Below are 57,671 nucleotides of genomic sequence, written 5' to 3' on the forward strand. Positions count from 1 at the left end.
AGACATTTTTCCAATCAGCAGCAGAGCTAATGTCATACCGTTGACGCTCGACTTCTCGAGTGTTCCAACTCTTACGAAATGCATCCAGGAGATTTTGTTCAAGTAAAGGCTCTTGACCATGCAGCACCCAGGCACCTTGCGCTTCATCTACACGTTTTAATGCCTGAAGATAGTCAAGTTTCATAAATCAAAATTACTCAGCTTTGGTCGGTGCAGTTAGTGGGTTTGCTTTCGGTAAGCGGTTTGATGAAATTTGGCGCACGATCTGTTGTGCAATGTCATCAATAATCACTTGTTTTAAATATTTTTCTTCTTGGTCATCGGTGTTCACGGTTGCAACGTCGTATTGGTAGCTACGTGTTGCCATCAATGTACGGGGTTCAGTTACAGGATTGCCTTGAGCATCTTCAATTTGGAACGTCACGTTTAAGCGCAATAAAGTCTCAACCAATTTACCATTGAGTTCTAAACGTCGCGGAGTGTAATCCAACACATGTAAGACATAGGCATTTTGATTATTACTCAATTGCACGCCTGCAGAACCTAAATAAATCGCTAACTTTTCATGTAAGTCATCCGTATCTTCAGGAAGTGCCAATCGCATATTGGAATAGGCCACAGGTACAGCAGCAGGGTTGGTGCCTTTTAAATGAAAACCACAACCGACCATGCCTGCGCTCAGGCCCATAGTTAATACAATTGCAGCAACACGTTGAACCAAGTGCATAAAGTGTCCTCTGTTTCCCGAAGGGATAATGTTGAAATCCTGTGTGGATTGTAAAGTCAAAGCCCGTTGACTGGCAACGGGCTTTGTTTGGGAATTGTGAAATCCTTATATTCCCTCTCCTGTTAGGAGAGGGTTAGGGAGAGGTGAGTTTTATTAATTACCCTCATCCCAACCTTCTCCCAAAGGGAGAAGGAGCTGTAAGGTTATTAAACCACCAAATTCACTAATTTATTCGGCACCACAATTTCTTTCTTGGTTGGACCAGTCAAGAATTGTTGAACTTCAGGTAATGCTTTCGCTTGTGTCAAAATGTCATCTTTAGAGGCATCGACAGACACTTCTAATTTGCCACGAAGTTTACCGTTCACTTGCACTACAATCGTTTGTGTATTGCGAGTCAGCGCAGATTCATCTACCGCAGGGAAGCGTGCTGATGTTAATTCGATACCAAACTCAGCCAATAAGGTTTGGCTTAAATGTGGTGCAAAAGGAGCAAGTAAAGTTAGAAGGGTAATGATTGATTCACGTGCAACGGCAACGTCATTGTCATCTTTGGCTTCAAACTTATTGTTTGCATTCAAAAGTTCCATCATCGCAGCAATCGCGGTGTTGAAGGCGTGACGACGTGCAATGTCATCACCCACTTTTTGAATGGTTTCGTGTGTTTTACGACGCAAGTCTTGTGCAGCGGTAGATAGTGTCGCTTTGTCGATGTTTGCAGCAGAGTTGCCTTGTTCAAGGAAACCAGATGCTAGGCGCCATACACGTTTTAAGAAACGGTTTGCACCTTCAACACCTGCGTCAGACCATTCAAGTGATTGATCTGGTGGTGCAGCAAACATCATGAATACACGTGCAGTATCTGCGCCGTATTGGTCAATAATGGCTTGCGGGTCGATACCGTTATTTTTCGATTTCGACATTTTTTCTTGACCGCCAACCACGACGTCTTGACCATCACCTTGATATTTCGCAGAAATGATACGACCTTTTTCATCACGTTCTAAATCGATGTCAGCAGGGTTAAACCAAGTTTTCTTACCTGACTCTGATTCACGGTAGTAAGTATCCGCAAGAACCATACCTTGAGTAAGCAAGTTGGTGAATGGCTCGTTCCCTTGTACCACACCTTCATCACGCATCAATTTGTGGAAGAAGCGTGCATAAAGTAAATGAAGAATTGCGTGTTCAACACCACCGATGTATTGGTTCACAGGTAACCAAGTTTGACCCGCTTCAGGTTTTACCATACCGTCAGTGAAATCTGGAGATGCATAGCGTGCATAGTACCAAGATGATTCTACAAAGGTATCCAAAGTATCTGTTTCACGACGAGCATCGCCACCACAGCATGGGCAAGTGGTTTCATAGAACTCAGGCATTTTGTTGAGTGGATTGCCTGAACCGTCTGGAACCACGTCCGTTGGCAATACAACTGGAAGCTGTTCTTCAGGTACTGGAACCTGACCACATTTTTCACAGTTGATCATAGGAATTGGACAACCCCAATAACGCTGACGAGAAACACCCCAGTCACGTAAACGGAATTGAACTTTCGAGTTGGCAAGTCCAGTCGGTTCTAATTTTGCAAGGAATGCATCATATGCACCTTGTAAATCTAAACCATCAAATTCGCCTGAATTCACCAGTTTGCCTTCTTTAGAACCGTACCATTCTTGCCAAGTTGTTGCGTCAAAGTCTGCATCGTCTGCACCTTTGGCATCAATCACTTGCTTAATGGTTAAGCCATATTTATTCGCAAACTCGAAGTCACGTTCATCGTGTGAAGGCACTGCCATCACCGCACCTGAGCCGTAAGACATCAAGACATAGTTTGCGATCCAAACAGGAACTTCTTCACCTGTAACTGGGTGCTTCACAGAAAGACCAGTTGCCATGCCTTTCTTTTCAGCCGTCGCAAGATCGGCTTCTGCAACAGAACCCATACGGCATTCTTCAATAAATGCAGCAAGTTCAGGGTTTGTTTCAGCAGCTTTTAACGCCATTGGGTGTTCTGCTGCAACTGCAACATAAGTCACACCCATGAGTGTGTCAGCACGAGTGGTAAATACAGTTAAACCATCTGCATAAACGTCTGGATTCGCTGAAGGGAAGGTGATTTCCATCCCTTGAGAGCGACCAATCCAGTTGCGTTGCATGGTAAGAACTTGTTGTGGCCAACCGTCTTTTAATGTTTCTAAATCGTCAAGTAATTCTTGCGCATAGTCAGTGATGCGGAAGTAGTACATTGGAATATCACGTTTTTCGACCAATGCACCAGAACGCCAGCCACGACCATTTTCAACTTGTTCGTTTGCTAAAACAGTTTGGTCTACTGGGTCCCAGTTCACTGTTGAAAGCTTACGGTAAATTAAACCTTTTTTATAAAGCTGTACGAATAACCATTGTTCCCAGCGATAGTATTCAGGTGTGCAAGTTGCAAATTCACGATCCCAATCTACAGAAAGACCTAACTTTTTAAGCTGATTACGCATGTAATCAATGTTTTCAAAAGTCCATTTTGCAGGAGCGACTTGATGGGCAATCGCCGCATTTTCAGCAGGTAGGCCGAAAGCATCCCAACCCATTGGTTGTAGTACAGTTTCACCTTGTAAGCGGTGGAAACGGCTGATCACGTCACCAATTGTATAGTTACGCACATGACCCATATGCAGTTTGCCACTTGGATAAGGGAACATAGAGAGGATATAACGACGTGGTCCTTCTACTTGGTCGGCAACTTTGAAGGCTTTGCGATTTTCCCAGTCTTGTTGGACTGTAGGTTCAATCGCACTGGCTTGATATTCAGGGTCAATGTGAGTAGTCATAAACGTAAATAGAAATAACGGTTAAAAAGTTTGTGCTACAGCATAGCGCAAAATACGCCTAGAGTGAATTTTGCGATGCTGTGTAGATGTAAATAATTTAAGTCAAAATTGAAGGCTTTGGCGTAAATTATTGTGGTGCGGAGGCTACGGCTTGACCTTGGCGGAGCGCTGCATTGGCTTCGCGTTGTTGTTCCGCTAGTTGCTCATTTTGTTCATTCGACTGTTCGGCTTCACGTGAAACCTCTTTTTGGTTTTTTGCTGGAGTTGATTGCGTAGTCGTTGTTGCACCATAGGTATTCACTTTACCTTTACGCTGCGCATTTTTTGGCGGTGGCGTGGTGGTGTAATGCGTTGAACCTTTTGCATCCACCCACTTGTAATATTCTTTCGCTGAAAGGTCCAAACTGGTCAGGCAAAACGCCATGCTAGATAAAATACATGCAGTTCGTGCAATCATCGTCTTCATCATAAATTCAGTCCCATAGTTAGAGTGATCATGCAAAATTATGCTGAAAATTTTGCGCTTTTTTGACAGTAGAATCTATGCATTTTTTAGCACAAAGGATAAAAGGGACATCGTGTGGGATGAATAACTTTGTGAATGATGAATTGGGGGATTTATAAGCAATAAAAATATTGAATTCTTATCATTTAACCTATGCAGCAACTTCAATGTAAGGCAATTGAATTAAAAACATACATCCATTCATTTAATTTATTTATTAGATTTATAAAAGTATTTTATTAAATACATGCTAACTGGTTATAAATAAACAAACTACAAAGAATACGAAGAAAGAGAGGGTGCTTAAAAAACAAACGGTCTGTAAGTAATCAGAAAAAAGCCGATTTTTAAACTTGACTTTAATGGTTGAAACTACAAAAATGCTGTCTTTAGTTTTATATGCCTTAGATCGATCACCCTTCGAATGAGTGCATTTTAGCAATGGACTTCTTCTCTAGCCGAGACGTTGAACAAAGCCAACAAAATATGTTTATCCCAACATGTTTTAGACCCCATATTGCTCAAACAGCAAGCAGGTCAGATTTTTTTCTTATTGCTATGAAAACTATGAAATTTGTGTGCTATAACAGAGCACACAGTTAATGAATTAACCACGACAAATGCCCTCCATTTGTGCGTGAAAAAAGATTAGGGTGAATCACGTTGGAACTTTTATCTGGTGGTGAAATGCTCGTACGCGCTTTAGCGGACGAAGGCGTTGAACATGTTTTTGGATACCCAGGCGGCGCAGTACTGCATATTTATGATGCGCTATTTCAACAAGAAAAAATCAATCATTACCTAGTGCGCCACGAGCAAGCTGCTGGTCATATGGCTGATGCTTACTCACGTGTCACAGGTAAAACAGGTGTCGTACTGGTGACATCTGGTCCGGGTGCAACAAATACCGTAACTCCAATTGCAACTGCCTATATGGACTCAATCCCAATGGTGATTTTGTCAGGTCAGGTTGCAAGCCATCTTATCGGTGAGGATGCGTTCCAAGAAACGGATATGGTTGGTATTTCGCGCCCAATCGTAAAACACAGCTTCCAAGTACGTCATGCAAGCGAAATCCCTTCGATTATTAAGAAGGCATTTTATATCGCTTCAAGTGGTCGTCCGGGTCCTGTTGTCGTTGATATTCCAAAAGATGCAACGAATCCTGCAGAGAAATTTGCTTACGAATATCCTGAAAAAGTGAAAATGCGTTCGTATCAACCGCCGCATCGTGGTCACTCAGGTCAAATTCGTAAAGCAATTGATGAATTGATTCATGCTAAACGCCCAATTATTTATTCAGGCGGCGGTGTGGTTCAAGGCAATGCTTCTGCACAGTTGACAGAACTTGCACATTTACTGGGTTATCCAGTAACCAGTACCTTAATGGGTCTTGGTGCGTATCCGGGCAATGATGAACAATTCATCGGCATGTTGGGTATGCATGGTACTTACGAAGCCAATATGACGATGCACAATGCAGATGTGATTCTGTGTGTGGGCGCGCGCTTCGATGACCGTGTAACCAATAATCCAGCGAAATTCTGTCCAAATGCCAAAGTCATTCATATTGATATAGACCCAGCAACGATTTCAAAAACAATTATGGCGCACATCCCAATTGTGGGTGCAGTAGAGCCTGTATTGACTGAAATGTTGGCTCAATTAAAGCAATTGAATGTGTCTAAACCAAATCCAGAAGATATCGCGGCTTGGTGGAAACAAATCAATGAATGGCGTCAAGTTCATGGTTTGAACTATGATAAACCAACTGATGGTTCAATGAAGCCACAGCAAGTTGTTGAAGCGTTGGATAAAATTACCAATAGCCAAGCCATCATTACTTCAGACGTTGGTCAACACCAAATGTTTGGTGCGCTTTACTACAAATACACACGTCCACGTCAATGGATCAACTCAGGTGGTCTAGGAACCATGGGTGTAGGTTTGCCATATGCTATGGCAGCAAAACTTGCCTTCCCAGATCAACAAGTAGTGTGTATTACTGGCGAAGCATCGATTCAGATGTGTATCCAAGAACTTTCTACATGTAAGCAATATGGCTTGAATGTAAAAATTCTATGCTTGAATAACCGTGCATTAGGTATGGTTAAGCAATGGCAAGACATGAACTACGAAGGTCGTCACTCAAGTTCTTATGTTGAGTCACTTCCTGACTTCCCTAAATTAATGGAAGCGTATGGGCATGTGGGTATTCAAATTGATCATGCAGATGAACTCGAATCGAAGCTTGCTGAAGCAATGGCTATCAATGACAAGTGCGTGTTTATTAACGTGATGGTTGATCGTTCAGAGCATGTATATCCAATGTTGGTTGCTGGCCAGTCAATGAAAGATATGTGGTTAGGCAAAGGAGAGCGCACACAATGAGACATATTATCTCTGTACTTGTAGAAAACGAAGCAGGTGCGCTTTCACGTTTGGTAGGTTTATTCTCTCAGCGTGGTTATAACATTGAGACATTAAACGTAGCGCCAACAGAAGATCCGACACTTTCGCGTTTGACTTTAACCACGTATGGTGATGAGCACAAAATTGAACAAATCACTAAGCAGCTCAACAAGCTTGTAGAAGTTGTAAAAGTTGTTGATTTGTCTGAAGGTGCTCATATTGAACGTGAATTGATGTTAATTAAAGTCAAAGCACTCGGTTCAGCACGTGCCGAAATTAAACGTACTGCGGATATTTTCCGTGGACAAATCGTAGACGTAACGCCAACGACATATACCATTCAAATCGCAGGTACAACTGAAAAGATAGATGGCTTTATTGATGCCTTAGCTGAAAATACAATTCTAGAAGTTGTACGTTCAGGTGTTTCAGGTATCGCACGTGGCGAAAAAGTTTTAACTATCTAATTTTATATATTCACCTCACTCCTATGGGTGAGGTACTTGAAACGTGAATAATCAAACAGAATCACGGTATCAAGTTAAAGGAAACAAAAGCATTTTAGCGGAGACAGCAATGCAAATTTTTTACGATAAAGACACAGATTTATCTATCATCCAAGGCAAAAAAGTAGCAATCATTGGTTATGGTTCACAAGGCCATGCTCATGCGCTTAACCTTAAGGATTCAGGCGTTGACGTAACTGTAGGTCTACGTGCTGGTTCTACTTCTTGGAAAAAAGCTGAAAATGCTGGTCTTAAAGTTTCAGAAGTTCCTGCTGCTGTAGCTCAAGCTGACTTAGTTATGATTTTGACTCCAGATGAGTTCCAATCACAACTTTACCGTGACGTAATTGAGCCAAACATCAAGCAAGGTGCAACGCTAGCATTTGCTCATGGTTTCTCTGTTCTTTATAACCAAGTTGTTCCACGTGCTGACCTTGACGTAATCATGGTTGCTCCAAAAGCGCCAGGTCATACTGTACGTTCAGAATTCCAACGTGGTTCAGGTGTACCTGATCTTATCGCTGTTCACCAAGATGCTTCTGGTAATGCACGTAACGTTGCGCTTTCTTACGCTTCAGGTGTTGGTGGCGGCCGTACTGGTATTATCGAAACTTCATTCCGTGAAGAAACTGAAACTGACCTTTTCGGTGAGCAAGCAGTTCTTTGTGGTGGTGCTGTTGAATTGGTTAAAATGGGCTTCGAAACTCTTGTTGAAGCTGGTTATGCACCAGAAATGGCTTACTTCGAATGTCTACACGAACTTAAATTGATCGTTGACTTAATGTTCGAAGGCGGTATCGCGGACATGAACTACTCAGTATCAAACAATGCTGAATATGGCGAATACGTAACTGGTGTTGAAGTAATCAACGAACAGTCTCGTGAAGCTATGCGTAATGCGCTTAAACGTATTCAATCTGGTGAATACGCGAAGATGTTCATCCAAGAAGGTGCTTTAAACTATCCTTCTATGACTGCTCGTCGTCGTCAAAACGCGGCGCATGGTATCGAAGTAACTGGTAACAAGTTACGTGCGATGATGCCTTGGATCCAAGCGAACAAAATCGTTGATAAAGAGAAAAACTAATTTCTTGAATCAATTGATTTGAATACGAAGACCCACTCATTTTGAGTGGGTTTTTTAATATCTAAAGTTACTTGCCTTAAAAATAGAAAAGTAGTGCTCTCATTCCTTACGCGTCACTCAAAACAGTGTGCTGCCTCGTTGTACTTCGTACAAAACAATGTTTTGTACTCGTTCATACTTTGGATCCAAGCGAACAAAATCGTAAGCAAAGAAAAGAATTTATTTAATTATCTTTTGAGTTTTATGCTACAAGGAACCCAATATTAGCGTGGGTTAGAATAATGATTTTATATAAATATGTGAGTTTTGAAGCTGCTTTAACGATTTTAAAAACAAAATCTCTAGGTTTTTCACATTTAGAAGATTTTAATGACCCATTTGAATGCACTGGTTTTGGTTTTTATGATTTGGATGTACCGACATCGGTAGCAGTAGGGCATTCCGAAATCAGTTTTCTAGAAAATATGTGATTTTAAGTTTGACTAGAACTGCTTTAAATCTACTCATCTGGCCACATTATGGGGATAGTTAAAAAAGGTGTCGTGATCGGAATAGACACATGCAAAGCAGGTTTTGAAGATGGTGATCAATTTATTATTCCTTCAACAAAAGGAGAGTTGAGATATTTAAAAACAGCGCCGAAGCAGGCCAATGTGGCAAGTGTTGAAAAATTAATGTCTGTAGGAAATTCAAATATTTTAAATTGGGATAATGAAGAAGTTTTAATAAAGCATGGTTTGCTTTATAAAATGCAGGAATGGGCATACGAAGAGGAAGTACGTATTGTAAAGAATATTAGCGATACTCAATTCGGGTATCACTTTTCTGCAAAAACACATGCATATATCAATGACCAACTTTGGCAAAGAGTCCCAATTGCAAACGCGTCCAATTTATACGTTAAAATTGCCTGAAGAAGCTTTTGTTGAAGTATATGTTGGGAAAAATGCATATATTGATCTTAGAAGAAAGCAAGAGCTTGTGAAGCCCGTAATTGATCATAAGGTAGATCAGTTTGAATTGCTGAAAGATCTATGTATTGAATCTAATATTGGTTTGAAATGTATTTCATTAGATTTGGAAACATGGGCTTTAAAAGCGGTACCGATTTAATCTAATGGTTTGAGTCGTAGGTAGTTTCAAAACTCCTATATTTGTGTCATCTGTGTTGAATTTAGGTTGTGATAGAGTAGGCATTATTCATGCTGTATGGAGTGTGTAATTGCAATGAAAATATCAAAACTCTCTCTTTTACTCGCTCTTTGTCTACCTGTGGTGGGTTTTGCACAAGATGCAGATATAGCACAGCCTGAGTTAAAGCCTTTACCTGATGTTCGCATATCCATGCAGCGGATGCTTCGTTCGACTGAAGGGCGCTATTTCTTAGACTTGTATGCTGGCATATGGAATCCGCACGGGACTTTGACTGATCTGCAAGAGCCCAAACAAATTAACTTTAAAGGGACTCAAAAAGCAGATTTTATAGATCTGAATTCAGTCAATGTTGGGACTGAACAAAGTGCTGCAACAGCTTATCGTTTGGCAGGAACCTTGAATGCAAATACAGGCTCTTTTAAAGCTGAGCTGACGGAACAAACGGCACCACCATCTACTAGTTATTTACAGTTTGAGCCTGCGTTTAAAGCTGTAGATAAACCTATCTTGCTGTTTAAGTTCTATGGGGTGCAATCCGCAGACCAACCTTATGGGAAGTCTCTAAAACGCGTAGATGTGATTAATAAATCAAATGGCAAAGTCTTGCAGTCATTACAAGGCTTTAATGCCTTTGGGAATAGTATGGGATTCTTAGATGTGAATTTTGATGGATACTATGATGTTGTACTTTCAGATACCTCTGATGGTCGAAAAATAGAAGATAAGCGATTTATTTATTGGATGTACAATCCTAAAACGAAGAATTTTCAACGCTCACCACAATTGGAAAAAATTGCTGGCTTCCCAAAATTAAAAGGAGAGTTGCAGCAGATTGACTTTGGATCAGGTCAAATCTTTCGAGTCGATCAAGGATTGCTTTATCCAGTCAGTGAGTAAGTTAAATTTTTTAAAAAGCCCCATAACTTGGGGCTTTTTTTATTTATAGAATTTTCTAAAGATGAATGTAGATACTTTTAAATGAGGTAGTCAGTATTTTGAATAAAAAATCAAAGTAAAAAGAGGGTTGAAAGAGAGGGACTGAATTTTAACATACATGATATTTCATGTAATAAATGAGATTCTAAAAATTTGAAAAACAAAAAACTGAAATTTAAAGAAAGAAAATATGATTTACAAAAGCTTAACATTGGAAACTAAGACGTGTTTCAAAACCTGTAATTTAATACAAAGGCTCAGTATTTGGTGACGTAATTCTTGTATTGCGTTTCAAAAGACATACCTGAAAGTAGTGATTATACATTCGAGATTCTATTTAAAAATAAAATTTAATCGGCCTTTACTATTAATATAGTTGAATATTCAAATATTATTGGTTTGTTTGAAAATTATTTTGAACTATTTCACAAATATTTGGTGAAATATGTAACAGCCTATATTATTTTTAATGTTACTAAATTTAATAAAAACAATAAGATATGTTATACCAAAAAATAGGGATATGAAAAAAATCCCCAAAATTTGGGATAAAGAGAAAAATTAAATAAAAATATAAAAATTAAAAATATTTAATATATTACAACCACATAATTTAAATATTCGTAAAAAATAATATTACATGAATATTCGTGTGAATATTCCGCATTAGGTTCTTTTTTTCTCCACATGATTAAGAATGAATCAGCACCTAGGGAAAGTAAGATTAATTAGTTTTTCTTAATAAATATCCTTTGATGCACATACTAATAAATCTCATATGAGAATGGAGAAGTGAAATGTCTACATCTAAAATTTTAACCGCAGTACTATCTGCAACATTGTTCGTAGCACTTCCAGCAACATCTGCAATCGCTGGTGGTAAAAAAGAATCTAAACAATGTGGCGGTGCGCCGTGTGAAGGCGAAATCGACATAAAGTTACAGATTCTTAAAGCATGTGAGCTTTTGGTAGGTAAAGACATCAAACTCGTTGAAGACAGTTATACGGGTGCTAGTGGCTTTACAGTTACAACGAACACTCCATATACATTAAATCTATCTACGCTAAACGCGGGTTCAAGTGCAGATACTTTTGTAAAACATGAAACCACTAGTGATAAAGTATTTACAAAAATCACGACTTCAAAAGGTGGTGTGAATTATCCAATCGGTTCTACACCTGTAGCTGGTATGAGCGTTGATAACTTTGCTGTATCTGTAGCTCCAAAAAATACAATTTCAGGTACTCAACGTGCTGGTACATACAAAGATACTTTATATATCAAAGTAGCTTACTAATCCAAATTTAGGGAGTTGATTCTACACAGTTAGGGTCAACTTCTTTTTATTTTGAATTGATAATAATATTTAAATGTACTGGGGTGGGTATATGAAAAGTTTATTCAAAGTCGTTTCATTTAGTTTAATAACTTGCTTATTGAGTCCTCAAATATTTGCAGGTATTTCAATTAGCCCTGTGCAGTTATATTTAACCGATAAATCTAAACAACGCAGTGCGACATTTACTTTGGAATCGAAAGGGGATGATGAGACACCACGTATTTTTGAAGCTCAAGCATTTAAATGGACTCAAAATGCCGCAGGGGAAGATGTTCTTTCACCTGAATCCAATATTATTATCAATCCGAAAAACTTTATTTTAAAACCAAATTCAAAACAAATGGTTCGTGTGGGTTTTACTCAATCTGTAGAAAGTATGAATCTACAACAAGAAGAAGCATGGCGTATTATTTATACTGAGCTACCACAAGTGACGAACTCTGAATCGAAAATTGCACTGTTATTAAGTATTAATGTGCCATTTTTTGTCGGCAAACAAGAACCCGCTTATTTGAAATTTATTGCCAAAAAAACGAATGGTCGCACCATTATTCAGGTTGAAAATTTAGCAAAATCACACATTCAAATCCAAAAACTTTATGTCATCGATAAAAGCAAAAAAACAGTCGCTGAATCTTCCGATATGAAATATTTATTGGCATTAGGTAAAAACCAATACGACATCGGGAATGTTTCTTTACAAGGCGCTAGTAATTATAAAGTCGTTGTGGAAACAGATAAAGGTGACACTCCTTTGGAGTTTAATTTAGTTGAGTAGTGGCTATGAACAGAATTACATTGCTTCTATATTGTATTTTATGTGCTAATTCTGCTCATGCAGAAGCCGTTGATATGCCTGATGATTTATTTCCAACCAGTATTTGGGTAAACGAAGTAGACCGCAAGAGCGAAGTATTATTACTGACTGAAAATAACAAGTTTTATATAGAATGCGCAGATCTTGATAAGCTGCAAATCAAAGTAGAAATTCTGAAACGACATGCAACTAAAAATTCATTTTGTTTGGTAACGGATCAAGATATTCAGTCTGGATTTGATCCTCAATTGCAAGCCGTCAAAATTAATCTTCCATCAAAATATTTCTTTGGGCTAGAAACTGATACCTTAATCAGCCAGCCGATGCCTGCAAATTTTGGTGCATTTCTTAATTATGAAATGCATTTTGAAAATAATACTCAACATAATAATTTTGGTATGCTACCTGAACTGGGCGTGTTTAAAGACAATTGGATTTTAAGAAATAATGCCTTTTATCGAAATAATAAAGGTGATGATTATCGTGAAGAAAAATTCGTCAGGTTAAATAGTAGTCTTGAGTTTGATTTTTCTAAAAGTGCGACCAAACTGGTTATTGGTGATACGACCTCTGCATATAGTGCATTAATTCATGGTGTGCGATTTGGTGGTTTGAGTTTTGGTACAGACTATACGTCACGCCCAGATTTCGTGTATTGGAATATTCCAAGTCTAAAAGGCAGTGCGGTTTTACCTTCGACTGTTGATTTATATATTGATGGCGTAAATATTTATCAGAAAAAGATTTCACCTGGAGATTATAACTTACAAACAGGTGCCAATATTGAAAGTGCCGGTACAGCGCAAATGGTTGTACAAGATGTATTGGGGAATACCACTGTTCGAAGCTTCCCGGTATTAATTAGTAGTAAATTGCTTAAAGAAGATTTAAATGATTATAACATATCATTAGGGAAACTACGCTTCAGTTATGACGAAGAAAATAGTGATTATCGCGATTTTTTTAGTTCAGCCTATTGGCGTAGAGGTGTCACCAGTCGTACCACGTTGGGTGCAAGTGCAACCTATAGTGACAAAGTAAAAAATGCAGGACTGCTATGGACGCAAGCGGTCAATCGATGGTTTGTTTTAGACAGTATTTTTTTAGGCAGTAAAACCGATGACGACGATGGCTATTCTGCTGGTTTTGCTATCAGTCGTAATTTCGGGAAACTCAATTTTGGTGTGAGTTCTCGTTACGCTACAAATGATTATCGGGCGTTGGGTTATGAAGATAATCATATTTTTCCAAAATTTGAAAATATGGCGTATTTGAGTTTTGCTAATTTTCCATTCTTTCAAAATTTAAACCTGAACTATATCGAACAAACCCAGTATGAATCTAATGATCCTTTATTTGAATTAGAGGATCGCAAAATGCTCACAGTGGGTGTGAGTCGCGAAATCACACAGAATTTAATGTATACCGCCAATTATTTTAAAGAATTTGGTGATAGCGATGACTCAGGTGCCTTTATTACATTTTCTTATAATTTTGGTGGTGGTAAACGTATTCAGGCTGATGCAGGTACCAATAAATCCGGCGGTGTACGTTTCATCCAAAATGCATTTGGTGAATATGGTGCAAATTATGCGCTCGGTGTGGATTATCGTAATGATGAAACGGTATTAAATGCCTATGGTGGTTTGTCCACTAATGTTGGTGATTTAACCTTGAGTCATCTCTATAGTGAAAATGATTCAACAACACAGGTTGGCTACCGTGGCGCTATGGTGTGGTTGGGCGGTCAATACGCATTGACCAGTTTTGTCGATAATGCTTTTGCTTTAGTGAATGTTGGTGGTCGTGAAGATATTGATGTCATGCGATCAATGTCTCCAGTCGCGAAAACCAATAAAAAAGGCTATGCCTTTGTACACGATATCGTTCCTTATATTAATTACGATATTTCATTCGATGAAAATCAATTGCCGATCGAAAGCAAAGTTCCAAATGCTGCACATCGTTTAGTTGCGTTAAGACAGCGTGGTTATAACATTAATTTTTCAGTATTTGATACACAACAAATATTGGTCAAAATATTGGATGAACAAGGTCATCAATTTGTGGCAGGAAGTGAAGTTGCAATTGATACCCCAGAAGCTGATGTTTATCCAGTGGGTTCAGATGGCACGGTAATGTTATATGGTTTGGTTGAAGGCTACTACAAGTTGACGGTGAGGACCAGTGGTGGTCGATCTTGCCAAACAGCGTTAACAGTGCCGAAAAAGGTAGAAAACCAAACTCCTGAATTAATTACATTGCAGTGTAAATAAAGGAGTATTTCCAATGAAAAGTATTTTACTCATCTCAGCAGCGTTATTTAGTTCAATAACATTTGCAGCACCGAGTCGCTGTGAAATGGGACGAATCAGTGAAACCAATATGCGCTTGGCGAATTACTATAATAGTCAAGCGGCAAGTTCATTTAGTGTCGATTGTTCAGGTAAATACCGCATACGCTTTAATAGCCGAAATTTGCAGGATACTTCGGGCAGTAGTTTTGTAACGAATGGCCCGATTAAGCTGAAAACACGAATGACTGTTTCAGGTGCGATGGAAAATCTGTGGAATGTTTCTACCGAGCAAGGCGCTGGCAAAAATAACTATGTGATTGCTGTGCGTTTGGTAGAACGAGTGAATGCAACGACACCTGCAGGAATCTACCGCGATACAGTCTTTGTAAATATGGTGTTTTGAGATGCTTAGCGACCGATTTTCTTCATGGCTAAGGTGAATAATGCAGAGTGCTGATTTCGTTCATACCGCTAGATTGAAGCTTGATGATAGATATTTAGGTGAATCTTGGGCTCTAATCTAAGTAGCTTAATTTTCTGCTATGCGTATAAAGTCAGAAATGAAGGAAATTTGATTTCAGCATATGCTTCCCCGATAACAACTTTAGACACCGTTTTAATCAGTTATTTGATGAGCTCGATATACACGCTAAATGGTCAGTTCCTGCAAAATGGGAAGTGGATGTTACCCCATTGGAATGTCTAAGCTTACAGCGCGTAGCTGAAGAAGCATTAACCAATATTGTGAAGCATAGTCATGCGACCGTGGTGCAGATCCGAATTTATTATGAAAACTCGGCGTTGATAATGGAAGTTGAAGACAATGGCGTGGGGGATGTGGATCTGGTTAATCAAGCTGGTTTGAGTGTGGGGCTTCGTAGTATGAGTGGGTGTTTAGAAAGGATGAACGCAGATATGCAAATAGCTTCTCGTGCGGGTCAGACGATTTTAAAAGTGATTAAAAACTACGGATAAATCATGATTTTGTAGATGAAATAAGATAATTTCTTTCAATAAACTGTCATCAAATAATCATCAAAATGCAAAAAATTGCTGCTTAAACTGTGGATATACATTTATAAGAAGCGTGTAAGATCATGACAGAATCGGCTAACGATTTGGGGTGTATGCAGGATGAACCTGCACGCTTTCAATTCCAATTTAAGCATATGCAATCACGAATGGATATGCAAACGGTCTCAACTTTAATCCGTCCAGGTCTAAAAATCGCCATTGTTACAGATACGTGGGCGCCAGAAATTAATGGTGTTGCACATTCTTTATTGCAGTTGTGTAAAGGCTTGCAGCAACAAGGCAACTCAATTTTTTTAATACGTCCTGAACAGTCCGAAAGTTGTCATGATTTCAGACCTGATCAAGAGTGTTTGGTTCGAGCGCAGTCGATTCCTAAATATTCAGGTTTACAATTTGGCTGGCCGCAACTAATTAAACTGAGTAAAGCTTTAAAAAAAGCCCAAGTCGACATTGTGCATATAGTCACTGAAGGACCTTTGGGATTTGCTATGCTTCAACTGGCGCGTTCTTTACAGATTCCTGTGTCCAGTGGTTTTCATTCGGCCTTTCATGATTTTAGTCGCTTCTTTGATTTAGCGTTTTTAATGAAGCCTGTACAACATTATTTACGATGGTTTCATAACAATACTCAACTCACCTGTGTCCCGAGCCAAGATACTGCGGATGCCTTGCATCGATTAGGTTTTAGTTGTCTATTGGTGGTGGGGCGAGGTGTGGACCATAGTCGATTTTCTCCCTCACATTATCGAGCAGAACTGAGACAACAGTGGCAAGCAGATGAACATACCCGCGTGATGCTCTATGTCGGTCGGCTATCTCCTGAAAAAGAGGTGGATGTTTTAATTTCTGCCTACCGTTCGATGTTGGCTATGGATGCACGAACGAAATTGGTCATTGTGGGTGATGGGCCTGATCGTGAACGACTAATGCAACTGGCAAAATCCCTAGATGTTATTTTTATGGGAAGTTTAAGTGGTCAGGCTTTATCGGAAGCCTATGCCAGTGCGGATGTTTTTGTTTTCGCAAGTCAGGTTGAGACCTTTGGTAATGTGGTTTTGGAGGCAATGGCCAGCGGATTGCCGGTGATTGCATATAATGCCGCATGTGCCCAATTGCACGTGAGAAATCAGCAAACGGGATGGTTATGTCACTTATCTCGAACCGATGAATTTATTCGGCTTATGCAGCAATTGCCGCAACGCTCTAAATTAAAAACAATGGGCATCGAGGCGGCAAAAGACGCTGCTAAAATCGGATGGCAATATCCTGTACAACAATTTGAGCAAGCGCTATATCGCGTGGTGGATCAAGCCATGATGAGCCAATGGAGCTAGCGCTATTGGTTGTATAGAAAAGTTGAGCATCTTCAAAAATTAATATTCATCGAACTGTCATCAAAGCATCATTGCACTGTCAAAAAGATAACTTAAGCTGAGTCAAACACAGATCTCAACTTGTAAAAATAACAACACAAATCTAGCTCAACCCCAACATAGTCAGGCTTTGACTGTAGATAGGAGATTAGCGATGAATTTTAAAAATGCAAAAACAAGAATGCTGCATCTCGATTTAAAAGGCTGTATTTATCTCAATCATTTTTCGCATCAACAAGTTGTCGCTGACATATTTAAAATGGTGAGTCGACTTGGTGATGGTGTGTTTTGGTATGTCATGTTGGCGACGGTCTGGATCGTGCAGGGCATGTATTACAGTGTACAAATCGTCTATGTATTACTGGGTGGTTTCGTCGGCACCTCGATCTATAAACTCCTCAAAAAGAAAACTGTGCGCCCAAGACCGTACCAAGTGCATCAAGTGATTCGCTTAGGTGAACGCCCTCTAGATCATTTTAGTTTTCCATCAGGGCATACTCTACATGCAGTCATGGCAACAACTGTGCTGGGCTATATTCAACCCATGCTGTTGGTCCTGATGTTGCCCTTTAGCTTATTGGTGGCATTATCTCGCATGATCTTAGGTTTGCATTACCCAAGTGATGTCGCTGTCGGTGCTGCTATAGGCGCTGCAGTGGGTGCGGCGATTATTCTCTGTGCACCTCTTTTCGGTTTGGTTTTATAGTTTGATGTGGACATCTCAATTGCAAAATCTGGTAATAAAAAAATTAAAAGGGTTTATCACGTCGAATTGCTGAAATTTGTTAAAGTAAGCCATCATTCTATAGACGATGTTAGGAAGACCCATGGGTTTACGCTGGACAGATACCATTGATATCGCAATTGAGCTGTATGAAGCTCACCCTGATGTTGATCCGCAATGGATTCGCTTTACTGACCTACATGCATGGGTATGTGCATTGCCAAATTTCACTGATGACCCCGAAAAGTCGACTGAAGGTCTGCTTGAGGGAATTCAGATGGCCTGGATTGATGAGGCAAGTTAATCCCTACATCGAAAAAAGCAATTTTTTTGTATAGCAAAAGCAGAAAATAGCGCATTATTCGGTATAATGCGGCAAATTTTTCACGTCAAATTGACTTAAGGAGCCTCTCATGGCTATTGAACGTACTTTATCTATCGTTAAACCAGACGCAGTTGCTAAAAACCACATCGGCGACATCTTTGCTCGTTTCGAAAAAGCTGGTCTTCAAATCGTTGCAACTAAAATGAAACACTTGACTCAAGCTGAAGCTGAAGGCTTCTACGCTGAGCACAAAGAACGTGGTTTCTTTGGTGACCTAGTTGCATTCATGACTTCTGGTCCAGTTGTAGTTTCAGTTCTTGAAGGCGAAAACGCAGTTCTTGCTCACCGTGAAATCCTTGGCGCAACTAACCCTAAAGAAGCTGCTCCTGGTACTATCCGTGCAGACTTCGCTGTAAGCATCGACGAAAACGCTGCTCACGGTTCTGACTCTGTAGCATCTGCTGATCGTGAAGTTAACTACTTCTTCGCTCAAACTGAGATCGCTCCACGTACTCGTTAATTCGAAGTATTCGAACCAGATAAGTGGTATACTGCTTGTCTGGTTTTTTTATTCTCTGAATAATTCTTCGCTCAAATACTGAGCATCTCCTTTGATCTTTAGACATGGTTTAGGTAATTACACATGAGTACTGAAGTAGTCGCTACATCAGCTGTTTCTGATGCACAGCAACAATCTCCATCCGCTCCGACGCAGCAAAATACTGTGGAGAAAGTGAATTTACTGGGCATGTCACGTCCGCAAATGGAAAAATTCTTCGAAGAAATGGGGGAGAAAAAGTTCCGTGCTGGGCAGGTGATGAAATGGATTCATCAGTTCTTCGTGACTGATTTTGCTGAAATGACCAATATTTCTGGTAAATTGCGTGAAAAACTAGAAAAGATTTGTGAAATTAAAGCGCCTGAAGTGGTGCATAAAAATTATTCAAAAGACGGTACTCGTAAATGGGTGTTCCGTGTAGGTGATGGTGCAGGTTCATTGGTTGAAACTGTGCTGATTCCTGCGGAAGATAAAACCGGCGCACGTAAGACCTTGTGTATTTCGTCACAAGTGGGCTGTGCTCTGGACTGTTCATTCTGTTCAACTGGGAAACAAGGTTTCCAACGTGACTTGAGCCAAGCTGAAATTATTGGACAGCTTTGGATGGCAAACTTCTCTTATATGGAAGATGTGCCAGTTGCTGATCGTGAACGTTCAGTGACCAATGTGGTGATGATGGGCATGGGTGAGCCACTATTGAACTATGATGCTGTATTGAATTCAATGCGAATCATGTTGGATGATTTTGCGTATGGTATGTCGAAGCGTCGTGTGACTTTATCAACCTCAGGTGTGGTGCCTAAAATTGATCAATTGGCACAAGACATTGATGTAGCCTTGGCAATTTCACTCCATGCGCCAAATGATGAACTACGTAACGAACTTGTTCCGATCAATAAAAAGTATCCGTTGGAACAATTGATTGCTGCTTGTCAGCGTTATATCGCCAAAGATGGTAATGAAAGTTCGCGTAAACACGTGACCATCGAATACGTGATGTTAGATGGTGTAAATGACCATCCTGAACATGCACAGCAAATGTTAAAGCTGTTGAAAAACCTACCAAGCAAAATTAATTTAATTCCGTTTAACCCGTTCCCGCATGCGCCATATGGTCGTTCAAGCCGTAACCGTATTATTTCTTTCCAAAAAACTTTGTCTGATGCCGGTTTTGTGTGTACGATTCGTCAGACACGTGGTGATGATATCGACGCTGCGTGTGGACAACTCGTGGGGCAAGTTGCTGACCGTACTCGTCGTGCGGAGCAATGGAAAAAGAAAGTTGCGCAGCAAAATGAGATACTGCGCTCACAAGGATAATAAAGAGGCAGCCAATTGAAAAAGTTAACGTATAAGTTCACTTTCGTTTCAGCTTTATGTGCATCGGTTTTGGCATTAACAGCATGTCAAACGCCTGAGATTGGGAAAAAAGACCCAGAGAAAGCCGTAAAAATCAGAACGCAATTGGCTGTTGAACATCTGAAAGCAGGGGATTTGGACTCTGCTAAACGCGCATTAGATCAGGCTTTAGAAGTGGATTCTCGCGATTCCCAAGCCAATATGATGATGGGTGTCTTACTACAACGAGAAGGCAGCCCAGCCAACTTAGAAAAAGCAGATAGTTATTTTAAGCGTGCAATTTCAGCAGACTCAAAAAATTCTCAAGCGCGTAACAACTACGGTACGTATTTATACCAAGTTGAGCGCTATAATGATGCGATTGAACAGTTCAGCATCGCAGGTTCAACTTTAGGTTATGATCAACGTTTCAAAGCATTGGAAAATTTAGGTCGAATTTACCTGAAAGTGGGTGATGTGGCGAATGCTGAAAAATCATTCAAACAAGCTTTGCAGGCTAATCGTGATTCCTATGTTTCAATGTTAGAGTTGTCTGAAATCTTTTATTTGAATCAGCAGTTCCCTGCTGCCACACAAATGTATGAACAATTTGTACGTGCAGTAGGACAAAAAAATCAGGGTGCGCGCGCACTCTGGATTGGCATTCGAACAGCGCGTGCCAATGGCGACAATTTGGGTATGCAAGTACTGGTTAACCAGTTACGTGCTTTGTTCCCAGAAAGTCCTGAATACCAACGCTATTTGCAATTACAGTACAGTACTGAGGCCGTATGGAAGTAAATCCTAATTCACCGCAATCGAATGGTTCGAGCGTAGCTCCAAATGCATTAGGAAATGTACAACGCCCAGGTGAGTATTTACGTCAAGTACGTATTACGCAAAAACTGGAACTTGAAGCTGTCGCATCAGAACTCAATATTCCATTAAAAACACTGACTGCACTTGAGCAAGATGATTATAAGTCATTGCCTGAAGCAACCTTTATTAAAGGTTACTACCGTACTTATGCCAAATATTTAAAAGTTGATGCCACCAATATCATTCAACGTTTTGATGATATTTATGCCAATGATACGGGATTGTTGCCAAATCACGCGTTAAACAATTCACCGATTAAAATTATGGGTAAATTACCCGGTTCTAACCGTGACCGTAATCGTAAATGGATCAAACGTGGTTTGATTGCATTGGCGGTGTTGGTGGTCATTGGTGCGATCGTGGCAGCGATTCAAGGCATGACCTCGGGCAGCGATAATGAAGACGCTGTGACCAGTGATGTTGCTTCAGAAGTTCAAGTCCTCGACATGAATGGCGGAAATGCAGCGGTCAGTGGCGATCAATTGACATTGACCTTCAGTAGCCCGACTTCAGTACATATTGTTGATTCGACGGGTAAGGTGTTGGCGACAGGTCGTCAAGCATCGACGCTCAACTTAAACGGTGAAACACCATTCCAAATTCGTTTGGATGATGCAACAGCAGTGTCATTAAGCTTAAATAATGAAAATATTTCATTGTCACCATATACCGTAAACGGCAAAGCAGATTTCCGTTTATCACGTTAAGGGACAACAGAGCAGACTGAACAATGATTGAAAATCCAATTAAGCGCCGTCCAACGCGTAAAATTAAAGTAGGTTCGGTGTATGTCGGTGGTGATGCGCCGATCAGCATCCAAAGTATGACCAATACTGAAACCTGTGATGTCGAAGCGACCGTGGCACAGATTCAGCGCTGTGTAGACGTCGGTGCGGACATCATGCGTGTTTCTGTACCGAGTATGGAAGCTGCTGAAGCTTTTGGTGAAATTCGTAAACGTGTGCAAGTGCCACTGGTTGCCGATATTCACTTTGATTATAAAATTGCTTTACGTGTTGCAGACCTTGGTGCAGATTGTTTGCGTATTAACCCGGGTAATATTGGTTCTGAAGCCAAAATCCGTGAAGTGGTAGCTGCTGCACAACATAATGACATCTCTATGCGTATTGGTGTCAATGCAGGTTCGCTCGAAAAAGATATTCAAAAGAAATATGGTGAGCCTACAGGTCAGGCTTTGCTTGAATCTGCAATGCGCCATATTGATATTTTAGATCGCTTAAATTTCCATGAATTTAAAGTGTCAGTCAAAGCATCCAATGTCTTTCTGACGATGGATGCTTACCGATTACTTTCTGCACAAATTGATAACCCATTACACTTAGGTGTGACTGAAGCAGGTGTCTACCGTACGGGTTCAGTCAAATCTGCTATCGCTTTAGGCGGTTTGTTAATGGAAGGCATTGGTGACACCATGCGTATTTCATTGGCAGCAGAGCCTGAAGAAGAAATCAAAATTGGCTTTGATATTTTAAAATCATTGGGCTTACGTTCAAACGGCATTAACTTTATTGCGTGCCCAAGTTGTTCACGCCAAGAGTTTAATGTCATCAAAGTTATGCAAACATTGGAAGAGCGTTTAGAAGATATTCGTACCCCAATGGATGTATCGGTGATTGGTTGTAAAGTGAATGGTCCGGGTGAAGCCAAAGAAGCCGATATTGGTGTAGTTGGTGCAAGTCCGCGTTCACTGGTGTATCGTAATGGCGAAAAGAGCCATTTAATTGACACAAATCAGTTGGTTGACGAAATCGAAGCGATGGTTCGTCAACGTGTTAGCGATCTTGAAGACGCTAAAGCTAAAGAGATTATTCGCACAAGTTTTTCTGAGTAGATCATGAGTTCAATCGTCGCAATCAAAGGTTTTAATGACATTCTCCCTACGCAAAGTCCTGCATGGAGACGTCTAGAACAGCATCTATCAAGCCTGATGGATGCTTATGGTTATCAGCAAATTCGCTTGCCGATTGTGGAGCAGACTCATCTGTTCAAACGTTCTATTGGTGATGCAACGGATATCGTTGAAAAAGAAATGTACACATTCCTAGATAAAGGTAACCCGCCTGAGTCTTTGACTTTGCGTCCAGAAGGAACAGCAGGGTGTGTACGTGCAATGCTTGAACATAACTTACTTCGTGGTGCTACACCGCGTGTATGGTATGTCGGCCCAATGTTCCGCTATGAAAAACCACAAAAAGGTCGCTACCGTCAGTTCCATCAATTTGGCGTAGAAACCTTTGGTGTTGCAACACCAGATCAAGATGCAGAATTGATTTTAATGACTGCGCGTTTGTGGAAACGCATGGGCGTTGCAGATAAAGTTCAATTAGAGCTCAATACTTTAGGTGAGTCTGATGAACGTTCTGCCTATCGTGCGGCATTGGTTGAATTCTTAGAGTCACATAAAAATGACTTAGATGAAGATTCTCAGCGACGTCTAACTACGAATCCACTGCGTATTTTGGATTCTAAAGATGCAAAAACACAAAGCATTTTGGAAAATGCGCCAAAACTTCACGACTTTATGGGTGAAGAAACGTTGGCTCACTTTGCTCAATTGCAGCAGTATTTGACAGACGCTGGTATTGGTTTTGTGATCAATCAAAAGTTGGTTCGTGGTCTCGACTACTACAACAAAACGGTCTTTGAATGGACAACCACACACTTAGGTTCTCAAGGAACCGTATGTGCAGGTGGTCGTTATGACGGTTTAGTCGGTCAGCTTAAAGGTAAAGCAGACCAGTCGGTGCCTGCTGTTGGTTTTGCAATGGGTATGGAGCGTTTGCTTCTTCTACTTGAACAAGTGGAAGATAATACCCCTGTGCGTGACTGTGAGCTATTCTTGGTTTCAGATCCTGCAACTCAAGGTAAAGCGTTGGTACTTGCTGAACAAATTCGTGATCAACTTGAAGAGGCGGGTAGCAACATTCGCTTAAAAGTTGGTTCACAAGGTTCAATGAAATCGCAAATGAAAAAAGCCGACCAATCGGGTGCTTTATTTGCTGTGATTTATGGTGAACGTGAGCAAGCAGCAGGGCAAGTGCTGGTGAAAGAGCTAGCGATTGCAGAACAACACGAAGTGAATGTGGCAGACTTTGTTGCCTTCATTATCGAAAAAATTTCTTCAAAATAATCCCTATAACATAAGGAAAAAGGTAATTTCATGAGCGCATTGAGTGAAGAAGAACAACTTGATAATTTAAAATCGTTTGCTAAAAAATATGGCTCTGCCATTGTTAGCGGCATTTTAATTGCGTTGATTGCCTTTTTCGGATGGGAATACTGGCAGAAGAAAACTTTGGCTGAATCGCAAATGCAAACAGCCAAAGTACAGCAGTTAATGGATGATGCTCAGTCGGCGACTGGCGATGCTTTTACACAACTTTCTGCGACTGCAGATAAAATTGTAAAAGAAGCGCCAGATTCGCCACAAGCCATCCAAACTCAGTTGCTTATGGCAAAATTGGCGTATGATAAAGCGGATTATGCCAATGCTGAAAAAGCTTTGAAAAAAGTTGAAAATTCAAAAGTTGACGATGCAGGCTTAGTTCAATTGGTGAAATTACGTTTAGCGTATGCACAATTGGCACAAAAGAAATTTGATGAAGCATTAAAAACCTTAGAAGCAGTTAAAGAACCTGCTTTTCAAGCGACTGCAGATGAAGCCCGTGGCGATGTCTATGTTGCAAAAAATGATATCGAAAATGCAAAGAAAGTTTATCAAAGTGCATGGGATGCTTTGGTTGAACGACAAGAAGAACGTCAAATTTTACAAATTAAACTCGAAAGTGTAGGCGTTTTAGTTGATGATCCTGAAATTGAACGTCCGATTATAGATACACAAGTGGAAGCAACTGAATGAATAGAAAATACAAAATTACCTGTGCGCTGACAGTTTTAACACTTGCTTTGGCTGGTTGTGCAAATAAAGGAAAAGTAGAAAAAGTAAAACCAAATCCTTTACCAAAATTGGAACAGGCAAAAACTTTAGCACCTGTATTTTCAAACAGTGTGGCTTCAACTGAGGAAGCAGATCCACTGCGTTTACGTATGGATGCAGATAATGGCGTTGTTTTTAGCGTAAACCCTAACGGTGAAGTTCAAGCCTACAAAGGTAAAGAGCGTTTATGGCAGAAGAAAATCTCTAAGCAAGGTTTGACTGCAGGTGTTGAAGCTGCTGACGGTATCGTGGTTGTCGGTAATGCAAAAGGTCAATTATTTGCATTAGATCAGGCAACAGGTGAGCAAAAGTGGACTGCACAATTAACTGGCGCGTTACTTTCACCGTCGTTGATTCAAGCAGGTCGTGTTATTTCAGTCACCAATGATGGTACGGTATACGCAAACGATGTGGCAACGGGTCAACAAACTTGGACCTATAACTTGCCAAATGTGCAGTTTAGTTTACGTGGTATGGCAGCACCGGTATCACTCGATGCGCGTCATGTTCTCATCGCTTCTTCAAATGCCTATATTTATGTGATTGATGCATTGAGTGGCATTCCGAAAATGCAGCGTCGTGTTGCAGTGTCAGATGGTCGTTCAGATGTACAACGTCTCATTGATATTGACGGTGAACCGACTGTAGCAGGTCAATTTTTAATTACCACCAGTTACCAAGGCCAAGTGACAGCGCTTGATCTTGCCTCACAACAAGTGATCTGGAGCAATGATGCGAGCAGCATTCAGCGTCCTGAAGTTGCGGGCAATGGTGTCTTTGTGGCACAAACTGATGGTAAAATTGTGGCTTATGAAATTACCACTGGTCAAACATTGTGGGAAAATGACCAATTGCTTAATCGTAATTTGAGTAACCCAGTGATGTTAGGTCAAGACCTTGTGGTTGGTGATCTGGATGGTGTACTTCACTTAATCAACCCAGCGACAGGCGAGTTGGTTGGTCGTTCTAAAACCAGTGGTGAAGTACGTTCACTACGTGTAATTGACAACCAATTATATGTGTCGACACGTAAGGGTGCATTAAGCATTTGGCAGAACCGTTAATTTTTCTGCGGCTTATGTTAAAATAAGCCAAACCGTATTTTTAACGCGGGGGATTGAATCATCAATGCCCCGTGTTTTTATTTATTTTAGGCATTTATCCTATTTCCATTCTTCCTAAGCTTTCTGATGTTCAGACCAGACCAAACTGGCTGATCTGGAATAAAGGTTAATCTATGAAACCCGTAATTGCGCTCATTGGTCGTCCGAACGTCGGAAAATCAACGTTGTTTAACCAGATAACCAAGAGCCGTGATGCTCTCGTTGCTGACTTTGCCGGTCTGACTCGTGACCGTAAATATGGTGACGCGACTTATCAAAATAAATCTTTCATTGTTGTTGATACTGGGGGTATTGGCGAAACTGAAGGTGGTATCGACTCGTACATGGCAGAACAGTCAAAAACTGCCATCAATGAAGCAGATATTATTGTCTTTGTGGTCGATGCGCGCGCAGGATTATTGGCATCTGATGAGCAAATTGCACGTGACTTACGTACGCTAGGTAAAAAAGTTTATCTTGTTGCCAATAAAGTTGATGGTGTACATGCCGAAGCAGCTTTAGTTGAATTCTTCAAATTGGGTATGGGTGAACCACTTCAAGTGGCTGCCAGCCATGGTCGTGGTGTTCAGCAAATGCTTGAAGAAGTGTTAGCTGAAGTGCCTGAAGATGAAAGTGAAGAACAACACGATAAAGACACAGGCTTACGTTTAGCGATTATTGGTCGTCCAAACGTGGGTAAATCGACTTTAGTGAACCGTTTGTTGGGTGAAGACCGTGTGGTTGCATTTGACCAGCCGGGTACTACACGTGACTCAATTTATATTCCATTTGAACGTGACGGTCGTAAATACACATTAATCGATACTGCGGGTGTACGTCGTAAAGGTAAAGTGGACGAAATGATCGAGAAATTCTCGATTGTGAAAACTTTACAAGCGATGAAAGATGCGCATGTTGTGGTAATTGTTGTCGATGCACGTGAAGGGATCGTTGAGCAAGACTTGCATTTGATCGGTTATGCGCTTGAAGCAGGCCGTGCGATGGTGATTGCCATCAACAAATGGGACAACATGTCTGACTACGACCGTAAACAATGTAAATTAGATGTTGAACGTCGTTTTGACTTTATTCCATGGGCAAAAATTCACTTAATTTCTGCACTTCACGGTACAGGTGTTGGTGATCTTTATCCATCGATCCACCGTGCTTATGATTCTTCGCATTTGAAAGTATCACCTGCGAAAATCACTCAGATCTTGAATGATGCAACTGATGCGCACCAACCACCAATGGTTCAAGGTCGTCGTATCAAAATGCGTTATGCGCATATGGGCGGACAAAATCCACCGACGATTGTAATTCATGGTAACAAGGTCGATAAAACGCCAAATGACTATCGTCGTTACCTAGAAAACGTGTTCCGTAAAGTTTATAAACTTGAAGGTACGCCAGTCAAAATTGAATTTAAAACCTCTGATAACCCATTTGAAGGTCGTAAGTCGCAAATCGATGAGCGTACGGCGGCACGTAAACGTCGTTATGTTCAGAAGTTCAAAAAGGCGGAAAAGAAATTCAAACGCTAAGTTTAGATGAACAAAAAAGCCTGCAGATATGCAGGCTTTTTTATTTCACTTTATTTATCTAAAAAGATGTAGAAATTAGTTTTTACACTTTTTAGCTTGGCGGTAAATATCAATATTATCCAGATTAGCTTGAGCAATTTCCATGGCTTGCTGTGCGCTGCTGCTATCCTGTTGTGTATTTTTATTGCCAGAAAAAGCTGTCGCAAATTGTCCCATACGCGCGGCTGTTTCAGATTGACCTGAAAATGCGGATAGCGCGTTGCCAGCAAGACCAGCCCATTTTGAAACTTGATTATTTTGCTGTGCAGACGCTTGGCTTAATGCCAGTTGCGATGCTTCCAATGTGCGTTCGAAAGTTTTACGTTCAACGCTCAGATCAGTGCAATCTAAGGTTTTTAAATAACTGGTGCTATAAACACTATTGTTGGTTTGGTTAGCTTGATTGAAATTTGAGGCATAGCCACGGTCTGCTTGAGCTACAGCATTGGCAGCTTCTTGACGGCTTTGATTCATACGCGCTTCAGCTTGGTCCATAATCGCGCCATTTTTGGCACCCATTACTGCAACAGCTGCATCCAATAAGCCTGCTTGAGCGAAACATGGTAGGACACAAAGTGAACTGATTAACGTGATTTTTCTTAGCATCTGATTTACCCCGAGTTTTAAATTAAAGTTATAAGAATCTAGAGTATTTTATCTAATTGAAGATGTATTTAAAATATTTATTATACTTAAGTATTTGAATATATTTATAATATTAAGTATTTCTTAAGTGGTTTGAAATATTTTTAAACTGAGTTTTAAAATCTCGATAAGTCAAAGGACCGATGCGCTCATCTGTATTGTGGTGTATTTTGTGTCGGAGAGTCGCATAAAATATAGCGTCATGGACGTAGTGTAAAAGATATTGGATCAATAACTTATGGCGAAAATTCAGCTTGAATATAGTGCAATTACTGACTTCTTTGTGGAGCCGCATGGCTTGAGTCGTCAAGAGGTAATTGCCGTGCGTAAACAAGCCATTTACCAATATCGAAATCAATTACTCGGGCAGCGGCTAAATAGGTCAGTTGAAAATTCAGATTTTTCAAAGTCTGCGTTTGGTAAGCCTTTTCTTCCGGATTTGCCACATTTTCATTTTAATCATAGTCATAGTCAGCAGCATTATGTATTGGCCAGCAGTGAAAAAATCGCCAATATTGGTGTGGATATTGAAGATTTAAATCGAAAAGTTCGTTTTGATGCGATGGCTCAACACAGCTTTCATCCCGAAGAATTGCTCAATTGGGACAGTTGTGAGCATAATCCTGATTATTGGTTTAAAGTTTGGACCACCAAAGAGGCGGTACTTAAAGCGTCAGGTTTAGGGATTCGAGTGAACCTGAATGAACTGAATACACAGTGTCATCCTGAGCAGAATGGTGGGATGTGTAGCCATCCCGCAATTGGCACTTTTGCTTATCAGAATATTCAACTACCGCATGTGATGTTGACGGTGGCATGGGAAAGTGAACAATCTTGCCGAGGCTTTCATTTGCCTAATATTGAGTTGAATGTCTTATAAATCGGTATGACATATAAATCACCATGAAAAAAGCCCTGTTCTGGCTGAACAGGGCTTTTTTTAAATCAATCTAAACTGGCTTTAGATTAGATTTTGCATTTTTTAGAACCTTGGTAGATACCAATGTTGTCGATGTTTGCTTGAGCAGCAGATTTGTTCGCTTGTTGAAGTTCAAGGTTGCCTGCATCAGAAGTATCTTGCTCACCAGCCAAGCTGTTTGCAATGTTGCCTGCACGAGCAGCTTTTTCAGAGTTACCACCGAAAGCAGCAAGAGCGCCACCCGCTAAACCAGCAAATTTGCTCAATGATTTGCCTGGCGCTTGAGCAGATGCTTGGATGTTTGCAATGTTTTTGTCAGCAGCTTCTAAAGAGCGCTTAGCATTCGCTTTTTCAACAGCAAGAGTTGCACAATCCATCGCTTTTAATTCTGAAGATGCGAATTGAGTTGTAGCAAAAGCAGAAATTGAAATAGAAGTAACAGTTGCAAGAACAAGTAATTTTTTCATGAAATAATTCACTTTTATTGTTAGAAAATAAACGCCCGAAAGTAATGGGCGGGTGAATATTATTCAAAAAAAGGAATTTTGTCCTGTTAAAATGTGACAATTGTGTAACTTTGTGTAATTTGCGTACAAATATGATTGCAAAATTAAATGATTAGTAACACGTTGCTATTTGGGTTTTTGTGCAATCCAAATATTACTTAAGCGGTTGACAAATTGCGGGCTAAACTTCGATAAATTAAATAAAAATTTAGCTTTCATCCCCACAGGTGTATGTGTGGCCATTAAGACCGTATCCTTTTTTTGTACCAAGGTATAAATTTGCTGAGCGACATCGCTCGGTTGAAGATTGACGCCCATTTTCTTAATGCTTTGGGCATCCATGTCTTGCACCATCGCGGTTTGAACAAATAAAGGCATCACATCTAAAACGCGAATATTGTATTTTTGCCATTCAATATCTAAGCTTTCAGTGAGCCCACGTACAGCAAATTTAGATGTGGCATAGCTGGCTAAATCTGCTTGTCCATAAATAGCTGAAGCCGAAGAGAGGTTAATCACACGAGCAAAATTGCTTTGTTGTAAATAGGGGAATGCCGCATAGCAACCGTTTATCACCCCTTTGACATTGATATCAATCGTTCGGTGGTGTGCAGACAGTTCCGTATGTTCAAAGCTGCCTGAATACAGAATTCCGGCATTATTGACTAAGATATTCAGCTGACCTGCCCAAGCAACAAATTCAGCTAAAGCGCTTTGCCATTGCTCTGGTTGTGTCACATCTAAAAGCCCAGCTTTGGCATGGCTACCGAGTTCAGCAGCTAATGAGGTGACTTGAGATTGGTTAATGTCGTAGAGCCCAACTTTATAGCCTTGTTGTATGAACAGTCGTGCAATTGCTGCGCCAATCCCTTGTCCTGCACCGCTAATAAAAATACTTTGCATGTTATGCTTCCCTGAATTGAGTTGCTCATTCCCTGAGTGAATTTTGAGCATATCAAATTCTGTAATCGAAACAATGTACTGATGAGTAAATAGCTGGAGTTCACATGGAACAATTATTAGCAGTGATGAAAGAATTACGTGAAAAATGTCCATGGGATCAAAAGCAAACCCCAGAAAGTCTGACTCGTTATGCTATAGAAGAGGCCTATGAAGTTGAAGCGGCGGTTCGTTCAGGTCAGATTGACGATGTGCGAGATGAACTGGGGGATTTGTTGCTGCAAGTGGTTTTTCAGTCGCAGATGTATAGCGAACAAGGCGCGTTTGATTTTCAAGATGTGGTGCAAGCCATTACAGATAAATTAATTCGCCGTCATCCCCATGTGTTTCAGGCAGAGCAGTTTTCTGCACTCAATGCGGATGATGTGGCAACACTATGGAAACAGATTAAACAACAAGAAAAAGCAGGGAAATCAGCATCTAGATTAGATGAGGTTAAACATGCACCTGCATTAAGCCAAGCAGATGAAATCCAAAAAAATGTGGCGAAAATTGGATTTGATTTTCCAGATATTGAAGGGGCTTATGGCAAGCTTGAGGAAGAGCTAGGGGAGTTAAAAGAGGCCTTGGCAGGCAAAAAATCCGACGAAATATTTGATGAATTTGGTGATTGCTTATTTTCTCTAGTGAATGTTGGACGTAAGATTGGCATCTCAAGTGAGATGGCACTGTTAAGTACCATTCATAAATTTAGAAGCCGTTTTGCTTATATTGAAGCACAGGCCACATTACAACAAAAACATGTAGAAGACTTGTCCCTGACTGAAATGGATCAGTTATGGGAACAGGCAAAACAACAATTAAAACAACAGGCTGAATATGTACCACATCCTAAAGAATAAATACTCTACACAATTACTTGTCTTGGTTTTGAGTTTAATGGCAGATTTAACTTTTGCTCAAAGCCCTTCGGGCTACGCGGAATGGAAAGCCATGCAACAAGCTCAAGATCAACAATTAAAAAAGCAATCTGAGGCCTCTAAGTCCAAATCGGCAACTGCACCCAGCAATGCCAACTATTATTTGTCACGACCCAGCACTCAGCAAAATAGCCGATCAGATCAGGTACGCTTAAATACAGCCTCAGTCGATGAACTGCAGACATTGCATGGAATTGGTCAGAAAAAAGCAGAAGCCATTGTGCAATATCGTAAAAGTAATGGCTTATTTAAAAGCATTGATGATATTCAACAGGTTAAGGGCATCGGTCCTGCGCTGTTTGCTAAAAATAAAGCAAAATTGGCACTTTAAGTGAAGTGTAAAAAAAAGAATTAGGTTAAGCTCAGCTTGGGCATCGAGATAATCAAATTGCCCTTTGATTGTGTTAGAGATATCATTAGCGACATCTTAAGAATTTTACGTTCAGACGTAGGAGACAGCGTCTTTTGCAAACTTTGCGCGCGTCCAAATGTGGTTTATCAACCGCACAATTACCTTCTTCCATTTTAGATGTGATTGATGCCTTAACTAAGGCAGGCTATGAAGCTTATATCGTGGGTGGCGGTGTCCGTGACCTAATGTTGGGTCATGCACCTAAAGATTTTGATGCCGTAACTAATGCGACACCAGCTCAGGTGAAAGAAGTCTTCGGGCGACGTTGCCGAATTATTGGTCGTCGTTTTGAGCTGGCGCATGTCTACTCAGGACGTGAACTGATCGAAGTTGCGACCTTCCGTGCGCCGCCTAAAAAAGCCGTGACTTCTGCTGCGGGCATGATTTTACGTGATAATAATTGGGGTACGATTGAGCAAGACTTTGCACGTCGTGACTTCTCGATCAATGCAATGTATTACCAACCACGCAAAGGTGAAGTGCTAGATTTTTGTCATGCAGTAGATGACATTAAGCATAAAACGTTGCGTTTATTGGGTGATCCACAATTACGTTTTGAAGAAGATCCTGTGCGGATGCTTCGGACTTTACGTTTTGCAGCCAAATTAAACTTTAATATTGATGAAAAAATTCTGGAAGTCTTTACTCCAGAACTTACTCAATTGCTGCGTGATGTGTCTCCACATCGTTTATACGATGAGTCACAAAAGCTCTTTACCATGGGGCATCTCAATCGCGTCTTACCGATGCTGATCGATTTTGGTATTTGGTATCAATTATTTGCAGATATCAAACCGGTCGTAACGCCATTTATTGAGTTGGCTGCAAAAAATACCGATCATCGTATTTCGATTGGGAAAACTATTAACCCTGCATTTTTCTATGCCGTGTTATTGTGGATTCCGTTCCAAGAGCGTTGTACGTTCTATCTAAATAAAGGTGTTGTTCCTGCTGAAGCACGTGCTCAAGCAGGCTTGGATGTATTGAAACGTCAGGCTACACGAACCATTATTCCACGCTTTGCCGAAACATTTATTCGTGAGGTTTGGGAAATGCAAACCCGTTTACTAAGTCCAAAACCACAGCAAATTGAAGCACTTTCAGGTCATGCACGTTTCCGTGCAGGCTTTGACTTTCTGCTGCTGCGTGAAAAATCGGGCGATACAAGCACGCAAGGCATGGGGCAGTGGTGGGATGCTTATCAGCAGATGAGCACTGACGAAAAAGAACGAGCAATTAGCCAATACAATCGTCAACGTGCCAAGAGTCGTCGTAAAGCGGCGCATGAAGATGTGGAAGCCAAAACTTCTACTCATCAGCAAGTTGAAATTGAACCGCTGGTGAATGAACCAGAAAGCAGAAGTCGCCGTCAACGTAAGCCTAAATCACATGCCAACAGTCCAGCGACAGTGTCAATCGTTGCAGCGTCAGCCAGTGGTGAAATTGGTGCAGATCATCCGATTTTAAAACGTAAACGTGTGAAACGAGATTTGACTCAGGTTATTTTTGGGCCAACACAATGACGCTGACATATATTGGTTTAGGCAGTAATTTAGGTGATTCTCTACAGATTCTCAGTGAAGCGGTACATAAACTTGCAACACTCGGAACATTGAAGGTCTCACAACTGTACCAAAGCCCGCCAATGGGGCCACAAGATCAGCCGAATTATTTAAATGCAGCGGTTGCATTAGAAACTGATCTAGCACCTTTGGCCTTGTTGGATGAATTGCAACGCTTTGAACAAGAGTCGGGGCGTGTACGCCTACGTCATTGGGGGGAGCGTACACTGGATTTAGATTTACTGATTTATGGTGAACAGCACATTCAAAATGAACGTTTGACGGTGCCTCATGTTGGTGTTTTAGAACGTGATTTTGTGTTGAAACCTTTGTTGGATTTAGATGAGAATCTACAGATTAAAGGACAACCATTAAAAGATTTACCTATTTTGAATAATCCAAATTTAACTGTATTGGATGCAGGAAACTGGGCCCATCTTTAATTTTTGTATGACCACTTGAGAAAGCCGTCATCTGAGGAATATTGAAATGATTAGTCTAAGTGACTTGAAAAAATTTAAAGCGGAAGGCCGCAAATTCTCCTGCCTGACTTGCTATGATGCGAGCATGGCAAAAGCAATGGAAGTTGCTGAAGTCGATAGTATTCTGATTGGTGATTCATTGGGGATGACCATTCAAGGCAATGACTCAACTTTGCCTGTCACTGTTGAAGATATGGTATATCACACTGCAGCAGTGCGTCGTGGCAATAAACATGCGTTTATTCTGACTGATTTGCCCTTTATGACCTATGCCACTTTGAATGACGCTTTAGTGAATTCAAAGATCGTGATGCAAGCAGGCGCGCAGATGGTCAAATTGGAAGGTGGCGCATGGTTGTCAGAAACAGTTGAAGTATTGACCCGTAATGGTATTCCAGTGTGTGTGCATTTAGGGTTAACTCCGCAATCGGTTCATGTGTTTGGCGGTTATAAAGTGCAAGCACGTACACGCGAAACCGCGGATCAACTCATTGCAGATTGTAAAGCTGTGGTTGATGCAGGTGCAGCAATTTTACTTTTGGAATGTGTTCCTGCCCAAGTGGGTAAAGAAATTAGTGAATTATTCCCAAATACACCTGTGATTGGGATCGGTGCCGGTGCAGAAACGGATGCTCAAGTCTTGGTTCAACAAGATATGTTGGGACTGACGTTTAGTCACGTGGCGAAATTTGTTCGCAATTTTATGAAAGAGCAAGCAGGGGAAACAGCAATAGTGGATGCGTTTAAGGCGTATCATGCTGCCGTACTTGATGGTAGTTTCCCTGCCAAAGAACATACATTCCAAATTGAGCTGTAAGACATGAAAACTGAAACAACGATTCAAGGTTTAAGTGCATCGCTAAATCCAGCACGTGCTGCGCGCAAAATCATTGGTTTTGTACCAACGATGGGGAACTTGCATGAAGGTCACCTTAATTTAGTTCGTGAAGCACGTAAACTGTGTGATGTCGTGGTGGTGAGTATTTTCGTTAACCCAATTCAGTTTGGTCCAAATGAAGACTTTGACAACTATCCACGTACTTTGGAACAAGATCAGCACTTATTGGCTGAAGTGGGTTGTGACATCGTGTTTGCACCGACTGTTGAACAAATGTATGGCAACAAACCGCGCTTAACCAATATTAGCGTGGGCGGCATTACCAATGATTTGTGTGGCGAACAGCGTCCGGGTCATTTTGATGGTGTTGCTGTTGTTGTGACAAAACTCTTTAATATTGTTCAACCGAATTTTGCATTCTTTGGGCAAAAAGATTACCAGCAACTTGCAGTGATTCGTCAGTTTGTACGTGACTTAAATATTCCACTAGAAGTGATTGGTGTGCCGATTACTCGTGCTGAAGATGGTTTGGCATTGAGCTCACGCAATGGTTATTTAAGTGCGGAAAATCGTGCGATTGCACCAACGATTTACCAAAGCTTGAAAACGGCTGAGGCGGAATTACATGCTGGAACTCAACTGGCAGATGTGTTAGCTAATATTAAAGCAACATTGACAGCAGCGGGTTTTGTTGTGGACTATGTTGAAGCACGTACACCTGAATTACAGAAAATTGAAGAATTTGATCAAGACGTGGTGTTGTTTATTGCGGCTAAATTAGGCGCAACACGTCTTATTGATAATATGCAGGTTAAATATACTGCAGTTTAAAACGGCTATGGGGTAGCAAGCGATGAAGCGCATTTTAATTGTTACAGGACAATCTGGATCTGGAAAGTCATCTGCATTACAGATACTTGAGGATTTGGGTTATTACTGTATCGATAATTTGCCATTGGCCTTACTCCCCGAAATTGTTGAAAAACTCGATTCAGAAAATAATCTTGAACAATTGGCACTGGGTGTGGATGTCCGCAGTACACGTGCAGATTTACAAGAGTTCGATTTGGTTTTTCAACAGCTACAACGCCATGGCTCAGTCGATATTATTTATTTGACCACGCGTGATCAGGAATTGATTGCGCGATTCAGTTCATCTCGACGTCCCCATCCGTTGGCAAGTCGTTTCAAAAGTTTAAATGAGTGCATACAGGAAGAAAAATCTTTACTGTTGCCGATTCAATTACGCTCGACAGTACATATTGATACTACTGATAAGAGCGTACATGATTTAAAACATACCTTGCTGTCTAAACTCGGACAGGCAGATAATTTAATTTTGATCTTACAGTCTTTTGGCTATAAGCATGGTATTCCACTCGATGCAGATTATGTTTTTGACGTCCGTCATTTGCCCAATCCGCATTGGGATATGGAATTACGCAAGTATTCAGGATTAGATGAGCCAGTTCGTCAATTTTTACAGCAAAGTGAACAAACCAATGAAATGTTCCAAGATATTTATAATTTCTTGGATAAATGGCTGCCGGCATTTGCCGAAGGGCATCGTCATTACATGACGGTGTCGATCGGTTGTACAGGTGGGCAACACCGTTCGGTATATATCGTAGATAGACTAAAAAAAGCACTTGAGGCAAAATGGTCTATTCAGGTTCTACATAGAGAAATGAAGCACTGGTCATGATCGACACAACTGTTGACGTAATTAATAAACTGGGTTTACATGCGCGTGCATCTGGCAAGCTAATCGAAGTCACGACCAAATTTCGCTCGTCGATTCAAATTGGTAAGGGTGGAAAATTAGTAGATGCCAAAAATATTATGTCTTTGCTGATGCTTGGCGCAGGCAAGGGCACAACTTTACGCTTAGTGATTGAAGGTGCAGATGAAGAAAAAGCTTTATCTGAAATTCAAGCACTGTTTGCGGCAAAATTTTACGAGGCAGATTAAACGTGGCACGTCGACCGAACCGCTATACCGAAGAAGACTTTGAATCCTTAGAAGGACGTGCAAGTAAAACTGAGCAAAAGAAAGCTGTACAACGTATGGCTGCTTTGGGCGAGGAACTTGCAAAACTGAATCCTAAACAGATTAAAAATCTTCCTGTAGAAGAGCGTCTGATCGAAGCACTACTTGATGCACAAACCATTACTTCACATGAAGCGCGACGCCGTCAGTTTCAACGTGTAGGTAAATTACTGCGTAATGAAGATGAAACCATGATTTTATCTTACTTAACCCCGCAGCAAGGTGCGAAAAAAACAGCGCAGCTTCAACGCTGGACTGAACGTATGATTGCCCAAGGTGATCCCGTCATTAAAGAGTTCATGAAAGCACATAATGCTGCTGAACATCATCCTATTCGTCAGCATATTTTGCGTATTCAACGTGATATAGCAAAAAATGTAAGCGAAGAAGAACTGACTGCGTCAAAGTTGAAATTGTTTAACTACATTCAACAAGTGGCTTTATTATCTGATAACTAATGCATGATTAGATAACCAGGTACTTAGATAGCTCAATGATCAGAGAATTCAACATGATCTGATCATTGAAGCAAAACGTGAAGTTATAGACTTCACATCAAAAAAGCGACCTGATTAGGTCGCTTTTTTTGCTTAAATGATTGAAAAAATCATGCTTGGCTTTTGAGTTTTAATATTAACCAAATTCACCAACAGCGCGCTCTTTAGCCCATTCACGGAGAACGAACTTCTGAAGTTTACCTGTCGAGGTTTTTGGAATTTCGGTAATCACTACATCTTTAGGTACTTTGAAACGTGCAAGGTGCTGCTTACAGAATTCGATCAGTTCTTCAGGCGTTGCTTCTTTACCTGCTTTTAATTCAATAAAGGCACAAGGCACTTCTTGCCAACGAGGGTCAGGTTTTGCAACCACTGCAGCGGTCAGTACAGCAGGGTGTTGATATAGAATTTCTTCTACTTCGAGCGATGAAATGTTTTCACCCCCTGAAATGATCACATCTTTAGAGCGGTCAGTAATTTTGGCATAACCGTCAGGTTGGCAGACGGCTAAGTCGCCGGTATGGAACCAGCCACCGGCAAAGGCTTCAGCCGTTGCTTCTGGGTTTTTCAAATAGCCTTTCATTACGATGTTGCCACGGAACATGATTTCACCCATGGTCTGGCCATCATGCGGAACAGGTAACATGGTTTCAGGATCAATGACTTTCATGCCATCTTGAAGCGGGTATGGCACACCTTGGCGAGAATGCAACTGTGCTTGTTCTTGAATGGAAAGATCAGACCAACCAGCTTGCGATGCGCAAAGTGCTGATGGACCATAGGTTTCAGTCAAACCGTAAACATGTGTGACATTGATACCAATATTACGCATCCCTTCAATAATCGCTGCAGGTGGCGCTGCACCAGCAACCATCACTTCAACGCGATGGTCAAATTGTGCTTTTTTCTCTTCAGGCGTATTGATCATCATTGAAAGTACGATTGGCGCACCGCAGAAATAATCTACTTTGTGTTCTGCAATCAATTTGAAAATCAGTTCAGGGTCGATTTTACGTAGACAAATATTGGTTCCGCCATTGGCTGCCATTGTCCAAGCAAAGCACCAGCCATTACAGTGGAATAAAGGAAGCGTCCACAGATACGTTGCACGTGGCGTCATGCCGCAAGCAATGATGTTACTCGCTGCATTGATATATGCGCCGCGGTGATGATACACCACGCCTTTTGGATTCCCTGTGGTACCCGAGGTATAGCTTAAACTAATCGCATCCCATTCATCTTGAGGTAAGTGCCATTCAAAGTTGGCATCGCCTTGCGCCAACCAGTCTTCAAATTCGATTTGTCCAATCGGTTGTGCTGTACCTTCAAATTCAGCATCTGCAACATCAATGACATAAATGTCTTGATCGATCAAAGCTAAAGCTTCTGTGGCAACCTGAGTAAATTCAGGGTCAACCAACAGGACTTTGGTTTCTGCATGTTCCAGCATGAAGGCAATGGTTTTCGCATCAAGGCGTGTATTTAGCGTATTTAGTACAGCACCTGCCATCGGTACGGCAAAGTGTGCTTCAACCATAGCCGGAATGTTCGGTAATAACACAGACACGGTGTCATTTTTGCCAATGCCTAATTGTTGCAACTGATGTGCAAATTGACGACAGCGGTTATACGTTTGGCGCCATGAAATATGACGATTGCCATGGATAATGGCATCCTGATCAGGATAAATATAAGCTGCACGCTCTAAATAACGTAGAGGCGAAAGTGCCACAAAATTTGCCGGGGTCCGTGGCAATTCATCGTATGCGCTAACCATCGTGGTACTCCAAGTCCATGTCTATTTGTTTTAAATCTAACTTAACAATAATTCAGTCCGTAGCTTCTCTGCATTTATGCTTTAGTCGAGTATTTACACTAAATTTTTAAGTTATTGAAATTGAATAAAATAAAAACAGTAAAGTGACGAAAATGAACCCTGTGGTTCTCAAAATTGATTTTTTAGCATAAATAATTTAGTTGAAAAATATACAGGGTTTGTTGGTTTTTTATACTAATTTGGCAGATATTTCCGTGTGTGATCTTCTTTGTTGATTCGGTTTGAATGATGCTTAACGAATAATGTAGAGCGCCTTGAATAGTCTTTGTGGGGGTATAAACGAATGATTTTTTCTTTAATTGATCGTGGCTTATTTACTGTTTTATAACAATAAACTTAAATTTGAGAAGATGCTTAACTTCGTATAATCTAAGTAAAAAATCAAGATGGCTTGCGCATTAACATTGCAAAAGCGGAAATCAAAAATAAAACAATACGGCTAAATACAATAAAAAGTATGGCGACAAGGATGAATATGACAATTCAACACGACATTGCATGGGAAAATTGGTCAGGTGCTCAGAAGTCGATCCCGAAGTCATTTATACAACCGCAAAATCTTGAGCAATTAATGGATATAGTGCAATCCCATCCCAAGATTCGTATGGTCGGTGCAGGGCATTCTTTTAGCCCTTTGGCAAAAACTACAGATACCTTAGTACGTTTAGATCATCTCAAAGGCATTCTAGATATCGATGCTGAACGCTGCCAAAGTACCGTCCAAGCTGGCACAAGATTATTTGATTTGGGGGAGAAGCTCGCGGCTTTTGATCAAGCACTGATGAATCAAGGAGATATTGATCGTCAAAGTTTGGCTGGGGCTATCGCAACAGGAACACATGGTACCGGACTCGAATTACCATGTTTATCGGCATTGGTTACGGGTTTTGAATTATTAACCGCGCAGGGCGAATTAATACAATGCAGTGCTGAACAGAATAGCGAAATTTTCCAAGCAGGGCGTGTTTCACTCGGGAGTTTAGGCGTGCTGACGCATGTACAGCTGCAAAACCGACCGATGTATAAACTCAAAGAACAAACGCGATTATGTCCGCTGAAAGACGTCATGCAAAATATGCAGCAATGGCAATATGAACATCGACATATTGAGTTCTGGGCATTTAGTCATGCCGATCAGGTTATTTTAAAAACCTTAGATATGACAGAAGATAACCTTCAACCGCGGAAAGAACAGTGCTTAGATGATGACGTATTACTCAAATTTTGTGCAGAATTGACGCGAATTTTTCCACCACTGAATCCATGGCTACAAAAATTATTAGGTGTTTTTGTCAAACCTTCGATGAACGTAGACTGGTCAAGTCGAATTTTTCCTTCTGCTCGAAATACCAAATTTAATGAGATGGAATACCAGATTCTGCTGCAACACGGGATGAATTGTTTAGAAGAAATTTTGCATACCCTTCGACGACATAAGGTTCCGATGTTTTTTCCGCTAGAATATCGACTTGTACGTGGGGATGATATTTGGCTCAGTCCGTTTTATCAGCAAGATTCGGCCTCAATTTCGGTGCATCAGTTCTATAAGCAAGATTATCAAGTCATCTTTAAGCTCGTGGAGCCGATTTTTTTAAAATATGGCGGGCGTCCGCATTGGGGGAAATTGCATAGCCTAAATGCGCGGCAGCTTCAAAATGTGTACCCCAAGTGGCAAGATTTTTTGAATATTCGACAAGAATTAGATCCTCAGCAAAAGTGGCTCAGTCCAGAGCTACAGCAATTACTGATTGAATAAGCGTCGTGGAAGGTTAAACACTGAAGACCAATTGAACGATATGAAAAAGGGGATGGCATGGATGCATATTTTCAACAGTTGAATACGCTGTTAAAGCAAAACGGGACGGGGATGCCCCAGTTAATCGTGGATGTTGACGCATTAAATCACAACTTGGTGATCACTCAGCAGCAAATACCACATAGTCTGTATCCGCGCTTGGTAGTGAAATCCTTGGCGTGCATGGCATTGCTCCAACATTGTGCTACACAGCTTCAGACACAGCGTTTCATGCTATTTCATTTTGCACATCTGAAAACACTTTTCGAATCGATGCCGCAAGCCGATGTGTTGTTTGGGAAACCGATGCCGATTCAGGCCTTGCACCATGCAGACAAGGCATTTTTGCAGGCAACGCAATCGCAAGTGCAATGGCTGATTGATAGTGAACAGCGTTTAGCCCAATACCTCAAATTTGCTGAGCAGCATCAACTGTGTCTACGCATCAATATTGAAATCGATGTGGGGCTACACCGTGGAGGTCTGAAAACGATCGATGAGCTAAAGGCTGTTTTGGATGTAATCGTTCAACATCCCCAACATTTAAAATTTTCAGGATTAATGGGCTATGACGCACATGTGGCGAAGATTCCACGGCTGATCCAATCTGCTGAACAGACTTATCAACAGTCCCAGCAAAGTTATCAACAATTCAAAGCTTATGTAGAACAGCGCTACCCAACCTTTTGTGATGAACACACCTGTTGGAATGGTGGTGGTAGTCCTAGTTTTAATTTTCATTGTCAGCAAAGTGTCTGTAACGAAGTTTCATTTGGCTCGATGTTATTAAAACCCGTAGATTTTGAATTGAAAAAATTGCACGCTTTTCAAAGTGCCTTATGGATCGCCGCACCCGTGCTAAAAGTGTTGCCAAGGACAGAATTACCACAGTTAGAATGGCTCAGTCGTTGGGCAAAGTCTCAGGCTGTGTTTATTTATGGAGGTTATTGGCGTGGGGACTATGTTTATCCTCAAGGCAGTCAGCCCCATGCATTATATGGTCGCAGTAGTAATCAGGAACTTGTGCAAATTCCACAGACAAGCAGCATAGACGTAGATGATTATATTTTTTTACGTCCTGCACAAAGTGAAATGATCATCCCTCAATTTGCACAGCTTTGGTTGTACCAAGCCGCTCAATTCATGGCCTTTGAAACCTTCAGAGAATAAAAAAGAGCCCGTATGGACTCTTTTTAGGTTCAATGGTTTTGAAAAAAGCTCATGATTTGAAGCTTACTCAAATCCACTGTAGTGAATACCCGTGAGGTTCGACATTTCTTTTTTCCATGTGGTCAGGTCATCTTTGCAGAATTGATTCAGATGATGATGTCCGCAGGCACGAGCCATGACTTGCATCAGTTCAACAGATGCATTTAGAAAATTCGCCAGTTGTTGTGCCGATTTGTCTATTTCTAAACGACGACGTAAATGATCTTGTTGTGTGGCAATGCCGACAGAACAATCATTGGTCTGACAGGCACGCATAGCTAAACAGCCAATGGCTTGCATGGCAGAGTTTGAAATCGCGATGGCATCTGCACCTAAAGCGAGTGCCTTAATAAAGTCAGCGGGTACACGAAGTCCACCTGTGATCACTAAACTAATATCTGACCGTCCTAAACGGTCTAAATGACGACGTGCTTGTGCAAGCGCAGGAATGGTTGGTACTGAGATATTGTCACGGAACAAGGTTGGGGCTGCACCTGTACCACCGCCACGTCCATCTAAAATAATATAGTCCACACCAATGCTCAGTGCTGCGTCAATATCACGTTCAATATGCTGTGCAGAGAGTTTATAGCCGATCGGGATATCGCCGGTTTCTACTCGGACATATTCTGCAAATTCACGGTATTGTGATAGATGCGTCCAGTCGGGGAAGGTTGCAGGAGAAATAGCAGCGGTGCCTTCTAGTAATTTACGTACTTCTGCAATTTTTCCAATCACTTTATGGCCTGGAAGATGTCCTCCCGTACCTGTTTTTGCAGCTTGACCGCCTTTAAAATGAAAGGCCTGACACTTTTTGACTTTTTCGATGTCATAGCCAAACGACCAGACGCGAGTTCATAAAAATAACGGGAGTTAGCCGCTTGTTCCTCAGTAAGCATTCCGCCTTCACCTGAGCAAATGCCTGTACCTGCAAGTTCAGCACCTGTTGCAAGGGCAACTTTGGCTTCTTGAGATAGCGCACCAAAACTCATATCTGACACAAACACGGGAATGTTGAGTTTTAAAGGTTTTTTAGCATTTGGGCCAATCACCACTTCGGTTGCTACGGGTGCATTATCTAACAATGGAATTTTCCACAGTTGTGCGGTGATCAGTTGAATATCATCCCATTTCGGAAGTTGATTGAAAGGCACGCCCATTGCCGCTGTCGGGCCATGATGTCCAAATTTACTTAAGCCATTTCGTGCGAGTTCCAAGATCAATTTATTATATGGTTCTTCTGGCGCGGGCGCGGAGTCAGCATATAGGCCTTGGTATTGATCACGCTTATATTGTTGAGGATTTCTTTTTTCCCACGCTTGAATTTCTTCAAGATCGACATACACCTGATCGCCTTCCACCCACGCTTTAAACTTTTGCAGATTTTTATTCAGATAACGTGGGTTGATGCCAGTTTTATAAATATAGTGAGAGCCATGCAGCCCACAGACGATTTTATCTCCTTGAATATGGGCATCGGCCATGAGTGCGCCGCGATGCTGACAGCGACCATACATGACCACGACTTGTTCTACATCATCATCTTCGAGCCGTAAGACCACAAGATCGACATTGGCTGCAAGGGCATAAGCGGGTTTGGAGCGGTTTTAAACTAGACCAAGATATAAGTGAATGTGCTTGCATGATACCTGCCTACATAGAGAGTTCAGTGGGTATAGGTGTTCGAAATTCGGAATAATTTTATGAATTAGAACGTGATTATTATGTTGACAGCATAAAGCGCATTTCGGCTGAAATCTGTTTGAATTATCAGGAGTCTTGTAAAAGGCGGCAGAAAAATCAACTTCTATGGGATTAGAGGTTTATTAAAGTTGGCAGGGCGTGTAAAATTTAGGTCGAATTTTATTTATCCACCGTTTTTATCTTTTGAGGGTCTCCCTCGATCATAATCTCGCGGTGACATGCTCCATTGTACGGGGCATCACTCCTTAAGGATTTTTATATGCCAATTATCACTTTGCCTAATGGCGATCAAAAAGAATTTGATCATGCCGTGTCTGTGATGGAAGTTGCTCAAAGCATCGGTCCTGGTCTAGCAAAAAATACAGTTGCGGGTCGTGTAAACGATCGTTTAGTTGATGCATCTGATTTAATTACAGAAGATGCTAGCCTACAAATTATCACGCCTAAAGATGAAGATGGTATTCACATCATTCGTCACTCTTGTGCGCATTTGGTAGGTCATGCAGTTAAGCAATTGTTCCCAGAAGCAAAGATGGTCATTGGTCCTGTCATTGAAGAAGGTTTCTACTATGACATCTGGATGCCACGTCCGTTTACTTTAGATGACATGGCAGCAATCGAAGAGCGCATGAAAAAGCTCATCGACCAAGACTATGATGTCATCAAAAAAATGACTCCACGTGATGAAGTGATCAAAGAGTTCACTGCACGCGGCGAAGAATACAAACTGCGTCTGATAGAAGACATGCCTGAAGAAACTGAAATGGGCTTGTACTATCATCAAGACTACTTGGATATGTGTCGTGGTCCGCACGTTCCAAATACTAAATTCTTAAAATCGTTCAAGTTGACTAAAATCTCTGGTGCTTACTGGCGCGGTGATGCGAAAAACGAACAGCTGCAACGTATTTACGGTACAGCTTGGGCTGACAAAAAACAGTTAGCTGCGTATATCAAACGTATTGAAGAAGCTGAAAAACGCGATCACCGTAAAATTGGTAAAGCGTTAGACTTGTTCCATATGCAAGAAGAAGCGCCGGGTATGGTGTTCTGGCATCCAAACGGCTGGACGATTTACCAAGTGCTTGAACAATACATGCGTAAAGTTCAACAAGCCAATGGTTACCAAGAAATCCGTACACCGCAAGTGGTTGATTTCACGCTTTGGGAAAAATCAGGTCACGCAGCAAACTATGCTGAAAACATGTTTACGACTCACTCAGAGAACCGTAACTATGCAGTAAAACCAATGAACTGCCCATGTCACGTGCAAGTCTTCAACCAAGGTTTGAAATCTTACCGTGACCTGCCAATCCGTTTAGCTGAGTTTGGTTCATGTCACCGTAACGAACCATCGGGTTCATTACACGGCATTATGCGTGTACGTGGCTTTACACAAGATGATGCGCATATCTTCTGTACGAAAGAACAAATCGGTACTGAAGTTGCAGACTTCATTAAATTGACTTTAGATGTTTATAAAGACTTTGGCTTTGAAGAAGTACAAATGAAGTTGTCGACACGTCCAGAAAAACGTGTAGGTGATGACAAACTTTGGGACATGGCAGAAAAATCTTTGGCAGACGCTTTAGATGCTGCAGGCCTAGAATGGGAACTTCAACCGGGTGAAGGCGCATTCTACGGTCCGAAAATTGAATTCTCATTGAAAGACTGCTTAGGTCGTGTATGGCAGTGCGGTACAATTCAATGTGACTTTAACTTACCAGAACGTCTTGACGCATCTTATGTGACTGAAGATAACGACCGTGATCAGCCTGTAATGTTGCACCGTGCAATTCTTGGCAGTTTCGAGCGTTTTATTGGTATACTTATTGAACACTATGCTGGTTTCATGCCACCTTGGTTGTCTCCAATTCAAGCATGTGTGATGAACATTACCGATTCACAAGCTGAAGCATGTGAGTCAGTCGTCGCTAAACTTAAAGAAAGCGGTATCCGCGCGATTTCAGACTTGAGAAATGAGAAAATCGGCTTTAAGATTCGTGAACGTACTTTAGAGCGTATTCCTTACTTATTGGTTCTTGGAGACCGTGAAGTTGAGGAAGGTACTGTAAACGTCCGTACTCGCTCTGGAAAAAATTTGGGTACTATGTCAATTGATGCATTCGTTGACCTAGTAAAAGCAGCCGTAGCCGAACGCGGCCGGTACATTGTGGAGTAAAAGCGATTAAACAGCCTGACCGTAATCAACAGGGCGGAAAGTCAAACCGTCCTGCCTTGAATGATGAAATTCGTGCAAAAGAAGTCCGTCTAGTAGACGAAAATGGCGAGCAAAAAGGGATTGTATCTCTTGCTGACGCTTTGCGTGCTGCAGAAGCAGTAGATCTTGACCTTGTTGAGATTGTTGCTAATGCTGAGCCACCAGTCTGCAAAATCATGGATTTTAACAAGCATTTGTTTGATCTAAAACAAAAGCAAAAAGAAGCGAAGAAAAAACAACATCAAGTACAGGTGAAAGAAATCAAGCTACGCCCTGGTACTGATGTTGGTGACTACAACGTTAAACTACGTGCCATTATCAAGTTCCTTGAAGAAGGCAATAAGGTAAAAATCACGCTTCGTTTCCGTGGTCGTGAAATGGCACACCAACAGTTAGGTTTGGCTCAATTGCAAAAAATTGAAGCTGACGTGGTTGACTATGGTGTTGTTGAACAAACACCAAAAATGGAAGGCCGTCAAATGGGTATGCTGCTTGGTCCTAAAAAGAAAAAGTAAGTATCCATTAAAAAAGCACTGCATTTGCAGTGCTTTTTTTTGCCTATATTTTGGTTTTTTAATCTCAATGATGTTCAAGGGCACCAATAATTTTTGCTGCGTATTGATTGGAAAATAGAGCAAAATTCATGAATGCGAACTTATGTCTGAGGGTATTAAGTAAGTTTCTTTAGGAAAGACAAATTTGATTATATTTTAATTGATATTCAATCGTTGTTTCGATTCAGACGTTTTGAAATGCTTTAATTTAGTTTTAATGTAGGTATGAAGTGAGCAAAGCTTTTTATTGAGCTAACTATGTGAGATCTATTTACATAAAACAGGCCGTGAAATAGGGGTTTTCAGTACCCTCCAATAGATTTTCATCTTGGTAATATTAGGTCGTATATTCCATGTCATAAAAGCGATCAGAACAAAGTACATTTCATATAAATAGATAGTAATACAGAGTAGGATTATTTTTTGCAAGATACGCCAAAATTTAAAAAGAGTAGATGAACAGCTTGTAAGCCAGACCCACCAAGGATTCATTAAAAACACCTATGGGTAAGATTAAGTTGAGAATAGATAAAAAACGAAACATATAAATTGGAATCGAGACACTATATTCTTGAGATGGGATGATTTTTTATTCTTGTTTGTCATGTTTTGAATCTAACTAATTTTCTTAATATAAAAAAGACCCCGAAGGGTCTTTTTAGATGAGGGCTTATTCAGCGCTATTTTCTTGGACAGGACTTTCTATCAATGCCTTTTTGCCAATTGGAATTTGGCGTGGTAGTTTTTCTTCAGGAATAATACGCTGTAAGTCCACTGTCAATAAACCATTTTCATATAGGGCTTGTTGCACTTCTATATGTTCATCTAAGCGTAAAGACAGTTTAAATGTACGACGAGCAATGCCTTTATGCAGGAATTCCACAGTTGTATCTTGCGCTTCAGTTGGTTTACCTGAAATGCTTAGCACTTGATTTTCTAAGTTTAGCGAAAGTTCATCTTCTGTAAAACCTGCGGTTGCCACCACAATGCGATAGCTATTTTCAGCCGTTTTTTCAATATTGTATGGCGGGTAATTTGGTGTGTCGCTTTGCATGGCATAATCAAATAAATCGTTGAAACGATCAAAACCAATGCTACGACGGAAAAGTGGGTTAAGATTTAAACTACTCATAATTAGAACTCTCTTTAATAAGCAAAGTTGTAACAATAAGAAATGTTCAGTGATGCTTGGCATCCACTGTTCACTAACAAGATCGTTTGATCCTTGTACATGTATCAATATCGGTCTGTGCTGATTTTTTTCAAGGGATTTTTATAAAAAAATTATATTTTTTGAATTTTTGTACCTTAAGTGATTTTAAAAGCAAAGTGATAATTCACATTTTAACGTTACTTTTCAGAAAAACTGACAAGCTTTCACTGGATTAAACATGTTATACATAAAGCAAAATGAGATTGCCTTACTGAAAATTAAAAAGGAATATAGATGATTGATCTCTACTATTGGGGTACACCCAATGGACATAAAATTACCATCGCTTTAGAAGAAATGGGTTTGGAATACCAAATTTTTCCGATTAATATCTTGGAAAATGATCAATTTCAGCCAGACTTTTTGAGAATTTCTCCGAACAATAAAATCCCTGCAATCGTGGATCAGAATGGCCCACGAGGAGAGTCAATTTCAGTTTTTGAGTCTGGTGCGATTCTGCAATATCTTGGACGTAAAACAGGTTTGTTTTATCCAGAAGATGAGTTTGAGCGCGTTGAAGTTGAACAATGGTTGATGTGGCAAATGGGTGGTTTTGGGCCCATGTTAGGACAAAATCATCATTTTAGTCGTTTTGCACCTGAACGTATTCCGTATGCAACTGAACGTTATGTAAATGAATCTAAACGCTTGTATAAAGTTTTGAACCATCAGTTGATTGGTCAAAAATTTGTGGCTGGAGAGTATTCGATTGCAGATATGGCTATTCTGCCTTGGGCACTGCGTCATGAATGGCAGCAAATTCAGCTGGAAGATTATCCATACGTGAAAGACTATATCGATCGACTGACGGCCCGTCCAGCGGTACAAAAAGCCTTAGCAATACAGGTTTAAAAAAAGAGCATGGAAACATGCTCTTTTTTTTATGAAATGAATAGAAGCTTTTCCACCAAGGTCTTTGGTTTTCTTTCAGGGTCTTGAGTGAGAAGGGCTGTAGGGCAACAAAGGGGTAAGCGACACCATTTTCGATATAAGGTTTGAACTTGGCACGTAAAAGTGACTGCTCAACCCGCTTATCAATGTGTGTAAGTCCAGAGCTTTTGATTAATTCAGCTTTTTGAACTTCGCCGGTGGCTAAAACATACAATTTAAAACTAAGGTCACGATTTTGATTGCCCAGATCGTCATTGTTGAAGTTAAAGAAAGGTCGCTTTTGCCAAATCATTTGATCTTGTGTAATCACGTGTTGTTTGGCAACTTCAGAAGGACTTTGTGCATATAAAGCGGTCAAAATTTGTAATAACACGATAAAACTTAAGCAAAGAATTTTTTTCATAAAGTGAGTTAAAATTATTCAATATTTGCGTGGCAGATTAGAAGTCTCATGTATAAAAGTAAAGTGCGGAAAGACTCCCCTTAAGATTTTAGATAGGACGGAAGAAAATTCTAACGCTGTGTTAGAATGCGGCGCTGCCGAAAAGAACGCGTTGTTGACGGCTTAGTTGGACGATTTTGCGATGAAAGACTTTTTCTTAAATTTTACCCGTATTGTTGAAAATAACCCAAGAATCTATTGGAGTATTATTTTTGGTATTGCAGGCTGCTTAGTGCTATTTGTCGCTGAAATTGTGCATGTTCAAAATATTCTTGCAGATTTACATACCAAAGATCAAAACTTGATGCGGGCTGCGATTGAACCGATTTCTTCACAATATAAATGGTCGAGAATCGTTGTAATTGTTGCAGCAGTGCTTTGGTCAAATTTTGAATATTTGAAGTCGAAGAAAAAATTAGGTCTCTAAGCATTCGTTTCGATGTGGTCATTTTTAGTTTTATTCTTCGCGGCATTTGGGGCTGCGACCTTACTTCCTTTACAGTCCGAAGCCGTATTGCTCGGCTTGCTGACCTATGGTCAACATAATCCATGGCTGCTGATTTTGGTGGCCAGTATCGGAAATATCTTCGGTTCCTGTGTAAATTGGTGGCTCGGTTTAAAAATAGAACATTATAAAAATAAAACATGGTTTCCCGTGTCAGAGCTGAAAATGCAGCAGGCACAGGGTATTTATCACAAATATGGTTATTGGTCTTTGCTACTGAGTTGGCTGCCGATTATTGGAGACCCAATTACTTTAATCGCGGGTTTAATGAAAGAAAACTTCTGGCGATTTTTCACACTGGTCAGTATCGCCAAAATTGGACGTTATCTGTTTATCTACGGGCTATTTTTTCAATTACATTGAATATTTTTCAGCTGAATGCGCTCTTTAAATTGAATTTTAAAGATCTGATAAAACTTACGTGGCGCTTCGATTTTTGCCAGTTCAAATTTCTTTAATAGCAAGCGGGCAATTGGATCACTTGGACTTTGTATTAAACGAATATCGGAAATTTGGTTCTTACGATCTACGCTAAAACTAAAATCTATGCTGAATTGTTTTGCTTCAGATTCCGTCATCGGCAGCTTCATTGCGGGGACGTCTTTGTATTGAAATGTTCTATGTTGGCCAGACTGTTGGAGCTGCAAGCCCTCGGGCTCAAAATCAGCCCAGCAGGTTTTGATGGGCTTTCTTTTTGGTGTTTTACGTGTCGATGAATAGTCATCAGCATTAAATTCAAATGGCTGCGTCGCTCGGAAGGGATAGCTGATGCCCGATTCTATATAAGGCCTGAAGCGTGCCTTTTTTACCGCGTTAATGACCATATCATCCAAATCTGGCAAGCCTGAACTGGTGATGATTTTGACTGCGGTAATGTTGCCCGAGTTGTCTACATCAATTGCGACATTGACAAATCTAGGGCGTCCTTCCAGATCTCCTGGCTCAAATTTAACTTTGGGTGCGCGCATCCAGCTGACAGGTCTGTCTTGCAATATTTTTACTTCGCTGGCGGGCGCAGTCTCAGCGGCAGCATACTGCGTGCACATCACTGTGCTTGCACAGAGCATTAGACCTATTGCTGTATATTGTTTCAACATAGTCATTCCATCAGTGCGCGGCACGCCAATTCATTATTTTAATGCCGCTAAAAATTGAGATTATGAGCAGCCATTCACTTTAAATTGAATTTCATCTTTAAAGTTCGACTTTTTATAGATCCAAAGGGTGCTCGCAGTACGTTTAACCGAGATCTGACTATTTCTTAGTGCTTCAACGACTTTCTGATCGAGTGCATAAATGCCAGAGCCTTGCTTGATCTTGACCTTTTTTACTTGTCCGTGTTTATCCACTTTAAAGTTAAATTTGACTTTACGATCATGCTGTTTCAACTCATGACTAGTGAGATCTAATTTTGGTTGAGATACATATTGGAATGGCGTTTTCTTATCTGCACTTTGTGCATTCCAAACTTTTGAATCAAAGTTGAAATCACATTCAGGTGTATTGCCTTTAACTCTCAAATTAAACGCTTGATAGCCAATAATGGCTTTGGCTTCACCATTTTCTAAATGTGGTTTGACTTTAGCTTTTTTGACAGCAGAAATTAAGATTCGGTCGAGTTGATCGACACCTGTACTTTCTTCAACACTTGCATCGGTAATTGTACCTTTTGCATTCGCTGTGACACGAATAATGGCCGCGCGGTCACGTTGCTTGAGGTCTTCATTGGCATATACTGGTTTTGGAAAAACCGACCAATTTAAACGCGTGGTTAAATGCGCAGGAGCAACTTCAATATTCTGTGCCGGAAGTTGATGGGTTTTGGTTGAAGCACTAAACGCTGTAGAAAATGGAGCGCAGGCCAAAAGGGTTAAGCACAGATATTGTTTCATAAGTCTATTCTTGCATCACGTCGTAGAGTGATATTGAGTCGATATTGCTGCGCAGTATTTCCTGTATTGAAAATACTGGCAAGGTGTAAATGAAAAATATTCTCTTATTTTTTCGACTGGTGAGTAATGTCCACGCCAAATAAATCACGTGTTTTTGCCCAGCTGATTGCAACAACAGCCATGGTCATACAACCACCAAAAAGTGTCGCCATGATCGTGCCCATGTATTTTGCTGCAAGTCCCGATTCAAAAGCTCCAAGTTCATTACTGCTAGAAACAAACATGCCATTCACCGCAGCAACACGACCTCGCATATTTTCAGGTGGATAAAGTTGCAAAATGGTCTGACGAACCACCACAGACACGCTGTCACATGCCCCAGTCATTGCCAGTGCAAAGAGTGATAACCAAAGATTGCTTGAAAATGCGAATAAAATGGTAAATACACCAAAACCCGCTACAGCCAATAACATATTACGCCATGCATGATGAGTTGGAGGGAATTTGGTCAATGCAATCATGGTGATGAGTGCGCCAATAGACGGTGCTGCCCGTAAGTAGCCTAAACCTTCAGGCCCCACTTTTAAAATATCTTCGGCAAAAATCGGTAAGAGGGCAATCACGCCACCAAAAAGCACAGAAACTAAATCGAGTGAAATCGCCCAAAGGACAATTTTGGTTTTCCAGATAAATCGAAAACCTTCACTTAAACTATCTTTTAAATTGTCAGATTCAATTTTAGGGAAACTGCGTTTACTGAGCAGATTAATGAGGACGAAGCAGACCGTTAGTAGTGCTGCAACACTGAGCAAACTGGTTTCACGGCCTAAAAATGCCAACATAAAACCGCCAAGCATTGGCCCAATAATCACCCCACTTTGCCAACCAATCGTTGTCCATGTTGCACCATTGGCATAGAGCTCCCGCGGGATTAAAAAAGGTTTAAGCGACGTTGCCGAGGGATTATAGAAACCACGGATCGTTCCAAGCCCAAAAATGACCGCATAAATTCCCCAAGACAGTTGGGTGACATCAATTTGGCCGAGACCGTATTGGTGAAATAACCCCCAAAGAATCAGTGGCATCGGTACAGAAAAAAACAGACAAATTTTCATAATGGTCTGTTTATTGAAACGATCTGCAAAGTATCCTCCCCACAAAGAGAGAGCAATAAAAGGAATTGCTTCGGCTAAACCAATTAAGCCCAGTGTTAGCGGGTCTTTGGTGATTTGATATAGTGAATAAGCAACAATAATTTCTTGAATCAAAATGGCTAAGGTCAGACAAAATTGATTGAGCGTAACAATCGAGAAATCCCGATAACGTAGGGCTGCAAAAGCATCCTGTGCAGGTTTCATAATGGACATTAATAGTTGGCGTGCCGACATTATATAAGCCCTATTGGACATCGCTTATAAAATCATCGGAAAATCTATATCAGAAAATTAATTAAGTTCGATATTCGGTAGAAAGATTCGCTTTTGTTTTGAGCAAAGATGCTTTAGAATACTCGCTCCCTTACCTGCAGGGCGTCTTTGCAATGGTGCAGACGTGCCGAACAGGTGTTCAAAAGAGGTTCTTATGCCTAAGATGAAAACTCGCCGTGGTGCAGCTAAACGCTTCAAGCCAACTGCAAACGGTTTTAAACGTCACCAAGCGTTCAAACGACACATTTTGACCAAAAAATCTGCTAAGCGTATCCGTCAATTACGCGGCTGTGTAATGGTTCACGTAAGTGACGTTGCTTCAGTTCGCCGTATGTGCCCATACATCTAAGGAGATTATAAATGGCTCGTGTTAAACGTGGTGTACAGGCTCATCGCCGTCATAAAAAAATTCTTGCTCGTGCTAAAGGTTACTACGGCGCTCGTTCACGCGTATATCGCGTAGCGTTCCAAGCAGTAATCAAAGCAGGTCAATATGCTTACCGTGACCGTCGTCAAAAGAAACGTCAATTCCGTGCTCTATGGATTGCGCGTATCAATGCCGGTGCTCGTCAAAATGGTTTGTCGTACAGCCGTATGATCGCTGGCTTGAAAAAAGCTCAAGTGATTATCGACCGTCGCGTACTTGCTGACATCGCTATGCATGACGCAGTTGCGTTTGCTGCTTTAGCTTCTAAAGCTAAAGATGCATTAGCTGCATAAGTCTTTATGACTTAAAAAGGGACCGCTTTTAGCGGTCTTTTTTTGGGCTTTAAATTCTTATGTAAGCTTAACCAATATTAATCGGTTTTTGTTTTAAGCTGGACATAAGCAAGGTCTCGGTGCTGAAAATGATAGTTATGCCAATGATAATAAATGGGAAATTCATAAATTGCATTTATTTTAAAGTGCGTGTTGTAGAAAGGTGTTTTGGGTAAAATATGAAAAGTTTGCTGGTTGTCTAATAACAACCATTTCTGACCATCTGCATCCATTGAGAGTAATTGCGCATCGGTCATTTTATGAGTGCCAAAATGCAAAGCATAATAACTATGCAATACCGGCATTAGAAAAAAGCTCAGGCTCAGCGTTAAAAATGTACTGGACAGCACGCTTCCTGTAAACGCCATTTTGGGAATATCTTTTTGTATCCACAATACGCTTGGAATGAAAATCAGCAGAAAAATAATGGCCAAACACAGCAAAACCGGATAATTGGAAATGTAAAAGAACTGCGCTTGCGCGTTTAAATATAAGCCCAAAATACCAATAGGAACGCTGCCGATAATCAGGTAGGCGATCCGCGGGCTGATCTTGGTTTGCAGAATTAAATTTTGCAGATCTTCTTGAGAAAGCGTCAGCGCCGCAATCTCATCCTGAAAATTATAATATTGTTTGAGTATTTGAATCAGCTGCCCTTTTTCATGTTCACTTAAGCATGCAAGGTGCAGTTGAGATTGAACATTTTTAAGGGGGAAGAATAAAAGCTGTGGATTTTCTTTGTTGGCAGTCTGATAAATAGGACGCTGCAGCCATGAGATCCGTTTTGGGCGTTTTATACCAAGAATGGCAAATTGACAGTATTCTACCTCCTGCCGCTGAATGAATGTGCTGAGAGGTATTTTCCACAAGCGGTAATAAATTTTATCAGGCGTAATGACCAGTTTAATCTGCGTTTTTAAGTAATCAATGACAATTATAGATACGATGTAGAGCAGGATCAGCTGGGCATGATCGGCTTGCAGCTTGTAAATCGGGAAATTTTTTAGGGTGAATTGCAGGTATTCAATCACTATGCTGACGTTAAGCGGTTGAGCTTGATCTCTAAACCATTTGAAAAAAGGTATAATAAAGACCATCGCAATGCCTAGTAAAATAAGCATTAAAATTGTTGGCCATGAAATCAGCGGTTTTTTAGCATAAATGTCAAATTCTGTTTTCATAAAGTCTCATAATAATTATGTTGAAATTTTATATTTAAGTGTTTGGTTACTATATTTAAATTTTGAATATTTGATCGATGCTTAGCGCTAAATTATATCTGAAAATGAATAGGCTAGGTAGGTGCTGCGCCCCGAGCCACGGTTTGTGCGTATTATGTCGTGATTTCAATGTTTAGCTTCGATCTTGTTGCTTGGCCGGTTTGTTTAATGCTCAGTTGAAGGCCCGCACATGCACACGGTGCTTTTCGCTCAGAACGGGAAGGTATTTATATTGCGCATGTTCATCATAATTGCGGGCAGAATTAATTCATTCATCTGGGGACAGCTAGAATCTGTTTTTTTATAAGGCGTGCAGATAGGGGGGACGGCCATAAATGAATGGATAAATACCAACTGAAAAATTATTGGATCAATATAGTCTGTGAAAAGTGTGTTTTTATACTGCAATTGAACCTGACTTTATCAATATCGATGCAGATCTTTTGGATTATCGTGAAGAATAAAAGTTAACCTACAGATCCAATGCTGTTATCTTGAAGTAGATTCACCAGACTCAAGTAGATCATCATGACAATGAAAAGAATAAACGTAGTCGGTACATCGGCCACTGGAAAATCAACCTTTTCCAGAGCTTTGGCGGACAAAATAGGGCTGCATTATATTGAACTAGATAACCTATTTTGGCTGGATGATTGGCAAGAATGTCCTGATGAGATCTTTTTTGCACGTATTGAAGCTGAAACCGCTAAAGCGAAAAATGGTTATGTTATTGATGGCAATTATACTCGGGCGATTCCTGTTAAATGGTCTGAAATAGATACGGTGATATGGTTAGACCTTCCGTTTCCAGTCAATTTATACCGCTCTGTAAAGCGCGCATTTTCTCGGGCTAAGTCCAAACAAGATCTTTGGCCAGATTCAAATAATCAGGAAAGTTTGTGGCGGATGTTTGGTCGAGATTCCATTGTCTGGTGGATGATTAAGACCCATAAAAAGAATCGTGAAAAATATCTACAGATGATGAATGCACCTGAATATCAACATATTCAATGGATTCGTTTAAAGTCTGCAAATGCAGTTGATGCATTTTTAGAACAATTGGACTCTTATGTTTTTGATGTTTAAGTTTTGATGTTTATCAATAAAAAGTGCAGCCAAGTTACAGAAATAATCTTTATACCAAGCTTTGCGCCATGCCTAATGTATGGATAGAAAAGAACAAAAGGAAAATAAAATGTTGGCTGAAATAGTTGGTATGGGTCAAGGTAGCATTACTGTAGAGCTCGAAATGATTCCCCGCAAAGGTGAGGCAGTCAAAATCATGTATGGTGCAGACGCAGAGCTTGAGGGGGAAGTAGTCTCTGTCAGTCATTATATTAATCAACATGCCGATCAGCATCGCGTTCGATTAGAAATTCGTCCGTTTAATTATTTAACGACCTCATAATTTTGAGGTCATTCATACATAAGCATGTTTATAAAAAAAGCCCTTCTATGAGAAGGGCTTTTTAATGTTGATCACATTTATACAGTTAAAGTCCGAAGTAATAAGCCAATAAGCAAATCACTACCGTAATAATAATTAAGGTAATCACTCCACCTGCACCGGGTTTATGGGGCGGGTTAGGCGTGTGTGCATGCTGAGGATTTGATTTTCTTTGCTCAGTTTTAAATCCATCCAGAGGAGAGCTTTCGACCACAGGAGTTAAACGTGCAGTTTTATAGTGATTGGCGACTTTTACGATAAATTTAGCCGTTAAATCTTCAGTTTTTTGAGCAAAATGGCGCAAATTTAACTGTTCTTCAGGTGTATAGATGCTGCCATCTGCATGATAGGGATGCTGAATTTTAGACTGAATGTGGCGGTTTAATGCATCTAAGCGATGCAAGCTGTCATGTGCAAAATCCGCTTGTGCATCCGTTGGCAAGAGTGCAAGTTTTGTAGATTCATTCGATTCGCTGCTTAGATCAAGCTGCGTACCATAATAAGGTGTGCCCAACACCTCCGGCTCAATAAAACCTTCCGCAGGTTTTTGTAAAAATAATTCTGCTTCAGTGAAGTTATGAATATCATCCCATTTTGGTAACTGCATATCTGCTTCGATGCGTTTAATGAGTTTATGGTTCAGCTCATAGCGCCAAAAAGTTTCTCGACGAATTTGTAGTTGTTGGGATGCCGGTGCTTCATAGTCATTTTCTGCGTTATACCACTCGGCAAGTTCTTTACCAAAAATCCATGCCTGCTTTTTATTTTGTTCATGGCTCACAATAAAATGAGCAAAGGGAAGAAGTTCAACGTTAGCATTCGGATTTTGTTCATCATTCAGCAAGCTAGAGCTATGTAAACTTAAGCGTTGTACCCCTTGTTTTTTTAAGCCCTCTAGCCAAATTTGGAAATGTTGAGCCAATAAATGCTGTGAAAGCAAATCACGAAAATGGAAACTGTGCTGATCAAAAATGTGGTGATTCAACCAACGTTGAAAACTCAAACCTTGGTTGAGAAATTCATTGCCATAAGTGACGAGTGTGAGCTGTTGTTTCCAGATTGGATCGAGTGCCATAAAGATTGGATCCCATTGATATTGTGTTTATCTTATACTTTTTTTAAAACTTGATGCTAATGCAATTTTAACTTGTGAATGCGCTTCATCATAACGGCTAAAAACTGTTAGAATAAGGGGTTTATATTATTTTTTTAAATTGTTGCTTTGAGAGTTACTATGTCACTGGAAGCCCTGACCACTGAAGCGCTCGCTGCGATTGC

At 40.6% G+C, this 57,671-nt stretch carries 60 protein-coding genes and 1 pseudogene (2 of these 61 cut by a window edge); 46 read left to right on the plus strand and 15 right to left on the minus strand.

The annotated features are described in order from the left end of the window. The 4 genes from holA to FTV37_RS02315 form a co-directional block, all read right to left on the minus strand. Window positions 1-184, minus strand: partial view of a DNA polymerase III subunit delta gene (gene holA, locus FTV37_RS02300; RefSeq protein WP_180007207.1) — the 5' portion only. The gene continues 815 nt to the left of window position 1, outside the view; the window shows 184 of its 999 coding nt (coding positions 1-184); the start codon lies at window positions 182-184; its stop codon lies off the left edge, out of view. Between the two features lie 9 nt (window positions 185-193). Beyond that, window positions 194-727 (minus strand): LPS assembly lipoprotein LptE, encoded by a 534-nt coding sequence (gene lptE, locus FTV37_RS02305; RefSeq protein WP_078192675.1) that lies wholly within the window; start codon window positions 725-727, stop codon window positions 194-196. A gap of 206 nt (window positions 728-933) precedes the next feature. Next, the gene (leuS, locus tag FTV37_RS02310; protein WP_180062951.1) at window positions 934-3,555 is read right to left on the minus strand and encodes a leucine--tRNA ligase; all 2,622 of its coding nucleotides are present in this window, start codon (window positions 3,553-3,555) and stop codon (window positions 934-936) included. 127 nt (window positions 3,556-3,682) lie between these two features. After that, complete coding sequence (locus tag FTV37_RS02315) at window positions 3,683-3,979, minus strand: DUF4124 domain-containing protein (RefSeq protein ID WP_373683553.1); 297 nt, start codon at window positions 3,977-3,979, stop codon at window positions 3,683-3,685. Between the two features lie 744 nt (window positions 3,980-4,723). On the opposite strand from FTV37_RS02315, the gene FTV37_RS02320 reads away from it, so the two are divergent. The 24 genes from FTV37_RS02320 (at window position 4,724) to der (ending at window position 27,448) form a co-directional block, all read left to right on the plus strand. Next, window positions 4,724-6,451, plus strand: coding sequence for an acetolactate synthase 3 large subunit (locus tag FTV37_RS02320; protein ID WP_168378448.1), 1,728 nt, complete (start codon window positions 4,724-4,726; stop codon window positions 6,449-6,451). Beyond that, window positions 6,448-6,939 carry an acetolactate synthase small subunit gene (ilvN, locus tag FTV37_RS02325; RefSeq protein WP_078189625.1) on the plus strand — a complete coding sequence of 164 codons (492 nt, stop codon included), beginning with the start codon at window positions 6,448-6,450 and terminating at the stop codon, window positions 6,937-6,939. Before FTV37_RS02320 ends, ilvN begins: the two co-directional genes overlap by 4 nt. 109 nt (window positions 6,940-7,048) lie before the next feature. Next, window positions 7,049-8,065: a ketol-acid reductoisomerase gene (ilvC, locus tag FTV37_RS02330; RefSeq protein WP_078192867.1), complete on the plus strand. Its 1,017-nt coding sequence runs from the start codon at window positions 7,049-7,051 to the stop codon at window positions 8,063-8,065. 281 nt (window positions 8,066-8,346) lie between these two features. Further along, window positions 8,347-8,535, plus strand: a complete 189-nt coding sequence (locus tag FTV37_RS02335) for a hypothetical protein (protein WP_257220830.1) — start codon at window positions 8,347-8,349, stop codon at window positions 8,533-8,535. A 48-nt stretch (window positions 8,536-8,583) separates the two neighbouring features. Beyond that, window positions 8,584-8,979: a DUF2971 domain-containing protein gene (locus FTV37_RS02340; RefSeq protein ID WP_180062952.1), complete on the plus strand. Its 396-nt coding sequence runs from the start codon at window positions 8,584-8,586 to the stop codon at window positions 8,977-8,979. Further along, a complete protein-coding gene (locus tag FTV37_RS02345; RefSeq protein ID WP_180062953.1) occupies window positions 8,942-9,178 on the plus strand; it encodes a hypothetical protein in 237 nt (78 codons plus the stop codon). The genes FTV37_RS02340 and FTV37_RS02345 overlap by 38 nt, the downstream gene beginning before the upstream one ends. Before the next feature lie 114 nt (window positions 9,179-9,292). After that, a complete protein-coding gene (locus tag FTV37_RS02350; protein ID WP_257224195.1) occupies window positions 9,293-10,117 on the plus strand; it encodes a hypothetical protein in 825 nt (274 codons plus the stop codon). 836 nt (window positions 10,118-10,953) lie between these two features. After that, a complete protein-coding gene (locus FTV37_RS02355; RefSeq protein ID WP_180005392.1) occupies window positions 10,954-11,454 on the plus strand; it encodes a hypothetical protein in 501 nt (166 codons plus the stop codon). A gap of 91 nt (window positions 11,455-11,545) precedes the next feature. Then, window positions 11,546-12,274 (plus strand): molecular chaperone, encoded by a 729-nt coding sequence (locus tag FTV37_RS02360; RefSeq protein ID WP_180062955.1) that lies wholly within the window; start codon window positions 11,546-11,548, stop codon window positions 12,272-12,274. Window positions 12,275-12,279: 5 nt separating this feature from the next. Further along, window positions 12,280-14,589, plus strand: coding sequence for a fimbria/pilus outer membrane usher protein (locus FTV37_RS02365; RefSeq protein WP_180062956.1), 2,310 nt, complete (start codon window positions 12,280-12,282; stop codon window positions 14,587-14,589). A gap of 13 nt (window positions 14,590-14,602) precedes the next feature. Further along, window positions 14,603-15,013, plus strand: a complete 411-nt coding sequence (locus FTV37_RS02370; protein ID WP_078189619.1) for a hypothetical protein — start codon at window positions 14,603-14,605, stop codon at window positions 15,011-15,013. Between the two features lie 275 nt (window positions 15,014-15,288). Then, window positions 15,289-15,585, plus strand: a complete 297-nt coding sequence (locus FTV37_RS02375) for a sensor histidine kinase (RefSeq protein WP_180062957.1) — start codon at window positions 15,289-15,291, stop codon at window positions 15,583-15,585. Between the two features lie 119 nt (window positions 15,586-15,704). Next, complete coding sequence (locus FTV37_RS02380) at window positions 15,705-16,979, plus strand: glycosyltransferase family 4 protein (protein WP_373683554.1); 1,275 nt, start codon at window positions 15,705-15,707, stop codon at window positions 16,977-16,979. 193 nt (window positions 16,980-17,172) lie between these two features. Then, window positions 17,173-17,724: a phosphatase PAP2 family protein gene (locus tag FTV37_RS02385; protein WP_180062959.1), complete on the plus strand. Its 552-nt coding sequence runs from the start codon at window positions 17,173-17,175 to the stop codon at window positions 17,722-17,724. Window positions 17,725-17,845: 121 nt separating this feature from the next. Then, window positions 17,846-18,046, plus strand: coding sequence for a Fe-S cluster assembly protein IscX (iscX, locus tag FTV37_RS02390; protein ID WP_078189615.1), 201 nt, complete (start codon window positions 17,846-17,848; stop codon window positions 18,044-18,046). Between the two features lie 109 nt (window positions 18,047-18,155). Then, complete coding sequence (gene ndk, locus FTV37_RS02395) at window positions 18,156-18,587, plus strand: nucleoside-diphosphate kinase (protein WP_078189614.1); 432 nt, start codon at window positions 18,156-18,158, stop codon at window positions 18,585-18,587. Window positions 18,588-18,710: 123 nt separating this feature from the next. Further along, entirely contained in the window at window positions 18,711-19,946 is a 1,236-nt protein-coding gene (gene rlmN, locus FTV37_RS02400) for a 23S rRNA (adenine(2503)-C(2))-methyltransferase RlmN (RefSeq protein WP_078189613.1), read from the plus strand. A 15-nt stretch (window positions 19,947-19,961) separates the two neighbouring features. Beyond that, entirely contained in the window at window positions 19,962-20,765 is an 804-nt protein-coding gene (pilW, locus tag FTV37_RS02405; protein WP_078189612.1) for a type IV pilus biogenesis/stability protein PilW, read from the plus strand. Next, complete coding sequence (locus FTV37_RS02410) at window positions 20,756-21,550, plus strand: RodZ domain-containing protein (RefSeq protein WP_180025979.1); 795 nt, start codon at window positions 20,756-20,758, stop codon at window positions 21,548-21,550. Before pilW ends, FTV37_RS02410 begins: the two co-directional genes overlap by 10 nt. Window positions 21,551-21,573: 23 nt before the next feature. After that, window positions 21,574-22,695, plus strand: a complete 1,122-nt coding sequence (ispG, locus tag FTV37_RS02415; protein WP_180011668.1) for a flavodoxin-dependent (E)-4-hydroxy-3-methylbut-2-enyl-diphosphate synthase — start codon at window positions 21,574-21,576, stop codon at window positions 22,693-22,695. A gap of 3 nt (window positions 22,696-22,698) precedes the next feature. Then, on the plus strand, window positions 22,699-23,994 hold the full coding sequence (gene hisS, locus FTV37_RS02420; RefSeq protein WP_180062960.1) for a histidine--tRNA ligase: 1,296 nt from the start codon (window positions 22,699-22,701) through the stop codon (window positions 23,992-23,994). Between the two features lie 30 nt (window positions 23,995-24,024). Beyond that, complete coding sequence (locus tag FTV37_RS02425) at window positions 24,025-24,723, plus strand: tetratricopeptide repeat protein (RefSeq protein ID WP_078189608.1); 699 nt, start codon at window positions 24,025-24,027, stop codon at window positions 24,721-24,723. Next, window positions 24,720-25,865, plus strand: coding sequence for an outer membrane protein assembly factor BamB (bamB, locus tag FTV37_RS02430; protein ID WP_078192659.1), 1,146 nt, complete (start codon window positions 24,720-24,722; stop codon window positions 25,863-25,865). The genes FTV37_RS02425 and bamB overlap by 4 nt, the downstream gene beginning before the upstream one ends. Before the next feature lie 173 nt (window positions 25,866-26,038). Beyond that, window positions 26,039-27,448, plus strand: coding sequence for a ribosome biogenesis GTPase Der (gene der, locus FTV37_RS02435; RefSeq protein WP_078189606.1), 1,410 nt, complete (start codon window positions 26,039-26,041; stop codon window positions 27,446-27,448). Between the two features lie 75 nt (window positions 27,449-27,523). On the opposite strand, the gene FTV37_RS02440 is transcribed toward der, so the two are convergent. Next, window positions 27,524-28,093 (minus strand): hypothetical protein, encoded by a 570-nt coding sequence (locus tag FTV37_RS02440; RefSeq protein ID WP_111884741.1) that lies wholly within the window; start codon window positions 28,091-28,093, stop codon window positions 27,524-27,526. A 277-nt stretch (window positions 28,094-28,370) separates the two neighbouring features. Between FTV37_RS02440 and FTV37_RS02445 the strand changes: the two genes are divergently transcribed. Continuing rightward, window positions 28,371-29,012: a 4'-phosphopantetheinyl transferase superfamily protein gene (locus tag FTV37_RS02445; protein ID WP_180005382.1), complete on the plus strand. Its 642-nt coding sequence runs from the start codon at window positions 28,371-28,373 to the stop codon at window positions 29,010-29,012. 86 nt (window positions 29,013-29,098) lie between these two features. On the opposite strand, the gene FTV37_RS02450 is transcribed toward FTV37_RS02445, so the two are convergent. Together FTV37_RS02450 and FTV37_RS02455 are read right to left on the minus strand one after the other, a co-directional pair. Next, window positions 29,099-29,518 (minus strand): hypothetical protein, encoded by a 420-nt coding sequence (locus FTV37_RS02450; protein WP_078192655.1) that lies wholly within the window; start codon window positions 29,516-29,518, stop codon window positions 29,099-29,101. A 165-nt stretch (window positions 29,519-29,683) separates the two neighbouring features. Continuing rightward, a complete protein-coding gene (locus tag FTV37_RS02455; protein WP_180005383.1) occupies window positions 29,684-30,460 on the minus strand; it encodes an SDR family oxidoreductase in 777 nt (258 codons plus the stop codon). Window positions 30,461-30,564: 104 nt separating this feature from the next. Here FTV37_RS02455 and mazG point away from each other — a divergent pair, with 104 nt between their 5' ends. The 9 genes from mazG (at window position 30,565) to yjgA (ending at window position 37,238) form a co-directional block, all read left to right on the plus strand. Continuing rightward, a complete protein-coding gene (gene mazG, locus FTV37_RS02460; RefSeq protein ID WP_180025977.1) occupies window positions 30,565-31,359 on the plus strand; it encodes a nucleoside triphosphate pyrophosphohydrolase in 795 nt (264 codons plus the stop codon). After that, window positions 31,337-31,768, plus strand: a complete 432-nt coding sequence (locus FTV37_RS02465; protein ID WP_180025976.1) for a ComEA family DNA-binding protein — start codon at window positions 31,337-31,339, stop codon at window positions 31,766-31,768. The genes mazG and FTV37_RS02465 overlap by 23 nt, the downstream gene beginning before the upstream one ends. 134 nt (window positions 31,769-31,902) lie before the next feature. After that, the gene (pcnB, locus tag FTV37_RS02470; protein ID WP_180062961.1) at window positions 31,903-33,372 is read left to right on the plus strand and encodes a polynucleotide adenylyltransferase PcnB; all 1,470 of its coding nucleotides are present in this window, start codon (window positions 31,903-31,905) and stop codon (window positions 33,370-33,372) included. Further along, window positions 33,369-33,854, plus strand: a complete 486-nt coding sequence (gene folK, locus FTV37_RS02475) for a 2-amino-4-hydroxy-6-hydroxymethyldihydropteridine diphosphokinase (RefSeq protein ID WP_180062962.1) — start codon at window positions 33,369-33,371, stop codon at window positions 33,852-33,854. The genes pcnB and folK overlap by 4 nt, the downstream gene beginning before the upstream one ends. 46 nt (window positions 33,855-33,900) lie before the next feature. After that, complete coding sequence (gene panB / locus FTV37_RS02480; RefSeq protein ID WP_180005387.1) at window positions 33,901-34,710, plus strand: 3-methyl-2-oxobutanoate hydroxymethyltransferase; 810 nt, start codon at window positions 33,901-33,903, stop codon at window positions 34,708-34,710. 3 nt (window positions 34,711-34,713) lie between these two features. After that, entirely contained in the window at window positions 34,714-35,562 is an 849-nt protein-coding gene (gene panC, locus FTV37_RS02485; RefSeq protein ID WP_078192648.1) for a pantoate--beta-alanine ligase, read from the plus strand. A 22-nt stretch (window positions 35,563-35,584) separates the two neighbouring features. Continuing rightward, a complete protein-coding gene (gene rapZ / locus FTV37_RS02490; RefSeq protein WP_078189595.1) occupies window positions 35,585-36,436 on the plus strand; it encodes an RNase adapter RapZ in 852 nt (283 codons plus the stop codon). Then, window positions 36,433-36,702, plus strand: a complete 270-nt coding sequence (locus tag FTV37_RS02495; RefSeq protein WP_067763492.1) for an HPr family phosphocarrier protein — start codon at window positions 36,433-36,435, stop codon at window positions 36,700-36,702. The genes rapZ and FTV37_RS02495 overlap by 4 nt, the downstream gene beginning before the upstream one ends. Before the next feature lie 2 nt (window positions 36,703-36,704). Further along, on the plus strand, window positions 36,705-37,238 hold the full coding sequence (yjgA, locus tag FTV37_RS02500; protein WP_078189593.1) for a ribosome biogenesis factor YjgA: 534 nt from the start codon (window positions 36,705-36,707) through the stop codon (window positions 37,236-37,238). Window positions 37,239-37,413: 175 nt separating this feature from the next. On the opposite strand, the gene FTV37_RS02505 is transcribed toward yjgA, so the two are convergent. Continuing rightward, window positions 37,414-39,054, minus strand: coding sequence for an acyl-CoA synthetase (locus tag FTV37_RS02505; protein ID WP_180062963.1), 1,641 nt, complete (start codon window positions 39,052-39,054; stop codon window positions 37,414-37,416). A 535-nt stretch (window positions 39,055-39,589) separates the two neighbouring features. Here FTV37_RS02505 and FTV37_RS02510 point away from each other — a divergent pair. Both FTV37_RS02510 and FTV37_RS02515 read left to right on the plus strand, forming a co-directional pair. Beyond that, window positions 39,590-40,870 (plus strand): D-arabinono-1,4-lactone oxidase, encoded by a 1,281-nt coding sequence (locus tag FTV37_RS02510; RefSeq protein ID WP_180062985.1) that lies wholly within the window; start codon window positions 39,590-39,592, stop codon window positions 40,868-40,870. A gap of 57 nt (window positions 40,871-40,927) precedes the next feature. After that, the gene (locus tag FTV37_RS02515) at window positions 40,928-42,079 is read left to right on the plus strand and encodes an alanine racemase (RefSeq protein ID WP_180062964.1); all 1,152 of its coding nucleotides are present in this window, start codon (window positions 40,928-40,930) and stop codon (window positions 42,077-42,079) included. A 63-nt stretch (window positions 42,080-42,142) separates the two neighbouring features. On the opposite strand, the pseudogene FTV37_RS18135 reads toward FTV37_RS02515, so the two are convergent. After that, window positions 42,143-43,680 (minus strand): annotated as a pseudogene (locus FTV37_RS18135) (glutamate synthase-related protein). Window positions 43,681-44,081: 401 nt separating this feature from the next. On the opposite strand from FTV37_RS18135, the gene thrS reads away from it, so the two are divergent. Then, a complete protein-coding gene (thrS, locus tag FTV37_RS02525; RefSeq protein ID WP_078189589.1) occupies window positions 44,082-46,004 on the plus strand; it encodes a threonine--tRNA ligase in 1,923 nt (640 codons plus the stop codon). Window positions 46,005-46,009: 5 nt separating this feature from the next. Continuing rightward, window positions 46,010-46,558 (plus strand): translation initiation factor IF-3, encoded by a 549-nt coding sequence (infC, locus tag FTV37_RS02530; protein ID WP_078192643.1) that lies wholly within the window; start codon window positions 46,010-46,012, stop codon window positions 46,556-46,558. Between the two features lie 709 nt (window positions 46,559-47,267). On the opposite strand, the gene FTV37_RS02535 is transcribed toward infC, so the two are convergent. Next, window positions 47,268-47,729, minus strand: a complete 462-nt coding sequence (locus tag FTV37_RS02535; protein ID WP_168378471.1) for an Hsp20 family protein — start codon at window positions 47,727-47,729, stop codon at window positions 47,268-47,270. Between the two features lie 315 nt (window positions 47,730-48,044). Here FTV37_RS02535 and FTV37_RS02540 point away from each other — a divergent pair, with 315 nt between their 5' ends. The 3 genes from FTV37_RS02540 to FTV37_RS02550 all read left to right on the plus strand — a co-directional run bounded on the left by FTV37_RS02540 (window position 48,045) and on the right by FTV37_RS02550 (window position 50,011). Further along, complete coding sequence (locus FTV37_RS02540; RefSeq protein WP_078192641.1) at window positions 48,045-48,662, plus strand: glutathione S-transferase N-terminal domain-containing protein; 618 nt, start codon at window positions 48,045-48,047, stop codon at window positions 48,660-48,662. A 623-nt stretch (window positions 48,663-49,285) separates the two neighbouring features. Continuing rightward, a complete protein-coding gene (locus FTV37_RS02545) occupies window positions 49,286-49,570 on the plus strand; it encodes a hypothetical protein (protein WP_078192639.1) in 285 nt (94 codons plus the stop codon). Window positions 49,571-49,582: 12 nt separating this feature from the next. Next, on the plus strand, window positions 49,583-50,011 hold the full coding sequence (locus FTV37_RS02550) for a YqaA family protein (RefSeq protein ID WP_180062965.1): 429 nt from the start codon (window positions 49,583-49,585) through the stop codon (window positions 50,009-50,011). Here the strand turns inward: FTV37_RS02550 and FTV37_RS02555 are convergent. The 3 genes from FTV37_RS02555 to FTV37_RS02565 form a co-directional block, all read right to left on the minus strand. Next, a complete protein-coding gene (locus tag FTV37_RS02555; RefSeq protein ID WP_180062966.1) occupies window positions 49,999-50,745 on the minus strand; it encodes an energy transducer TonB in 747 nt (248 codons plus the stop codon). The two genes, FTV37_RS02550 and FTV37_RS02555, sit on opposite strands and share 13 nt — an antisense overlap. A gap of 60 nt (window positions 50,746-50,805) precedes the next feature. After that, a complete protein-coding gene (locus FTV37_RS02560) occupies window positions 50,806-51,540 on the minus strand; it encodes an energy transducer TonB (protein WP_180062967.1) in 735 nt (244 codons plus the stop codon). A 104-nt stretch (window positions 51,541-51,644) separates the two neighbouring features. Next, entirely contained in the window at window positions 51,645-52,898 is a 1,254-nt protein-coding gene (locus FTV37_RS02565; protein ID WP_180062986.1) for an MFS transporter, read from the minus strand. A 223-nt stretch (window positions 52,899-53,121) separates the two neighbouring features. Here FTV37_RS02565 and rpmI point away from each other — a divergent pair, with 223 nt between their 5' ends. Beyond that, window positions 53,122-53,316 carry a 50S ribosomal protein L35 gene (rpmI, locus tag FTV37_RS02570; protein WP_065994397.1) on the plus strand — a complete coding sequence of 65 codons (195 nt, stop codon included), beginning with the start codon at window positions 53,122-53,124 and terminating at the stop codon, window positions 53,314-53,316. 11 nt (window positions 53,317-53,327) lie between these two features. Then, window positions 53,328-53,687: a 50S ribosomal protein L20 gene (rplT, locus tag FTV37_RS02575; protein ID WP_004647525.1), complete on the plus strand. Its 360-nt coding sequence runs from the start codon at window positions 53,328-53,330 to the stop codon at window positions 53,685-53,687. A 77-nt stretch (window positions 53,688-53,764) separates the two neighbouring features. Here the strand turns inward: rplT and FTV37_RS02580 are convergent, their stop codons facing one another. Then, entirely contained in the window at window positions 53,765-54,907 is a 1,143-nt protein-coding gene (locus FTV37_RS02580; RefSeq protein WP_180011779.1) for a hypothetical protein, read from the minus strand. 573 nt (window positions 54,908-55,480) lie between these two features. On the opposite strand from FTV37_RS02580, the gene FTV37_RS02585 reads away from it, so the two are divergent. Continuing rightward, window positions 55,481-56,032 carry an adenylate kinase gene (locus FTV37_RS02585; protein WP_180062968.1) on the plus strand — a complete coding sequence of 184 codons (552 nt, stop codon included), beginning with the start codon at window positions 55,481-55,483 and terminating at the stop codon, window positions 56,030-56,032. A gap of 109 nt (window positions 56,033-56,141) precedes the next feature. After that, window positions 56,142-56,354, plus strand: a complete 213-nt coding sequence (locus FTV37_RS02590) for a hypothetical protein (RefSeq protein ID WP_111884721.1) — start codon at window positions 56,142-56,144, stop codon at window positions 56,352-56,354. Between the two features lie 85 nt (window positions 56,355-56,439). On the opposite strand, the gene FTV37_RS02595 is transcribed toward FTV37_RS02590, so the two are convergent. After that, window positions 56,440-57,468 carry a hypothetical protein gene (locus FTV37_RS02595; RefSeq protein ID WP_180062969.1) on the minus strand — a complete coding sequence of 343 codons (1,029 nt, stop codon included), beginning with the start codon at window positions 57,466-57,468 and terminating at the stop codon, window positions 56,440-56,442. A 159-nt stretch (window positions 57,469-57,627) separates the two neighbouring features. Here FTV37_RS02595 and pheS point away from each other — a divergent pair, with 159 nt between their 5' ends. Then, window positions 57,628-57,671, plus strand: the beginning of a protein-coding gene (pheS, locus tag FTV37_RS02600; RefSeq protein WP_180025964.1) for a phenylalanine--tRNA ligase subunit alpha. Its footprint extends 937 nt past the window's final position; the window shows 44 of its 981 coding nt (coding positions 1-44); its start codon is at window positions 57,628-57,630; the stop codon falls past the right edge of the window.

It is taken from the genome of Acinetobacter sp. YH16042, from assembly GCF_013417245.1.
Classification (GTDB): domain Bacteria; phylum Pseudomonadota; class Gammaproteobacteria; order Pseudomonadales; family Moraxellaceae; genus Acinetobacter; species Acinetobacter amyesii.

Bases quoted from the DNA above. Each gene is read 5' to 3' on its own strand.
- lptE (WP_078192675.1), bottom strand. From the start codon at position 727: ATGCACTTGGTTCAACGTGTTGCTGCAATTGTATTAACTATGGGCCTG.
- leuS (WP_180062951.1), bottom strand. From the start codon at position 3,555: ATGACTACTCACATTGACCCTGAATATCAAGCCAGTGCGATTGAACCT.
- FTV37_RS02315 (WP_373683553.1), bottom strand. From the start codon at position 3,979: ATGGCGTTTTGCCTGACCAGTTTGGACCTTTCAGCGAAAGAATATTAC.
- ilvN (WP_078189625.1), top strand. From the start codon at position 6,448: ATGAGACATATTATCTCTGTACTTGTAGAAAACGAAGCAGGTGCGCTT.
- ilvC (WP_078192867.1), top strand. From the start codon at position 7,049: ATGCAAATTTTTTACGATAAAGACACAGATTTATCTATCATCCAAGGC.
- FTV37_RS02335 (WP_257220830.1), top strand. From the start codon at position 8,347: ATGATTTTATATAAATATGTGAGTTTTGAAGCTGCTTTAACGATTTTA.
- FTV37_RS02340 (WP_180062952.1), top strand. From the start codon at position 8,584: ATGGGGATAGTTAAAAAAGGTGTCGTGATCGGAATAGACACATGCAAA.
- FTV37_RS02350 (WP_257224195.1), top strand. From the start codon at position 9,293: ATGAAAATATCAAAACTCTCTCTTTTACTCGCTCTTTGTCTACCTGTG.
- FTV37_RS02355 (WP_180005392.1), top strand. From the start codon at position 10,954: ATGTCTACATCTAAAATTTTAACCGCAGTACTATCTGCAACATTGTTC.
- FTV37_RS02360 (WP_180062955.1), top strand. From the start codon at position 11,546: ATGAAAAGTTTATTCAAAGTCGTTTCATTTAGTTTAATAACTTGCTTA.
- FTV37_RS02365 (WP_180062956.1), top strand. From the start codon at position 12,280: ATGAACAGAATTACATTGCTTCTATATTGTATTTTATGTGCTAATTCT.
- FTV37_RS02370 (WP_078189619.1), top strand. From the start codon at position 14,603: ATGAAAAGTATTTTACTCATCTCAGCAGCGTTATTTAGTTCAATAACA.
- FTV37_RS02385 (WP_180062959.1), top strand. From the start codon at position 17,173: ATGAATTTTAAAAATGCAAAAACAAGAATGCTGCATCTCGATTTAAAA.
- iscX (WP_078189615.1), top strand. From the start codon at position 17,846: ATGGGTTTACGCTGGACAGATACCATTGATATCGCAATTGAGCTGTAT.
- ndk (WP_078189614.1), top strand. From the start codon at position 18,156: ATGGCTATTGAACGTACTTTATCTATCGTTAAACCAGACGCAGTTGCT.
- rlmN (WP_078189613.1), top strand. From the start codon at position 18,711: ATGAGTACTGAAGTAGTCGCTACATCAGCTGTTTCTGATGCACAGCAA.
- FTV37_RS02410 (WP_180025979.1), top strand. From the start codon at position 20,756: ATGGAAGTAAATCCTAATTCACCGCAATCGAATGGTTCGAGCGTAGCT.
- ispG (WP_180011668.1), top strand. From the start codon at position 21,574: ATGATTGAAAATCCAATTAAGCGCCGTCCAACGCGTAAAATTAAAGTA.
- hisS (WP_180062960.1), top strand. From the start codon at position 22,699: ATGAGTTCAATCGTCGCAATCAAAGGTTTTAATGACATTCTCCCTACG.
- FTV37_RS02425 (WP_078189608.1), top strand. From the start codon at position 24,025: ATGAGCGCATTGAGTGAAGAAGAACAACTTGATAATTTAAAATCGTTT.
- bamB (WP_078192659.1), top strand. From the start codon at position 24,720: ATGAATAGAAAATACAAAATTACCTGTGCGCTGACAGTTTTAACACTT.
- der (WP_078189606.1), top strand. From the start codon at position 26,039: ATGAAACCCGTAATTGCGCTCATTGGTCGTCCGAACGTCGGAAAATCA.
- FTV37_RS02440 (WP_111884741.1), bottom strand. From the start codon at position 28,093: ATGCTAAGAAAAATCACGTTAATCAGTTCACTTTGTGTCCTACCATGT.
- FTV37_RS02445 (WP_180005382.1), top strand. From the start codon at position 28,371: ATGGCGAAAATTCAGCTTGAATATAGTGCAATTACTGACTTCTTTGTG.
- FTV37_RS02450 (WP_078192655.1), bottom strand. From the start codon at position 29,518: ATGAAAAAATTACTTGTTCTTGCAACTGTTACTTCTATTTCAATTTCT.
- FTV37_RS02455 (WP_180005383.1), bottom strand. From the start codon at position 30,460: ATGCAAAGTATTTTTATTAGCGGTGCAGGACAAGGGATTGGCGCAGCA.
- mazG (WP_180025977.1), top strand. From the start codon at position 30,565: ATGGAACAATTATTAGCAGTGATGAAAGAATTACGTGAAAAATGTCCA.
- FTV37_RS02465 (WP_180025976.1), top strand. From the start codon at position 31,337: ATGTACCACATCCTAAAGAATAAATACTCTACACAATTACTTGTCTTG.
- folK (WP_180062962.1), top strand. From the start codon at position 33,369: ATGACGCTGACATATATTGGTTTAGGCAGTAATTTAGGTGATTCTCTA.
- panB (WP_180005387.1), top strand. From the start codon at position 33,901: ATGATTAGTCTAAGTGACTTGAAAAAATTTAAAGCGGAAGGCCGCAAA.
- panC (WP_078192648.1), top strand. From the start codon at position 34,714: ATGAAAACTGAAACAACGATTCAAGGTTTAAGTGCATCGCTAAATCCA.
- rapZ (WP_078189595.1), top strand. From the start codon at position 35,585: ATGAAGCGCATTTTAATTGTTACAGGACAATCTGGATCTGGAAAGTCA.
- FTV37_RS02495 (WP_067763492.1), top strand. From the start codon at position 36,433: ATGATCGACACAACTGTTGACGTAATTAATAAACTGGGTTTACATGCG.
- FTV37_RS02505 (WP_180062963.1), bottom strand. From the start codon at position 39,054: ATGGTTAGCGCATACGATGAATTGCCACGGACCCCGGCAAATTTTGTG.
- FTV37_RS02510 (WP_180062985.1), top strand. From the start codon at position 39,590: ATGACAATTCAACACGACATTGCATGGGAAAATTGGTCAGGTGCTCAG.
- FTV37_RS02515 (WP_180062964.1), top strand. From the start codon at position 40,928: ATGGATGCATATTTTCAACAGTTGAATACGCTGTTAAAGCAAAACGGG.
- thrS (WP_078189589.1), top strand. From the start codon at position 44,082: ATGCCAATTATCACTTTGCCTAATGGCGATCAAAAAGAATTTGATCAT.
- FTV37_RS02535 (WP_168378471.1), bottom strand. From the start codon at position 47,729: ATGAGTAGTTTAAATCTTAACCCACTTTTCCGTCGTAGCATTGGTTTT.
- FTV37_RS02540 (WP_078192641.1), top strand. From the start codon at position 48,045: ATGATTGATCTCTACTATTGGGGTACACCCAATGGACATAAAATTACC.
- FTV37_RS02545 (WP_078192639.1), top strand. From the start codon at position 49,286: ATGAAAGACTTTTTCTTAAATTTTACCCGTATTGTTGAAAATAACCCA.
- FTV37_RS02550 (WP_180062965.1), top strand. From the start codon at position 49,583: ATGTGGTCATTTTTAGTTTTATTCTTCGCGGCATTTGGGGCTGCGACC.
- FTV37_RS02555 (WP_180062966.1), bottom strand. From the start codon at position 50,745: ATGTTGAAACAATATACAGCAATAGGTCTAATGCTCTGTGCAAGCACA.
- FTV37_RS02560 (WP_180062967.1), bottom strand. From the start codon at position 51,540: ATGAAACAATATCTGTGCTTAACCCTTTTGGCCTGCGCTCCATTTTCT.
- FTV37_RS02565 (WP_180062986.1), bottom strand. From the start codon at position 52,898: ATGAAACCTGCACAGGATGCTTTTGCAGCCCTACGTTATCGGGATTTC.
- rpmI (WP_065994397.1), top strand. From the start codon at position 53,122: ATGCCTAAGATGAAAACTCGCCGTGGTGCAGCTAAACGCTTCAAGCCA.
- rplT (WP_004647525.1), top strand. From the start codon at position 53,328: ATGGCTCGTGTTAAACGTGGTGTACAGGCTCATCGCCGTCATAAAAAA.
- FTV37_RS02580 (WP_180011779.1), bottom strand. From the start codon at position 54,907: ATGAAAACAGAATTTGACATTTATGCTAAAAAACCGCTGATTTCATGG.
- FTV37_RS02585 (WP_180062968.1), top strand. From the start codon at position 55,481: ATGAAAAGAATAAACGTAGTCGGTACATCGGCCACTGGAAAATCAACC.
- FTV37_RS02590 (WP_111884721.1), top strand. From the start codon at position 56,142: ATGTTGGCTGAAATAGTTGGTATGGGTCAAGGTAGCATTACTGTAGAG.
- FTV37_RS02595 (WP_180062969.1), bottom strand. From the start codon at position 57,468: ATGGCACTCGATCCAATCTGGAAACAACAGCTCACACTCGTCACTTAT.